The 41,126-nt window shown below is 69.9% G+C and carries 36 protein-coding genes and 1 tRNA gene (1 of these 37 running past the window's edge); 16 read left to right on the top strand and 21 right to left on the bottom strand.

Translation table 11 applies throughout. The features are described 5' to 3' along the window. Positions 1-139: 139 nt before the first annotated feature. Both ABZX37_RS20845 and ABZX37_RS20840 read right to left on the bottom strand, forming a co-directional pair. Positions 140-2,098, bottom strand: coding sequence for a VWA domain-containing protein (locus ABZX37_RS20845; RefSeq protein ID WP_354741776.1), 1,959 nt, complete (start codon positions 2,096-2,098; stop codon positions 140-142). Further along, complete coding sequence (locus tag ABZX37_RS20840) at positions 2,098-3,495, bottom strand: ATP-binding protein (RefSeq protein ID WP_354741774.1); 1,398 nt, start codon at positions 3,493-3,495, stop codon at positions 2,098-2,100. Before ABZX37_RS20840 ends, ABZX37_RS20845 begins: the two co-directional genes overlap by 1 nt. 100 nt (positions 3,496-3,595) lie before the next feature. Between ABZX37_RS20840 and ABZX37_RS20835 the strand changes: the two genes are divergently transcribed. Next, on the top strand, positions 3,596-4,393 hold the full coding sequence (locus ABZX37_RS20835) for a hypothetical protein (RefSeq protein WP_354741772.1): 798 nt from the start codon (positions 3,596-3,598) through the stop codon (positions 4,391-4,393). A gap of 385 nt (positions 4,394-4,778) precedes the next feature. Here ABZX37_RS20835 and ABZX37_RS20830 read toward each other — a convergent pair whose 3' ends face one another. Continuing rightward, entirely contained in the window at positions 4,779-5,822 is a 1,044-nt protein-coding gene (locus ABZX37_RS20830) for a ferrochelatase (RefSeq protein WP_354741770.1), read from the bottom strand. 88 nt (positions 5,823-5,910) lie between these two features. Between ABZX37_RS20830 and ABZX37_RS20825 the strand changes: the two genes are divergently transcribed. Together ABZX37_RS20825 and ABZX37_RS20820 are read left to right on the top strand one after the other, a co-directional pair. After that, on the top strand, positions 5,911-6,495 hold the full coding sequence (locus tag ABZX37_RS20825) for a TetR/AcrR family transcriptional regulator (RefSeq protein WP_354741768.1): 585 nt from the start codon (positions 5,911-5,913) through the stop codon (positions 6,493-6,495). Positions 6,496-6,873: 378 nt separating this feature from the next. Then, complete coding sequence (locus ABZX37_RS20820) at positions 6,874-8,043, top strand: Cmx/CmrA family chloramphenicol efflux MFS transporter (RefSeq protein ID WP_354741766.1); 1,170 nt, start codon at positions 6,874-6,876, stop codon at positions 8,041-8,043. A 48-nt stretch (positions 8,044-8,091) separates the two neighbouring features. Here the strand turns inward: ABZX37_RS20820 and fabI are convergent, their stop codons facing one another. Together fabI and ABZX37_RS20810 are read right to left on the bottom strand one after the other, a co-directional pair. Continuing rightward, a complete protein-coding gene (fabI, locus tag ABZX37_RS20815; RefSeq protein ID WP_344274082.1) occupies positions 8,092-8,859 on the bottom strand; it encodes an enoyl-ACP reductase FabI in 768 nt (255 codons plus the stop codon). 37 nt (positions 8,860-8,896) lie between these two features. Then, complete coding sequence (locus tag ABZX37_RS20810; protein WP_354741764.1) at positions 8,897-9,601, bottom strand: beta-ketoacyl-ACP reductase; 705 nt, start codon at positions 9,599-9,601, stop codon at positions 8,897-8,899. A 167-nt stretch (positions 9,602-9,768) separates the two neighbouring features. Between ABZX37_RS20810 and ABZX37_RS20805 the strand changes: the two genes are divergently transcribed. From ABZX37_RS20805 to ABZX37_RS20780, 6 genes are read left to right on the top strand one after another with little or no spacing between them, the layout of a single operon-like run. Next, complete coding sequence (locus tag ABZX37_RS20805; protein ID WP_354741762.1) at positions 9,769-11,091, top strand: MFS transporter; 1,323 nt, start codon at positions 9,769-9,771, stop codon at positions 11,089-11,091. 14 nt (positions 11,092-11,105) lie between these two features. Then, positions 11,106-11,771, top strand: a complete 666-nt coding sequence (locus ABZX37_RS20800; RefSeq protein ID WP_354741761.1) for a response regulator transcription factor — start codon at positions 11,106-11,108, stop codon at positions 11,769-11,771. Between the two features lie 3 nt (positions 11,772-11,774). Further along, positions 11,775-13,163, top strand: a complete 1,389-nt coding sequence (locus ABZX37_RS20795) for a HAMP domain-containing sensor histidine kinase (RefSeq protein WP_354741759.1) — start codon at positions 11,775-11,777, stop codon at positions 13,161-13,163. Further along, positions 13,160-14,101 carry a TAXI family TRAP transporter solute-binding subunit gene (locus tag ABZX37_RS20790; RefSeq protein ID WP_354741757.1) on the top strand — a complete coding sequence of 314 codons (942 nt, stop codon included), beginning with the start codon at positions 13,160-13,162 and terminating at the stop codon, positions 14,099-14,101. The genes ABZX37_RS20795 and ABZX37_RS20790 overlap by 4 nt, the downstream gene beginning before the upstream one ends. Positions 14,102-14,117: 16 nt before the next feature. Then, positions 14,118-14,543, top strand: coding sequence for a thioesterase family protein (locus tag ABZX37_RS20785; RefSeq protein WP_344274064.1), 426 nt, complete (start codon positions 14,118-14,120; stop codon positions 14,541-14,543). After that, a complete protein-coding gene (locus ABZX37_RS20780; protein ID WP_354741755.1) occupies positions 14,543-15,004 on the top strand; it encodes a tRNA (cytidine(34)-2'-O)-methyltransferase in 462 nt (153 codons plus the stop codon). The genes ABZX37_RS20785 and ABZX37_RS20780 overlap by 1 nt, the downstream gene beginning before the upstream one ends. 47 nt (positions 15,005-15,051) lie before the next feature. Here the strand turns inward: ABZX37_RS20780 and ABZX37_RS20775 are convergent, their stop codons facing one another. From ABZX37_RS20775 to ABZX37_RS20760, 4 genes are all read right to left on the bottom strand, one after another. Next, positions 15,052-16,032, bottom strand: coding sequence for a VWA domain-containing protein (locus ABZX37_RS20775; RefSeq protein WP_116206855.1), 981 nt, complete (start codon positions 16,030-16,032; stop codon positions 15,052-15,054). A gap of 55 nt (positions 16,033-16,087) precedes the next feature. Continuing rightward, positions 16,088-16,969, bottom strand: coding sequence for a DUF58 domain-containing protein (locus ABZX37_RS20770; protein ID WP_354741786.1), 882 nt, complete (start codon positions 16,967-16,969; stop codon positions 16,088-16,090). 76 nt (positions 16,970-17,045) lie between these two features. Beyond that, complete coding sequence (locus ABZX37_RS20765; RefSeq protein WP_037806526.1) at positions 17,046-18,110, bottom strand: MoxR family ATPase; 1,065 nt, start codon at positions 18,108-18,110, stop codon at positions 17,046-17,048. Between the two features lie 111 nt (positions 18,111-18,221). Further along, entirely contained in the window at positions 18,222-18,779 is a 558-nt protein-coding gene (locus ABZX37_RS20760; protein WP_354741752.1) for an NTP transferase domain-containing protein, read from the bottom strand. A 108-nt stretch (positions 18,780-18,887) separates the two neighbouring features. Here ABZX37_RS20760 and ABZX37_RS20755 point away from each other — a divergent pair, with 108 nt between their 5' ends. Continuing rightward, a complete protein-coding gene (locus tag ABZX37_RS20755; RefSeq protein ID WP_354741750.1) occupies positions 18,888-19,682 on the top strand; it encodes a GNAT family N-acetyltransferase in 795 nt (264 codons plus the stop codon). Here ABZX37_RS20755 and ABZX37_RS20750 read toward each other — a convergent pair. Further along, positions 19,672-21,060, bottom strand: a complete 1,389-nt coding sequence (locus tag ABZX37_RS20750) for an NlpC/P60 family protein (protein WP_354741784.1) — start codon at positions 21,058-21,060, stop codon at positions 19,672-19,674. The genes ABZX37_RS20755 and ABZX37_RS20750 overlap by 11 nt on opposite strands. 379 nt (positions 21,061-21,439) lie before the next feature. On the opposite strand from ABZX37_RS20750, the gene acnA reads away from it, so the two are divergent. Further along, positions 21,440-24,247, top strand: a complete 2,808-nt coding sequence (acnA, locus tag ABZX37_RS20745; RefSeq protein ID WP_354741748.1) for an aconitate hydratase AcnA — start codon at positions 21,440-21,442, stop codon at positions 24,245-24,247. 134 nt (positions 24,248-24,381) lie between these two features. After that, positions 24,382-25,173, top strand: a complete 792-nt coding sequence (locus ABZX37_RS20740; protein WP_354741746.1) for an alpha/beta hydrolase — start codon at positions 24,382-24,384, stop codon at positions 25,171-25,173. Here ABZX37_RS20740 and ABZX37_RS20735 read toward each other — a convergent pair. From ABZX37_RS20735 to ABZX37_RS20690, 10 genes are all read right to left on the bottom strand, one after another. Beyond that, on the bottom strand, positions 25,170-26,774 hold the full coding sequence (locus ABZX37_RS20735) for an alkaline phosphatase family protein (protein ID WP_354741744.1): 1,605 nt from the start codon (positions 26,772-26,774) through the stop codon (positions 25,170-25,172). The genes ABZX37_RS20740 and ABZX37_RS20735 overlap by 4 nt on opposite strands. A gap of 17 nt (positions 26,775-26,791) precedes the next feature. Next, positions 26,792-27,952 carry a Dyp-type peroxidase gene (locus ABZX37_RS20730; RefSeq protein ID WP_354741743.1) on the bottom strand — a complete coding sequence of 387 codons (1,161 nt, stop codon included), beginning with the start codon at positions 27,950-27,952 and terminating at the stop codon, positions 26,792-26,794. Next, positions 27,949-29,097 (bottom strand): EfeM/EfeO family lipoprotein, encoded by a 1,149-nt coding sequence (locus ABZX37_RS20725; RefSeq protein WP_354741741.1) that lies wholly within the window; start codon positions 29,095-29,097, stop codon positions 27,949-27,951. The genes ABZX37_RS20730 and ABZX37_RS20725 overlap by 4 nt, the downstream gene beginning before the upstream one ends. Positions 29,098-29,214: 117 nt before the next feature. Beyond that, complete coding sequence (locus tag ABZX37_RS20720) at positions 29,215-30,783, bottom strand: alpha/beta hydrolase (RefSeq protein ID WP_354741782.1); 1,569 nt, start codon at positions 30,781-30,783, stop codon at positions 29,215-29,217. A 326-nt stretch (positions 30,784-31,109) separates the two neighbouring features. Next, entirely contained in the window at positions 31,110-31,580 is a 471-nt protein-coding gene (locus ABZX37_RS20715; RefSeq protein WP_354741739.1) for a nitroreductase family deazaflavin-dependent oxidoreductase, read from the bottom strand. Further along, positions 31,573-32,544 (bottom strand): L-histidine N(alpha)-methyltransferase, encoded by a 972-nt coding sequence (gene egtD, locus ABZX37_RS20710; protein WP_354741737.1) that lies wholly within the window; start codon positions 32,542-32,544, stop codon positions 31,573-31,575. Before egtD ends, ABZX37_RS20715 begins: the two co-directional genes overlap by 8 nt. Further along, positions 32,541-33,305, bottom strand: a complete 765-nt coding sequence (gene egtC, locus ABZX37_RS20705; RefSeq protein WP_354741735.1) for an ergothioneine biosynthesis protein EgtC — start codon at positions 33,303-33,305, stop codon at positions 32,541-32,543. Before egtC ends, egtD begins: the two co-directional genes overlap by 4 nt. A gap of 4 nt (positions 33,306-33,309) precedes the next feature. Further along, positions 33,310-34,659, bottom strand: a complete 1,350-nt coding sequence (gene egtB / locus ABZX37_RS20700; protein WP_354741733.1) for an ergothioneine biosynthesis protein EgtB — start codon at positions 34,657-34,659, stop codon at positions 33,310-33,312. Positions 34,660-34,723: 64 nt separating this feature from the next. Next, on the bottom strand, positions 34,724-35,986 hold the full coding sequence (locus tag ABZX37_RS20695) for a glutamate-cysteine ligase family protein (RefSeq protein ID WP_354741731.1): 1,263 nt from the start codon (positions 35,984-35,986) through the stop codon (positions 34,724-34,726). 462 nt (positions 35,987-36,448) lie between these two features. Then, positions 36,449-37,375, bottom strand: a complete 927-nt coding sequence (locus ABZX37_RS20690) for a LysR substrate-binding domain-containing protein (RefSeq protein ID WP_354741730.1) — start codon at positions 37,373-37,375, stop codon at positions 36,449-36,451. Positions 37,376-37,496: 121 nt separating this feature from the next. Between ABZX37_RS20690 and ABZX37_RS20685 the strand changes: the two genes are divergently transcribed. Next, complete coding sequence (locus ABZX37_RS20685) at positions 37,497-38,696, top strand: Glu/Leu/Phe/Val dehydrogenase dimerization domain-containing protein (RefSeq protein ID WP_354741728.1); 1,200 nt, start codon at positions 37,497-37,499, stop codon at positions 38,694-38,696. 630 nt (positions 38,697-39,326) lie between these two features. Next, entirely contained in the window at positions 39,327-39,650 is a 324-nt protein-coding gene (locus ABZX37_RS20680) for a hypothetical protein (protein WP_354741726.1), read from the top strand. A gap of 77 nt (positions 39,651-39,727) precedes the next feature. On the opposite strand, the gene ABZX37_RS20675 is transcribed toward ABZX37_RS20680, so the two are convergent. Further along, the gene (locus ABZX37_RS20675) at positions 39,728-40,093 is read right to left on the bottom strand and encodes a hypothetical protein (protein ID WP_354741724.1); all 366 of its coding nucleotides are present in this window, start codon (positions 40,091-40,093) and stop codon (positions 39,728-39,730) included. Positions 40,094-40,474: 381 nt separating this feature from the next. Here ABZX37_RS20675 and ABZX37_RS20670 point away from each other — a divergent pair. Then, positions 40,475-40,548 (top strand) — tRNA-Ile (locus ABZX37_RS20670). Between the two features lie 64 nt (positions 40,549-40,612). Beyond that, a protein-coding gene (locus ABZX37_RS20665) for a pyridoxal-phosphate dependent enzyme (protein ID WP_354741722.1) crosses the window boundary here: on the top strand, positions 40,613-41,126 show its 5' portion. Its footprint extends 374 nt past the window's final position; the window shows 514 of its 888 coding nt (coding positions 1-514); its start codon is at positions 40,613-40,615; its stop codon lies off the right edge, out of view.

Genomic DNA, 41,126 nt, shown 5'->3' with positions numbered 1-41,126 from the left:
TGGTGCGACGCCAGCCACACCAACACGCCCACACCCCCACAACACAACCCACACCCACCAACAACATCAACAAAAAACCACCCGGTGGATCCAGGCCAGATTCCCTCAAGGAGCCCTTCACGGACTTTCACTCAAGTGCTCAGCGGCGGCGGGTGCGCAGGTAGTCGCCTACTACTGCCGCGCCCAGACCGTCCAGGTCCGGGGCGATTACCCGGCCGCCGGAGCGCCGGGCGATGGTGTCCACGAACGCTTCCAGGCGCGGGTCGTCGCCCAGGCGGAAGACGGTGACCGACGCGCCCAGCTTCGCGAGTCTGTCCACTTCGGACAGTGTCTTGTAGATGGTCGCCGGTTCCGGCGGGTAGGAGAATTCCGCTTCGCCGTCCGGTTCCAGATGGGCGGTGGGTTCTCCGTCGGTGACCATGAGGACGACCGGCTGGGCGTCCGGGTGACGGCGCAGGTGGCGTCCGGCCAGCAGCAGCGCGTGGTGGGCGTTGGTGCCCTGTTCCCAGGTGCCTTCCAGACCGACCAGTTCGGGCAGTTCCACGGGCATCGCGTAGCGGCCGAAGGTGATCAGCTGCAGGGCGTCGTTGCGGAATCTGGTGCTGATCAACTGGTGCAGGGCCAGCGCGGTGCGCTTCATCGGCAGCCAGCGGCCCTCTTGGATCATCGACCACGACGTGTCAACCAGCAGCGCTACCGCGGCTCGCGAGCGATGTTCGGTCTCGATGACCTCGACATCCTCGACGTCGAGACGCACGCTCCCCGCTCCGACCGCGGTGGAACGCAGGACCGCGTTGCGCACGGTCCGCGGAACGTCCCACGGTTGCATGTCACCGAACCGCCAGGGACGGCTCGAACCGGTCGGTTCGCCTGCCGCGCCAGCGGATTCGGTCTCCCGCTCGCCCGTTTTGCCGCGCAGCGAATTGACCACATCGGACAGTGCGGTCTCGCCCAAGCGCCGCAATGCCTTGGGCGACAACCGCAAGGTGCCGTCCGCGGCGCGTTCGAACAGGCCTTGCTGACGCAGTTCTCGTTCCAGTTCGGACAGACGGCGAGCGTCGACGCCCGCGTCCGGGCCGAGTTGGCGCTCCAGCGCCTCCAGGTCGATGTCCTCCAGGCGGGCGCCTGGATACGACTGGCCCAACTGCTCGGCGAGGGCGTCCAGTTCCGCCAGGTCGGCCATCGCCTGTGCGCCTTCGCCCAGGCCCAGCGGGTCTTGGCCGCGGAAGCGCGAGGACGACGTCCAGTCCTCCCCCGGCCGCAACGCACGCAGCTGGGAGTCCAAAGCCGACAGTTGCTGCGCCAGCCTCGGGTCGCCGAAGGCTTGCTGCGACAGCTCGGCCAGCTCGGCCCGTTGTTCCTCCGACATCGAGTTCAGCATCCGCTGCGCGGCGGCGGAACGAGCGGCGAGGACGTCGATCAGCTCCTCGACGTGCCGCGGGTTCTCCGGGAAGAACTCGCCGTGCCGCCGCATGAACTCGCTGAAGCGTTCGCCGATGTCGCTCGCGCCCTGGGCGTGCGCGGACAGCAGCGCGTTGAGGTCGCCGAGCATCTGGTTGATCCGCTCGACGTCCTCGGGCCCGGCGTTCTGCATCGCCTGCTTCATGCCCTGGAACCGCGCGTCCAGCAGCTCGCGGCCGAGGAGGTCGCGGATCTGCTCGTACTTCTGCCGTGCTTCGCCGGAGCGCCAGTCGTATTCGTTCAGCTCGCGGACGGCCGCCGCCGTGCCTGGCGGCAACGCGTCTAGCTGCGCTTCGCGGAAGCGGGCCTCGTCGTCGGGGTCCGGGAACAGTTCCCTACGCTCGGCTTGGAGTGCTTCCTGCAGCAGCTGCTGGACCTCCTGCAGCGTGCCGTCCAGGCGGTGCCGCCGCTGGATTTGCGAGCGGCGCTGCCACAGCTGGCGGGTCAGTTCGTCAAGGCCGGCCGTGCGTTCGGTGCCGCGGCGCAGCAGTTCCTCCAGCGCCGAGCGCGGCGACGAACCGCCCATGACCTCGCGGCCGATCTCGTCCAGTGCGTCCCGCAGGTCCGCCGGCGGGGCCAGCGGGTCCGGCCCGTCGTGCCACGGGCCGTAGGCATATCCCTCCGGTAAGAGCGGCATTATTCGCCGTACACCGTCGTGCCGTCGTCGGAGTCCTTCGCCAGCCTGCGGGCGAGGAACAGCGACTCCAGGGCTAGTTCGACCGCCGCCGCGATCCGGCCCGCCGGCTCGTCCGCGGCCACTCCGGCCCGCTGCGCGACCTCGTGCAGCACCGGCAGTTCCGGCAGCGCCGCCAGCACTTCCGCGCCGGGGACGCGTTCACCGGTGGCGACCAGGTGGCCGTCCGCGACCGCGTCGGACAGCGGGCGCAGGTCCAGCCCGGCGAACCGTTCGCGGGCGGTTTCCGCGATCGCGCGGCGCATCAGGTGCACGAGGTGCTCGACCTCGCGGCCCTCCTCGCCGGGCTCGAACTCGACCTTGCCGCGCAGCACGGCGGGCACGGCTTCGAGATCGACCGGCCGCGCGACCGCCGGGTCCTCCCCGGTCACCGCCGCCCGGCGCAACGCGGCCGCCGCGACGGTTTCCGCCGCCGCCACCGCGAACCGGGCCGAGACGCCGGAACGCTGGTCGATGACCGGCGACTCGCGCAGGTTGCGCACGAACCGGGCCAGCACCTCCAGCAGCGGCTCGCCGACCTCCGCGACGAGGTTCGCTTCCTGGCGCACGACGGCGACCTCGGACTCGACGTCGAGCGGGTAGTGCGTGCGGATTTCCGCGCCGAAGCGGTCCTTCAGCGGCGTGATGATGCGGCCGCGGTTGGTGTAGTCCTCGGGGTTGGCGGTCGCGACGAGGAGGACGTCCAGCGGCAGCCGCAGCGTGTAGCCGCGGACCTGGATGTCGCGTTCCTCCATGACGTTCAGCAGCGCGACCTGGATCCGCTCAGCGAGGTCGGGCAGCTCGTTGATCGCCACGATGCCGCGGTGCGCGCGCGGCACGAGTCCGAAGTGGATGGTCTCCGGGTCGCCGAGGCTGCGGCCTTCGGCCACCTTCACCGGGTCGACGTCGCCGATCAGGTCGCCGACGCTCGTGTCCGGCGTGGCCAGCTTTTCGGTGTAGCGCTCGCTGCGATGGCGCCAGGCCACCGGCAGGTCGTCGCCGAGCTCGGCGGCACGGCGGATCGAGGCGGGCGTGATCGGGTCGAGCGGGTGTTCGCCCAGCTCGGAGCCCTCGATGACCGGGGTCCACTCGTCGAGCAGGCCGGCGAGGGTGCGCAGCAGGCGGGTCTTGCCCTGGCCGCGTTCGCCGAGCAGGACGACGTCGTGGCCGGCGAGCAGGGCGCGTTCGAGCTGGGGCAGCACGGTGCGGGAGAAGCCGACGATGCCGGGCCAGGCGTCGCGGCCCTCGCGCAGCGCGGCGAGCAGGTTGTCGTGGATCTCGCGCGCGATCGGGCGCGGGGCGTATCCGGCGGCGCGAAGCTCGCCGGCAGTACGGGGAAGAGCGTCGGGAACAGCGTTCACCCCTTCGACGCTACTGACCGTTCCGGCATCCGTCGATGTGGAGCGGCTCCAGCCGGGCGGGGATCGGCGGAGCCGGGAGGAACCGGTAAAATCAGCAGTCGTGTGCCGACCCAGTGCGACCCTCGCCGTCTGGTCCTCCGCGTGGCTGAACGGGGCCGCGGCGTCCGACGACGTCCTCGATGCCCTGCAGGACTGGGCCGAGGCCCACGACGTCGTCGCGGCGGATCCCGCCGCCGCCGACGCGTTCGATCTTCCGCTCGCGTTCCATCGGGCGGCCACTCCGGTGCAGCTGCTGCTCGCGTTGCGGGCGCAGGGTGCTGGGAGTGTCCAGCTCGTCCTGCCCGTTCCCGGCGACGTGCGCGGGCTGGGCGGGGGCGGGCCGTTCGCTGACGCCGCGTTGCGTTGCGGCGAGGCGGTCGTGTTGAGCGGGCTGGCGTTTGGGCTGGTGCCGGAGCCGATCGCCGAAGGGCTGATGCGGTGGACGGTGTACTCGCTCGCCGCACCGGTTTCGCTGGAGTATCAGCCGTTGGCGGATGCTGAGCATGGGTTGACGGATGCGATCCGGGCCAGTGCCGGGGCGTTGCAGGCGTTGGATGTGGCCAGTGATCGGCCTGGGGTTCGGGCGGAGTTGTCCGCGCATTTGCGGGCTCGGCCGCAGGTTGAGTGGCCTGCTGGGACGCCAGGGCGGGCGTTGCGGGTGTTGCAGCGGGCTGAGGAGATTTCGGCGATTTTGGCTGTGGCTCAGGCGGATGATCCCGGTGGGGCGTTGTCGGCTTCGGCGGTGAACCGGCGGGCCGAGGCGTTGCGGCCGTTGGTTGAGGCTGTTCGGGGGGCTCGGACTGCTTCGGTTAATGAGGCTGTTCGGGTGTTTGCTGAGCAGGGGGATCGGCAGGCTTGAATTTCCGGCTCGTCGCCTGGCGGCGACGTTGCGCCGCCTTGGTTGCGTGGGGCACCCCGAAGCTTGATTGTGCTGACGGTTCGGAGGTGCTTGTCAAGGCGGGAAAGATGCCTTGACAAGCACCTCCGAACCGCAGAGAAGGCTTCGTATCGGGGTTGGGGTCGGGCCGGGTGCCTCGATGGTTGTGTGCAGCGGCGGCGGTTTAGCGGTGGGGCTCGCGCCCCAATGTGGCATTGGGTGCGTCAGACGCACCGAACGCCACATTGGGTGCATCCCGCTGGACGGGCGGGGCTGGTCCGTGAAGGGGTCGTTCACGGACTTGCGCGGGTCGTGAGGGGAACCTTCAGGGACTCAGAGTCCCTGAAGGTGGCCCTCACGGAACGTGTCAGCGGGTGGGGCGGCGAGGGGGTTCGCAGCAGGCGACGGCGCAGGGGGCGCCGTTGACGGTGCAGCCCGCGGCGGGGAAAGGCGAAAGTTTCCGCGCGGGGGCATCGGCAAGGTGTTCGCGGACCAGTTCGACCACCATTTCCGCGAACCTCGGGTCCGAGTCCGGCGTTGCGGCGCGGGCGAAGGCCATGCCGTGTTCGGCGGCTCGGTCCGCGGCTTCGTTGTCCAGGTCCCAGATCACCTCGAGGTGGTCCGCGACGAAGCCGATCGGGCTGACCACTACGGAGTCCACGCCCTGGGCGTGCAGGGCGTCGATGTGGTCGACGATGTCCGGTTCCAGCCACGGGATCTGCGGCGGGCCGGACCTCGACTGCCACACCACGTCGTACTCGGCGATACCGGCTTCGGCGGCCACGAGACGGGCGGCTTCGGCGATCTGGTTCGAGTAGCGGCGGCCGCCCTCGGAAGGCGGGCCGGAGGCTAGATCGGCGCTTTCCGGGATCGAGTGGGCGGTGAAAACCGTGCGCGTGCCGGGGCGGTCGCCGAGTTTCGCGTGGGCCGCGCGGACTGCGTCGGCGATCGTGGCGATGAACAGCGGGTGGTCGAAGAACTGGCGCAGCTTGACCAATTCCGGCGCGTCATCGCCGACGGCGGCGCGGGCTCGTTCGATGTCCTCGTCGTACTGGCGGCACGCGGAGTAGCCGCCGTACGCGCTCGTCGGGAACACCAACGCGCGGCGGACGCCCGCGTCCTTCATCCCGGCCAGGGTGTCTTCGACCATCGGCGTCCAGTTGCGGTTGCCGAAGTGCACCGGAAGCTCGATGTTCTCGACCGCCAGCTGCTTCTCGACCGCAGCGATCGCGGCCCGGTTGAGCCGGTTGATCGGCGAGACCCCGCCGAAGTGCTGGTAGTGCCCGGCGACCTCGAGCAACCGCTCCCGCGGCACGCCCCGGCCCCTGGTGACGTTCTCCAGGAACGGCATCACCTCGTCGGGCCCCTCCGGACCGCCGAACGAAAGCCATAGCAACGCGTCGTAACCCACAGTGCTCCATCCTGCCCCTGTGGCGCTCCGCACGCCTCAGCGCCCCAGTTGTGTACTGAGCTATCCAAAATGTGTTAGCGTGGTTGACATGCCGAGGCCACGCGAGTTCGACGAAACCGAAGCGCTCGAAGGCGCCATGAACGCCTTCTGGGCGCGCGGATACGAATCCACGTCGACCGAAGAACTGTGCGCCGCCACCGGCCTAGGGCGCAGCAGCATCTACAACACGTTCTCCAGCAAGCACGAACTCTTCCGGCGCGTACTGGACCACTACTCGCACCGCGGCATCCGACTGCGGGAAACCCTGCTGGACAACGCCCCCGACGGACTAGGCGCCATCCGCCTGCTCCTCGCCTCGACAATCGACGACGAACTGGAAAACGGCAGACGCGGCTGCCTGATGGTGAACGCCATCGCCGAATTCGGCACCACCGACCCAGAAGTCGCCGCACAGGTGAACGCGGACACCGAAGCACACCTGTCGGCGCTGACGCACTTCGCCCGCACCGGCCAAGCAGACGGCAGCATCACTCGCGACCGCGACGCCACCGAAATCGCGAACTTCATCCACGCCACCATCTCCGGAATCCGCACCATGTCCCGCCGCGGAGCCGAACAAAAAGCACTGACGTCAGTAGCAGAACTAGCGACCAGCGCAGTCTCCCGCCGCTAACCCCGCCGCCCGCAGCCGGAATACGCCCCCATGCGGCATCCGGTGCATCCCACGCACCCAATGCGGCATCCGGTGCGCCAGACGCACCCAATGCCACATTGGGGCGCTAGCCCCCACCCACGAAACCGCACCGACACACCCAACGATCGAGGCACCCAGCCCCACCCCCGCACCCCGATACGAAGCCTCCCTGCGGCCTGAAGGTGCTTGTCAAGGCATCTTTCCCGCCTTGACAAGCACCTTCAGGCCGTCAGCACAATCAAGCTTCGGGGTGCCCCACGCAACCACCACGGCAATGTCGCCGCCAGGCGACGAGCCGCCCCCTGCCCCTAACCCCACCCTAATTTTGTACTGCCAGTTTCAGAAAGAGAGACCCCCGTGCCCGCAGCCGTCTTCGTACTCGGGCTCAGCATCTTCGCGCTGGGCACCTCCGAGTTCATGATCACCGGCCTCCTCCCCGGAATGGCCGCCGACCTCGGCGTAACCATCCCGGACGCAGGCCTGCTGATCTCCGCCTTCGCCGTAGGCATGGTCATCGGCGCCCCACTGCTGGCAGTCGGCACAATCCGCCTCCCCCGCCGAACCACCCTCCTCGGCCTGCTCGTCGTATTCAGCGCCTCCCACGTCATAGGCGCGATCTCCGACGGCTACGCCATCCTCTTCGCCACCCGCATCATCAGCGCGATAGCCTGCGCCGGATTCTGGGCCGTAGCCGCCGCGACCACCGTCAACCTCGTGCCAGAAGCCCGCCGTGGACAAGCGCTGGCAGTACTGGTCGGCGGCCTAACAGTCGCCAACGTCGTCGGTGTCCCGGCGGGAACGCTGCTCGGCCAACACGCAGGCTGGCGAAGCGCATTCTGGGCAGTAGCCGCACTAACCGTCATCGCCGCCGTCGCCGTTCTGCTGTCGGTCCCGCGCACCACCAAGAAAACCGAAGCCCCGCGAATCGCCGAAGAACTCCGAGTATTCCGCCACAGCCGCTTATGGCTGGCACTCGGCGTGATCGCACTCCTGCAGGCAATGGTCTTCGCGACGTTCAGCTACCTAGCTCCCCTGCTGGTCTCCGTCGCAGGACTCCCCGAATCCGCCGTGCCAGTGGTGCTGGCGCTGTTCGGCGGCGGCGCAGTAATCGGCATCTTCGCCGGTGGCAAACTCGCTGACACGTATCCGTTCGCGACGCTTTACGGCAGCCTCGGCATCGCCGTAGCCGCTCTCGTCGTGCTCGCCTTCGCCACCAACGCCGTCGTCGCAGTAGCCGCCGTCTTAGTCCTCGGTGCGGCTGGGTTCGCGGCGAACCCGGCGCTCAACGTCCGCGCCTACGCCGCGGCAGGAGGAACCTCAACGCTCGTCGGCGCAAGCACGACATCCGCGTTCAATGTGGGGAACACCGTCGGCCCGTGGCTTGGCGGAACGACGATCAGCGCCGGGCTCGGCTTCTCGAGCGTGGCATGGGTGAGCGTCGCACTCGGAGCGCTCGCGTTGGCGGCCCTGACGTTCGCACTGCGCCTCCACCGACGCGACACAACCCCGCAACTGGTCACCGCATAAAGAATGGCCCCGCGGGAACACTCCCGCGGGGCCATCCCACCAACAACCTCAGATCCCGAGCGCGTGCACTCCGCCGTCGACCATGATCATCGAACCGGTGGTGGCGGGCAGCCAGTCGGACAGCACGGCGCAGACCGTCTTCGCGGTCGGCTCCGGGTCCGCCGAGTCCCAGCCGAGCGGCGCGCGGTCGCCCCACCCGGCCTCGAGCTCGCCGAAACCAGGAATGGACTTAGCGGCCATGGTCTTCATCGGACCGGCGCTGACCAGGTTGACCCGGATCCCCCGCGGGCCGAGTTCCTTGGCCAGGTACCGGTTCACCGACTCCAGCGCGGCCTTCGCGACGCCCATCCAGTTGTAAACCGGCCACGCGACACGCGCGTCGAAGTCCATGCCGACAATCGAGGCGCCGCTGCTGAGCAGCGGCAGCGTCGCGACGGCGAGGGACTTGAACGAGAACGCCGAGACGTCCACCGCCACCTTCACGTCGTCGCTGGGAGCGTCCAGGAACGGCGCGCCGAGGCAGCTCTGCGGCGCGAAGCCGATCGAGTGCAGGACGCCGTCGAGGCCGTCGACGTGCTCGCGGACGCGGTCGGCGAGCGAGTCGAGGTGCTCCTGGTTGGTGACGTCCAGCTCGAGCACCGGGGCGGGCTCGGGCAGCCGCTTGGCGATGCGCTCCACCAGCGACAAGCGCCCGAAGCCGGTGAGCACGACCTTCGCGCCCTCCTGCTGGGCGATGCGGGCCGCGTGGAACGCGAGCGAGGCGTCGGTGATGACGCCGGTGATCAGCAGCCGCTTGCCTTCGAGCAATCCGGGCAACACGTCCTCCAGGTCGTGGGTGTTCTTCTCGGGAAGGTCAGTGGCCGAGGCCGAGGCCGCCGTCGACGGGCAGCACCGCGCCGTTGACGTAGCCCGCCTCGTCCGAGGACAGGTACCGCACGGCGGCGGCGATCTCGGCCGGTTCGGCGTAGCGGCCGGACGGGACGCTGGCGAGGATCTCCTTGCGCCGGTCCTCGGGCAGCGCGTCGGTCATGTCGGTGTGCACGAAACCGGGCGCGACCACGTTCGCGGTGATGTTGCGCGAGCCCAGCTCCCGCGCGAGCGAACGCGCGAAGCCGACCAGGCCCGCCTTCGAGGCCGCGTAGTTCGCCTGCCCGGCCGAGCCGGAAAGGCCCACCACGGACGAAATGAACACGAACCGGCCCCAGCGGGCGCGCAGCATGCCGCGCGAAGCCCGCTTCGCGACGCGGAACGCCCCGGTGAGGTTCGCGTTCAGCACGCGCTCGAACTGCTCCTCCGACATCCGCATGAGCAGGGTGTCGTCGGTGAGCCCGGCGTTGGACACGAGGACCTCGACCGGCCCCTGGTGCTCCTCCACGAGCTTGAACGCCGCGTCCACCTGCTCGGCGTCGGTGACGTCGGCCTGCACCCCGAAAAGCCCCTCCGGCGCGCCGGACCCGCGGTGCGTCACCGCGACCCGGTGGCCCTGCTCGGCGAGGTCCCGGGCGATCGCCAGCCCGATCCCTCGGTTGCCGCCGGTGACCAAGACCGACCGTCCCACTGCGTTCTCCTCGTCGTCTTCGCGATTGCGCCCGCCTGAGGCTATCGGCTGCGCTGACCGGCGGCGCACCCGGCACTCCCGTCCTAAGCGACGGTAAGGAACCGTGCCTCGACCTTGATGGTTACTCCCCGGTTGGTCACCGTGAGTCGCGACACAGGAGGTCAAGGATGACTACCCGGATCCAGGACGCCGGCTCGGCGCGGGACGAGCGGCGCGTGGTCGGCAACGTGCTGCGCGGCTCGATCGGAAACCTCGTCGAGTGGTACGACTGGTACGCCTATTCGGCGTTCACCGTCTACTTCGCGAAGGCGTTCTTCCCCGGCGGCGATGCCACGGCGCAGTTCCTCAACACCGCGGCGGTGTTCGCCGTCGGATTCCTCATGCGCCCGCTCGGGGGCTGGCTGCTCGGCCGGTTCGCCGACCGCTACGGGCGCCGGTCCGCCCTCGTACTCTCGGTTTCGATGATGGCCTGCGGTTCGCTGCTCATCGCGGTGACCCCGGCGTACTCGACGATCGGCATCGCGGCCCCGATCCTGCTGGTGTTCTCCCGGCTGCTGCAAGGGCTTTCGGTCGGCGGCGAGTACTCCACCTCGGCGACGTATATGTCCGAAGTGGCCACTCCCGGCAAGCGCGGGTTCTACTCCAGCTTCCAGTACGTGACCCTCGTCGGCGGGCAGCTGCTCGCGCTCGGTCTGCAGCTGATCCTGCAGAGTGTGCTCACCGACAAGCAGATGGGCGACTGGGGCTGGCGGATCGCGTTCGTGGTCGGCGCGCTCGCCGCAGTGATCGTGATGGCGCTGCGGCGGTCGATGGACGAGTCGGAGAGCTACCAGCGGGTCACCGAAAACGCGGAGACCGGCAAGGGCGAGCGCGGCACGCTGCGCCAGCTCGTGAAGTACCCGCGGGAGATCCTGCTCGTCGTCGGCCTGACGCTCGGCGGCACGGTCGCGTTCTACACCTACGCCACCTACACGCAGAAGTTCCTGGAGAACACCGCGCACATCCCGCGGCGCACGGTCACCGTGATCATGTTCCTCGCGCTGCTGGTCTTCGCGATCCTGCAGCCGCTCGCCGGGAAGCTGTCGGACAAGATCGGCCGCCGGAAGCTGCTGATGTTCTTCGGCATCGCGGGCACCCTGCTCACCGTGCCGATCATGACGCTGATGGCGCGCACCAGCCAGCCGTTCCTCGCGTTCCTGCTGCTGCTCGGCGCGCTGGTGATCGTGACCGGCTACACCTCGATCAACGCGATCGTGAAGGCCGAGCTGTTCCCGACGCGGATCCGCGCGATCGGCGTCGGCCTCCCGTACGCGCTCACTGTCGCGATCTTCGGCGGGACCGCCGAGCTGATCGCCCAGGCGCTGAAGAAGGCAGGTCACGAGTCGCTCTTCTTCTGGTACGTCGCGGGCTGCGTCCTCGTGTCGCTCGTCGTGTACGCGACAATGCGGGAAACTTCGCGTTCGTCCGCTCTCGAGCGCGGCGAGGACTGATCAGGAGGACGGCCGTGCGCGTGCTGCTCGTCGAGGACGACACCGGGGTCGCCCGGGCACTCGCCGAAACGCTGCACGCGCACGGCCACCCCGTCACCGCGGTCGGCCGCGGCTCGGACGCCCTCACCCGGCACCGGGACGCGGACCTGCTGCTGCTCGATCTCGGCCTGCCGGATCTCGACGGGCTCGACGTGCTCCGCAAGATCCGCCAGGTTTCGCCGGTGCCGGTGATCGTGCTGACCGCGCGCGCCGACGAGCGTTCCGTCGTCCGCGCGCTGCGCTTCGGCGCGGACGATTACCTGGCGAAACCGGTACGGATGGCCGAATTGCTGGCCCGGATGGACGCCGTGGCGCGGCGGGCGAGCAACTCCTCCCCGGCCCCGAAAGACCCGGTCGTGCACATCGAGGACGTAGAGATCGACCTCGGCGCGCGCCGGGTCGTGGTCGACGGCCGGGACATCGGGCTGACCACTAAGGAATTCGCCGTACTCGCGGTGCTCGCCACGCGGCCCGGCACCGCGGTGAGCCGGCAGCAGCTGATGGACGAGGTGTGGGGCGACGCGTACCTCGCTGTTTCACGCTCGCTCGACGTCCACATGACGCAGCTGCGCGCGAAGCTCGACCGGCCCGGCCTGCTCACCACGATCCGCGGCTTCGGCTACCGGCTCGGCCGGAGCTGATCGGTGCGCACTCGCCTGTTGGCTGTTCTCGTCACGCTCGCGCTCGCCGTCGTGGCGGCCTTCGCGGTGCCGCTGCTCTCCGCGACAGCCGATCAGCGGACGCAGCAGCTGGTGATTTCGCGCAGCAGCGACGTCGACCGCTTCGTTGTGCTCGCGCAACAGGCCGTCGATTCCGGCGACGCGACCGCGTTGAACGCCGACGCGCGAGTGTATTCGTCGTTATACAGCGAAGGCGTGCTGATCGTCGACGCGCAGCGGCGGCCGCTCGTCGAAACCGGTGGTCTGACCAGCAGCGATCCCGCCGCGCGGTCGATCATCGAGGCGACGCTGCGGAATGAGCCCGAGGCACCGGTCGAGCGGATCCGGCCGTGGTCGGACGCTCCGGTGCTCTTCGCCCGCCCGGTCGGCACCGGGACGCGGGTGTCCGGTGTGGTCTTGCTGCGGGCTTCGGTAACCGCCGCGGCGGCGGATGTCGGAGCCGCGTGGAGCGCCATCGCGGCCGGGGCGATGGTGGTCGCGGCGCTGTTCGTGTTGCTGGCGGTCCTGCTGTCGCGGTGGATGGTGCGGCCGCTGGTGGAGCTGGAAACCGGCGTGCTGGCGGTGGCGGGCGGACGCCGGGCGCAGGTGCCGGAACGGTCCGGGCCGCGCGAACTGCGGTCGCTCGCGGCGTCGGTGAACCGGATGTCCGACGCGGTCGTCGAGTCGGCGAACCAGCAGCAGCGGCTCGTCGCGGACACGTCGCACCAGCTGCGCAACCCGATGGCCGCCTTGCGGCTTCGGCTCGACCTGCTCGGCACCGAGGTCGAAAACCGCCCGGCTTACGACGCCACGGTCGCGGAAGTCGAACGGCTGGAACGGATCCTCGACGGCCTGCTCGCCCTCGCCACCGCGGAAAGCACCGCGACCCGGCTGGCCGCGCGCGCCGACGACGAGCCCGCTGACCTGGCCTCGGTCGTGGCGGAACGGGTCGACGCGTGGCGGTTGTCCGCCGACGAAGCGGGCGCGACCCTCGTGCCATGCGCGGGCCACACAGAGCCGCTGATGGTGCACACGCCGGAGAGCGAACTCGCGCAGATTCTCGACGTATTGCTGGACAACGCCGTCCACCACGCCGGTCAGGGAGCGACCATCACCGCCGCTTGGGAGTCCACTTCGGACACTGTCACGCTGATCGTCACCGACGACGGTCCCGGCCTCCCGCCGGAAGACCTCGCCCGCGCCACCGAACGGTTCTGGCGTGCCGGCGGCGACGGCGCGCCGCGCGGAACCGGCCTCGGACTCGCGATCGCCCGGGAGCAAACCCGTGCCCGGGGCGGGGTTCTGGAACTGCGCGCGGTCGAACCGCACGGCCTGCAGGTCCGGATCACGCTGCCCGCCGAGGTGACGCCATGACCGTCACACGCCGCGCCGCGCTCCTTGGCGGCCTCGCCCTCGCACTCGCCGCGTGCGACGACACTTACCGCGGCCCGGACCGGCAGATCACCATCGCGTCCGGCGAACCCGGCGGTTTCTACCTGGCCTTCGCCGAGGTGCTGGCCGCCGAACTGTCGCGCGCCGAACCGCGGCTGCACTGCAGTGCGCTGCGCACCGAGGCGAGCGTCGAGAACGTCGAACGGGTCCGCGACGGCACCGCGGATTTCGGGCTGGTGCTCGCCGACATCGCCCAATCCGCCATCTCCGGCGGCGCGCCGTTCGGCAAACCTGTTCCGCTGCAAGCGCTCGGCCGCGTCTACGAGAACTATCTGCAGCTCGTCGTCCGCGCGGAGGACCACATCACCGACCTGCGCGCGCTCGCCGGACGCCCGATCTCGGTCGGCGCGAGCCGCTCTGGTGCTGCGCAGCTGGGCGAACGGGTCTTCGCCGCGAACGGTGTCCCGGTCGAGGCGCAGCACCTGCCGCTGAACGACGCGGTCGCCGCGCTGCACGACCGCCGGATCGACGCGTTCCTGTGGTCCGGCGGGATCCCAACGCCCGCGCTCGCCGACCTCAACCGCACCACGCCGCTCGCGCTGCTCCCGCTGACGTCGGTGCTCCCCCAGCTACGCAAGGCGTACGGGCCGCTGTACGAGCAGGTGCAAGTGCCTGCCGGGGCGTATCGCGGGGTTGGCTCGCTGCCCACGATCGGCGTCGCGAACCTGCTGGTCTGTTCTCCTGCGCTGCCCTTCGACGTGGCTGCGGCGGTTGTGCGGGTGCTTGTAGAGCGCGCCGCCGAGCTTGTGCCAGCGCAGGCCGTCGGGACGCAGTTCCTCGACGTGCGGACACTCATCGGGACCCAGCCTGTCCCCCTACACCGCGGTGCCGCCGACACCTACCGCACGCTGCACGGGTGATCGCTAGATTGGTCGGGTGACCGAACGCCGACCTCTCGCCGAAATGCCCCTCCGCGTGCGCTACCACGAATGCGATGCGCAGGGCATCGTCTTCAACGCGCACTACCTGGCCTACGCGGACATGGCGGCGTTCGAGGTCGAGAGAGCGCTCTTCGGCTCCCACGACGCGCTGCTCGCCACCGGGGTCGACGTGGTGGTCGCCGAGTCGAACCTGCGGTACTTCGCGCCGTGCCGGTTCGACGACGAGCTGGTCGTCGCGGTGTATCTCGTGCATCTGGGCACCACGTCGATGCAGTTCGAGCTGGAAGTCCGCCGCGGCGACACGGTGACGACCGAGATCCGGCTGCGGTACGTGTTCGTCGACACCGAGAACTACCGCAAGGCCGAACCGCCGCCGGAGGTGCGCGGGGCCTACGCGCAATACCTCCCCGAGGCGGCGTGATGTTCCGAGTGCTCTTCTACAGCCCCGAAATCCCGCCCAACACCGGCAACGCGATCCGGCTCGCCGCGAACACCGGGTGCGAGCTGCATCTGGTGGAGCCGTTGGGATTCACCTTGGAGGACAAGCAGCTTCGCCGCGCCGGACTCGATTACCACGACCTCGCGCGGGTCCACGTGCATGCGGATCTGGCTGCCGCGTGGGAGGCTTTGCTGCCGTCGAAGGTGTATGCGTTCAGCGCCACGGCGACCCGGCTGTACACGGATGTGTCTTACGCGGCTGGGGATGTGCTGATGTTCGGGCCGGAGTCCGCCGGGTTGCCGGACGAGGTCCAGCACGCGCCGGAGGTCACTGATCGGCTCCGGTTGCCGATGCTGCCGAACAACCGGTCGCTGAACCTGGCCAACACAGCCGCCATCGCCGTCTACGAGGGCTGGCGGCAGAACGGCTTCGCAGCGCCGTGAAGGACTCCTTGGGGGAATCTGATTCCCCCAAGGAGTCCTTCACGGACTTACGGCAGTCTCTGGCCGAACACCAGCGCGGTGGCGGCTCCGGCCATCAGGATGATCGTCCCCAGCACCACCCACGGCTTGCTCGCGTCGGCGTTCTTCAGCTCGTACCCGATCTGCTCGCCCAGGTCGGCGTACACGCGTTTCAGCTCGTCCGCGCTCGCCGCCTTGTAGAACTCGCCGCCGGACAGCCGGGCGATCTCGCGCAGCGATTCGTCGTCCACGCGGACGTCCTGCTGCTTGCCCTCGATGTCCACCGAACCGTGCTCGGTGCCGAACGAGATCGACGAGATCGGCATTTGCGCCTGTTTCGCCGCCTGCGCCGCGGTGTACGCGCCGCGCGGGGCGTACAGGTCTTCCGGCACCGTCTGCTTGCCGTCGCTCATCAGCACGATGCGCGCGGGCGGCGGGCCGTCCGCGCCGCCGACCACGGCGGAGAAGCTCTGGATCGACTGCATCGCCGCGTAAATGCCCTCGCCGGTGGCGGTGGACTGGGCGAGCTTCAAGTTGTCGATCGCCTTCGACACGCCCGCCCGATCCGTCGTCGGATTGACGAGCACGGTCGCGGTTCCGGCGAACGAGATCAGGCCCAGGTTGACGCCCGGCGTCATGTTCTGCGCGAACTGCTTCGCCGCGTCCTGCGCCGCCTTCAGCCGTGTCGGAGCGACGTCGGTGGCTTCCATCGACAGCGAAACGTCGATCACCAGCATGACTGTCGCCCGGTTGCGCGGCACTTTCTGCTCGGCCGTCGGACCGGCCAGCGAGACCGTCAGGAACAGCAGCGACAGCACGATCAGCACCGCGGGCACGTGCCGGATCCAGCCCTGCGCCTTGGGCGCGACTTTCTCCAGCAGCTCGAGATTCGCGAACCGCATCACCCGGCGGCGGCGCTGCCGCTGCGACAGCACGTACGCGCCCGCCACCGCGGCGACCGCGAGCAGCAGCAGGAACCACCACGGCGAGCTGAAACCGGCGAGGCTCATGCCGTCGCCTCCTTACTGGTTGCCCGGGCGGCGGCCGCGTGAATGGCGATGGCGCTCATGCGACACCCCCGGACCAGCGACGCTTGCGGGCGACCACGAATCGCACCATGTCCGCGATCCAGTCGGAATCGGTGCGCAGCACCAGATGCGCGGCCCCGGCCCGGCGCAAACCGGCCGCGACCGTCTGCCGGTGCGCGTTCGCCGCCGCGCCGAATTCCTTGCGCAGCAACGCCGAAGCGTGCACTTCGCGCTGCCGTCCGGTCTCCGGGTCGGCCAGCACGACGGTGCCGACCTCCGGCAGGTCCACGTCGCGCGGGTCGACGATCTCGATGGCGATCAGCTCGTGCCTTCCACCGAGTGCGCGCAACGGGCGCTCCCAGTCGAGCGGGCCAAGGAAGTCGGAGATCGCGACCGCCAGGCCACGCCGACGCGGCGGACGGCGCAATTGTTCCAGCGCACCAGCGAAATCACCGCGGACGCCCTCGGCGGCACGAGGCGTTTCGGCCAGCCGCCGGACCAGGCCGCGGGCGTGCGGAAGCCCGCCGCGCGCCGGAAGGCGGGTGGTGCCTTCGCCGTTGGACACGAGCGCGCCGATCCGGTTTCCGCCGCCGCCGGTCAGGTGTGCGACGGCAGCGGTCGCGCAGACCACCAGATCCCGCTTCTCGCACAGCGCGGTGCCGAAGTCGAGGCTCGCGGACATGTCCGCGACGACCCACGTCTCCAGCTCGCGGTCCGCCACCGTCTCGCGGATGTGCGGCGTCGTCGTGCGCGCGGTGACCGCCCAGTCCATCCGGCGCACGTCGTCGCCGGGCTGGTACGGCCGCGCCTCGCCGGGCTCCGAACCCGGGCCCGGCACGAGGCCGAGGTGGTTGCCCTGGAGCAAGCCGTCGAGGCGGCGGCGCACTTCGAGTTCGAGGGTGCGCAGTCCCGCTTCCATCCGGTCGCCGCGCAGGACCGGCGGCGCCCAGCCGGGACGTCCGCCCGGGTCTTTCTCAGAGGTGCCAGCCACGCCGCTACCTGACGGGCGCGCCCGCCGGCACCGGGCCGGCGCCGCCCTGCGGCCGGGCCGAAACCTGCGGCAGCGGCACGGTCTGCAGCACGCGGGTGACGATGTGGTCCACCGGCACCCCGTCGGCCAGCGCGTCGTAGGACAGCACGAGCCGGTGGCGCAGCACGTCCGGCACGACGTCGACGACGTCCTGCGGGAGCACGTAGTCCCGGCCGCGCACGAGCGCCAGCGCCCGCGCCGCGGCGATGATGCCGAGGCTCGCGCGCGGCGAGGCGCCGTAGGACACCCAGCCCGCGACGTCGGAAAGCCCGTGGTCGTTCGGGGTGCGCGTGGTGAGCACCAGCCGCACGACGTAGTCGACCAGCGCGTGGTGCACGAACACCTGCGACGCGACGCCCTGCAACCGGACCAGCTCGGCCGGGCTCAGCACCTCGTGCGGCTCCGGCGGCGTGACGCCCATCCGGTAGATGATCTCGCGCTCCTCCTCGGCGGAGGGGTACTCGACGAGGATCTTGAACAGGAACCGGTCGCGCTGGGCCTCCGGCAGCGGGTAGACGCCCTCGTTCTCGATCGGGTTCTGCGTGGCCAGCACGAGGAACGGGTCGGGCATCGGGAAGGTCTTGCCGCCGATCGACACGTGCCGCTCGGCCATCACCTCCAGCATCGCCGACTGCACCTTCGCCGGGGCGCGGTTGATCTCGTCGGCGAGCACGAAGTTCGCGACGACCGGGCCGAGTTCGACGTCGAAGCGCTCGGCGCCCTGGCGGTAGATGCGCGTGCCGAGGATGTCGGCGGGCACCAGGTCGGGGGTGAACTGCACGCGGGAGAACGAACCGCCCACGACGCGCGCGAACGTCTCGACCGCGAGCGTCTTCGCGACCCCGGGCACGCCTTCGAGCAGCAGGTGCCCCTTCGCCAGCAGCCCGACGAGCATGCGCTCCACCAGCCGGTCCTGTCCGACGATGACGCGCTTCACCTCGAACACGGTGCGTTCCAGCAGCTGGGCGTCCCGCGCCGGGGTGCCGGGCTGCTGCCCGTTCGCTCCCTCGGCGAAGCCGGGCTCGGTCACTCTTCCTCCAGGGGTTTCACGTCTGCGTGCTCGCCCGCGACCCTACTGGGTCGAGAACTTCCCGCGACGGTAGCCAATCGCATCGCCGGTGTGACAGCTGTGAAGCCCCTGTCAGCGGTGCTTTTCCAGGTCCTCCGGCGTGTCGATGTCGTCGCTCTCGCCGGGTTCGGCGGCCGCCTCGGCGATCCGCAATCCGCCGAGCGTCCGGCGAAGCGACGCGTTCTCCGGGTGTTCGGGCATCGCCTCGCGCAACGCCTCGGTGTGCCAGGCGCTTACCAGCCATTGCCGCTCCCCTGCTGCATCAACGAGGACGGCGCCGTCTGCTGTGCCCACAGTGGACCTCAGCCGGTCCACTGTGGAGCGGCGGATGCCCGGGAGATCAGCGGCTAGCAGCACGACGATCTCGGCGTCGCCTACTGCCTCTAGCCCCGCAGCGAGCGCGGCGACCGGACCCGCGCCAGGAACGGCTTCACGGGTCCAGACGACCGCGTCGTATCCCGGCCGCCTCGGCCCGCACACCACGACCGGATCCGCCCCGGCCAGCGCCTCGACCGCCCTGCCCAGCAAGGACATCCCGCCGACCCGCAGCTCCGGCTTGTCCACTCCGGACAGCCGGCGCGCGGACCCGCCGGCGAGCACGATCCCCGCGAACCGGGGGCGTTCAGTCATGGCCCCAGGGTGCCCGCCGCCGGAAAGCGGGAGCGGCGGGGGTGGGTGCTCGGCTCTCAGCCGCGAAAACCCCGCGCGCTCCGGGGTCGGGCGGGTTAGGTTGCCGACGTGCCCGACGCTGCGCGGCTGCTCGCCGCTTACGACCGCGAAGTCCGCCAAGCCGAGCTGACGCAGGCCGAACCCGGACAGCAGCTGACTCTCGACGGTCCGCTCGCCCGACTCACCGGGGGCCGCCGCGGTTTCGTCTCCGGCCCGCCCGACCTCGGCGTGACCGGCGCCGCGCTCGACGAGCTGATCGCCCGCCAGCGTGCGTTTTTCGCCGCTCGCGGCGAGGAGTTCGAATGGAAAACCCGCAGCCACGACCGTCCCGCGGAGCTTCCCGAACGCTTGCTGGCCGCCGGTTTCACGCCGGAGGAAACCGAAACCGTCCTCATCGCGCCGCTGGACGCGGTCGCCGCCTCGGCTCCGCCGTCCGCCGACATCGTCGTGCGCGAAGCCGACGGCGACGACGACCTGCTGCTCATCGCGACTCTCTCGGCGACGGTGTTCGGCCACGAAGAGGCCGCAGTCGCCGCGGATCTGCTCGCCCGCGCCCGTGCCGATTCCGGGACCACCACGCACGTCGTCGCCGAAGCGGACGGCCGGTTCGTGGCCGCGTCCCGGCTGGAACTGGTGCCCGGCACCGGATTCGCCGGACTGTGGGGCGGCGCGACCCTGCCCGAATGGCGCGGCCGGGGTCTCTACCGAGCGCTCGTGGCGCACCGCGTCGGCGCGGCGCGGGCTCGCGGAGTGGACTACCTGCAGGTCGATGCGCTGCCTACGAGCCGCCCGATCCTCGAACGGCTGGGCTTCACCGCGGTCACCGAAACGACGCCATACGTATGGAGCCCGCTCAGCCGATAAGACGCGTCGCGTACGGCATGATCCCGCCGTACCGGACCGAAACCACGCGCACGTACGAACCCGATTGCGGGGCCTCGACCATCTGCCCGTTGCCCAGGTACAGGGCGACGTGGTGGATGCCGCCCGAGCCGCCCCAGAAGAGCATGTCGCCGCGGCGCATCTGGGACAGCGGCACCCGGCGGCCCGAGGTGTACTGGTAGCCGCTGAAGTGCGGCAGGCCCTGCACGCCGGCGAAGGCGTAGATCATCAGGCCGGAGCAGTCGAAGCCGATCTTGCGGTAGTCGCCGTACCGGTCGGCCACGCCGCCGTCGCGGATGCCGCGGGTCGGGCCGCTGCCGTTGCCGCCGCCCCACGCGTACGGCATGCCCACCTTGGACAACGCCCGCGCGATCACGGCTTCGATCGAACTTCCCGCCGCCGGGGACGGACGGCTGTGGCTTCCGCCGCCGTTGTCGTCGCCGCCGTCGTCATTGTTGTTGTTGTTCGCCGCGGCCGCCCGCAGCGCCGCCTGCCGCGCGCGCTCCTCGTCCTCGCGCTGTTTCTGCGCGACCCAGTCCTGGTAGCGCTGGCGCTGCCCCTGCAGGCCGTTGACCTTCGCCTGGGCGGCGTAGAGCTGCTGCTCGACGGAGTTCTTGTTGGCTTCCAGCTGCGTGTTCTGCGCGGCCTGGGCCTGCTGCGCGGACACGGCGGCGGACTGCGCGGAGTCCGCGGTGCCCTTCGCCCGGGTGGCCGCGTCCTGCTTCTGCTGCGCGAGCTCCAGCGCCTTGCGCGCGGCGGAGTCCTTGTTGGCCTTCTCGGTCTGGGCCTGCTGGAGCCGGTCCATCGCGTTGAGCCGCGAGCCGCCGATGGCGTTGAGCAGCTGGGCGCGGGCGAGCAGGTCCTTCGGGCTGTCCGAGGTGAGGTACGCCGAGACCGACCCGATCGTGCTGCCCTGCTCGAAGCTCGCGGCGGCGAACTTCTTCGCGTCCGCGCGGGCCTTCTCGATCGCGCCGACCGCAGCGTCCGCCTCCTGGCGCGCGGACTTCGCGTCGTTCTGCGCCTGGGTGGCCTCGTCCTGCGCGGTCTGCAGGTCGACCAGGGCCTTCATGGCCTGTTCCTGCTTCAGCTCGACGTCGTCCTGCAGCGAGCTCAGCCTCTGCTCGGCCTGGGCGAGCTGGTTGGTAAGCCGCCCGACCTCGCCCGCTTTAGCGTTGGCGTCGCCCTTGGCGTCGGTGATCGACGAATCGCTCGGGTTCGGCGGCGGAGGGGGCACCGCGAGCCCCGTGCTCGTCGCGCCGAGCAGCGCGACCAGGGTGACCGCCGCAATCGTCAGGCCGCGCCGGGCTCCGGCGCCGTGCATCGGCGCACCCGCCGTCCCGGACCGTCCCCGCCTGGCCATCACGCCCCGCCACCTCCGCTCGCCGGCCGCCCGCGCGCCGTTTCGGACAAGCACGGACACACCGCGTACCACTGCAGTCACACCACTATCACAAGCAACAGGGAGAACTTACACACCGCGGAGATCATTTCCCCTGTTCGGGGGACCTGCCGGAGGAGCGTGTCCGCATGGCGTAGGTCACTCCGCGTGTCGTCTTGAACGAAATACAGGACACGCGTACTGTTTGGAACGACGGACGAGGTGTGCCCTCCCGGTTCCGGTCTTACGGTGGGGGTGCGCAAGACTCGCCTGGGTCGACCCGACGACCCGGAAACGACACCGAACTGACCCGGGAGGACACGCCGGCGGCGGCGTGGAATCCATGCCACTGGAGTTAGACGTGACTGCACCTAGCAAGGACAGCTTCGGCGCCAAGGACACCTTGCAGGTGGAAGAGAACTCGTACGAGATCTTCCGCCTGGACAAGGTCGAAGGCGCCGCCCGGCTGCCCTACAGCCTGAAGATCCTCCTCGAGAACCTGCTGCGCACCGAGGACGGCGCGAACATCACCGCCGACCACATCCGCGCGCTCGGCGGCTGGGATCCGAACGCGGACCCGTCGATCGAGATCCAGTTCACGCCCGCCCGGGTGATCATGCAGGACTTCACCGGCGTGCCCTGCGTGGTCGACCTGGCCACCATGCGCGAGGCCGTGACCGCCCTCGGCGGCGACCCGGACAAGGTCAACCCGCTCGCCCCCGCCGAGATGGTCATCGACCACTCGGTGATCATCGACGTGTTCGGCCGCGCGGACGCCTTCGAGCGCAACGTGGAGATCGAGTACGAGCGCAACCGCGAGCGCTACCAGTTCCTGCGCTGGGGCCAGGGCGCCTTCGACGAGTTCAAGGTCGTCCCGCCGGGCACCGGCATCGTGCACCAGGTCAACATCGAGCACCTGGCCCGCACGGTCATGGCCCGGGGCGGCCAGGCGTACCCCGACTCCTGCGTCGGCACCGACTCGCACACCACCATGGTCAACGGCCTCGGCGTGCTGGGCTGGGGCGTCGGCGGCATCGAGGCCGAGGCGGCCATGCTGGGCCAGCCGGTGTCGATGCTGATCCCGCGCGTCGTCGGCTTCAAGCTGACCGGCGAGATCCCGGCGGGCGTCACCGCGACCGACGTCGTGCTCACGATCACCGAGATGCTGCGCCGCCACGGCGTGGTCGGCAAGTTCGTCGAGTTCTACGGCGAGAGCGTCGCCCAGGTGCCGCTGGCCAACCGCGCCACCATCGGCAACATGAGCCCGGAGTTCGGCTCCACCGCGGCGATCTTCCCGATCGACGACGAGACCGTCCGCTACCTCAAGCTCACCGGCCGCTCGGCCGAGCAGGTCGCGCTGGTCGAGGCGTACGCCAAGGAGCAGGGCCTCTGGCACGACCCGGCGCACGAGGCGCAGTACTCGGAGTACCTCGAGCTGGACCTGTCGACGGTCGTCCCGTCGATCGCCGGCCCGAAGCGCCCGCAGGACCGCATCGAGCTGACCGACGCCAAGTCCTCCTTCCGCAAGTCGGTGCACGACTACGCCGAGGACGAGCAGCCCACCCCGCACACCAACGTCGACGAGACCGTCGAGGAGACCTTCCCGGCCTCCGACCCGGCCGCGCTGTCGTTCAAGGACGAGACCGCCGTGCCGGTGCAGTCCGCGGCGAACGGGGCCACCGGGCGCCCGACCAAACCGGTCAAGGTGTCGACCGCCGACCGCGGCGACTTCATCCTCGACCACGGCGCCGTGGTGATCGCCTCGATCACCTCGTGCACCAACACCTCCAACCCGTCGGTCATGCTGGGCGCGGCGCTGCTCGCGCGCAACGCGGTCGACAAGGGCCTGTCGGTCAAGCCGTGGGTCAAGACGTCGATGGCGCCGGGCTCGCAGGTCGTCACCGACTACTACACCAAGGCCAACCTCTGGCCCTACCTGGAGAAGCTGGGCTACCACCTGGTCGGCTACGGCTGCACCACCTGCATCGGCAACTCGGGCCCGCTGTCGGACGAGATCTCCGCCGCGATCCAGGAGAACGACCTCACCGCGGTCTCGGTGCTCTCGGGCAACCGGAACTTCGAGGGCCGGATCAACCCGGACGTCAAGATGAACTACCTGGCGTCCCCGCCGCTGGTCATCGCCTACGCGCTGGCCGGGACGATGGACTTCGACTTCGCGACGCAGCCGCTGGGCCAGGACACTGACGGCAACGACGTGTTCCTGAAGGACATCTGGCCGTCCGCGCAGGAGATCCAGGAGACCATCGACTACGCGATCACGCAGGAGATGTTCACCAAGGACTACGCCGACGTCTTCGACGGCGGCGAGCGCTGGAAGTCGCTGCCCACCCCGGAGGGCAAGACCTTCGAGTGGGACGCCGAGTCCACCTACGTCCGGAAGCCCCCGTACTTCGACGGCATGGCCGCCGAACCGGCTCCGGTGCGGGACATCTCGGGCGCCCGCGTGCTGGCGAAGCTGGGCGACTCGGTCACCACCGACCACATCTCCCCCGCCGGCGCCATCAAGGCGGGCACCCCGGCCGCGCAGTACCTGGTCGAGCACGGCATCGAGCGCAAGGACTTCAACTCCTACGGCTCGCGCCGCGGCAACCACGAGGTCATGATCCGCGGCACCTTCGCGAACATCCGGCTGCGCAACCAGCTGCTGGACGACGTGCAGGGCGGCTACACCCGCGACTTCACCGTCGAGGGGGCCCCGCAGGCGTTCATCTACGACGCGGCCCAGAACTACGCGGCGGCGGGCACCCCGCTGGTCGTGCTGGGCGGCAAGGAGTACGGCTCCGGTTCCTCGCGCGACTGGGCGGCGAAGGGCACCAGCCTGCTGGGCGTGCGCGCGGTCATCACCGAGTCGTTCGAGCGCATCCACCGCTCCAACCTGATCGGCATGGGCGTCATCCCGCTGCAGTTCCCGGCGGGCGAGTCGGCGTCGTCGCTGAAGCTGGACGGCACCGAGACGTTCGACATCGAGGGCATCACGAAGCTGAACGACGGCGAGACGCCGCGGACGGTCCACGTGACGGCCACCAAGGAGGACGGCTCGAAGGTCGAGTTCGACGCGGTCGTCCGCATCGACACCCCGGGCGAGGCGGACTACTACCGCAACGGCGGCATCCTGCAGTACGTGCTGCGGAAGATGACGCAGTCCTGACGGCCTGATCCGTTCCGGAAGCCCGTTCCCGTTTCCCGGGGGCGGGCTTCCGGCGTTTCAGGGGTCCGGAAAACAGTCCGGTGCGGTCAGCCCCGGCCGCTACGCTCGAAGGCGGGACTTTCGGAGGGGCGACGATGACGGTCGGCACGGTGGCGCTCGGCGACGGCGAACTCGCTTACGAGGAACGGGGTTCCGGCCGCCCGGTGGTGTTCCTGCACGCGGGCGCGATGACCCGCGCGATGTGGGACCCGCAGTTCGCGCGGTTCGCCGACCGGTATCGCGTGATCCGGTACGACGGGCGCGGGCACGGCGGTTCGGCCCGGCTTCCGCAAACCGCGTTCTCCCACCACGAAGACACCCGAAAGCTGCTCGACGCCCTCGACATCGACCAGGCGGTGCTGGTCGGCTGTTCGTTCGGCAGCCGGGTGTTCGCGGACTTCGCGCTCGCGCATCCGGACCGCGTCGGCGCGCTGGTCCTCGCCTCCCCCGGGCTCAGCGGGATGGAGTTCCGCGATCCCTACATCCTCGGCCTCGAGCGGGAGATGGCCTCGGCGACCAGCCGCGAGCAGGTGGTCGAATGCCTGCTCCGGTCGTGGGTCGACGGCCCGCACCGGAGCGCGGACGAGGTCGATCCGGCGGTACGGGAGGCGTGCCGCTCGATGGTGTGGGAGAACATCGCGCGCGAGCACTCCGCGCCGGTGCCCGCCGAGGAACTCCGCGCGGTCGACCGGGTGGCCGAGATCCGCGCCCGCACGCTCGTGCTCACCGGAGAACTCGACTCCTCCGACATCGTGCGGACCGCCGAACTGCTCGACCGCGAAGCACCCGGCACGCGCTGGGTCCGCGTGCCGGGTGCCGGGCACCCGGTCAACCTCGAACAACCGGACCGGTTCGGCGATCTGCTCGACGAATTCCTGCGCGGCTAGCCCGCCACCGCGCCCGTTTTCGGGTCCAGCTTCAGCGGTTTCGCCTTCGGATGCGAGAAGTCGAACATCCCCGTCAACGGCGCCGCCATCGCGTCGAACGAGCCGCCGCCGATGCGGCCCAGGTGCCAGTTGTCCTCGATGAACCGCAGCACCGACGTCTGGTCCGTCATCGTGTGGTCGACGTGATTCACCTTGCTGTACGGCGAAATCACCAGCAGCGGCAGCCGCGGGCCGTAGCCGCACCGATCCGCGAAGCCGCCCAGCTTCACCGGCTTCGACGTGCACACCGACGCGTCCTGGGCCGAATCGTGCGAGCCGTTGAGGATCTTGGGCGCGACGTGGTCGTACCAGCCGTCCGAATCGTCGTACGCCAGCACGATCGCGGTGTTCTTCCACTGCGGCGACGCCTGGATCCGGTTGATCTCGTCGGCCACGAAAGCCTGTTCGTCCAACGGATCCGAGTAGCCCGCGTGCCCGTCCTGGTACTCCGGGGCCTTCAGGAAGCTCACGGCGGGCATGGTGCCCGCGGCGAGTGCGTCGTTGAAGTCGCGGACGTCGTACTGGTGGTTCGCCTGATCGTGCTGGCCCACTGCGTGCAGCGAGGACGGCGGAAGGTGCTTGCGGTTCGCGGTCGACTGGTAGTACTGGAACGGTTCGTGGTGCGGGCTGTAGTCGACGGACGCCTGGCCGCCCACGTTCGGGTGTTTCGTCCCGCAGACGGCGTATCCGTTCGCCTCGCCGGTGGGCCGGAAGCCGCCCTCGAACCAGCCCCAGGTGACGCCGCGCGCGTTCAGCAGGTCGCCGACGTTGCGGCCCTGGAACGCGCCGAGGTTGTCCTTCGCGGTGTGGTTCTTGTCCGAGCAGTCGTCGAACGCCGGGTCGGGGTCGGTGATCATGGTGCCGACGCCGTGCGAATCCGGCGAGGCCGCGGTGTGCGGGTCGACCTTCGGCTCGCCGGTGACCGAATCGACCGGCTGCAGGCCGTGCGTCTGGCCGGAGACGAGGTTGATCGCGCCGGGGCTGGACGGGCCGAAGACGGTGTTGAAGGAGTTGTCGTTCAGCGCGTAGTGCTGGGCGTAGTTCCACATCGCGGTGACGGTGTTGCCGTCGAAGTAGTTCATCACCAGGCCAGGCTCGCCGAACAGCACCGGCTGCCCGGTGCACTTGTCCTTCTCGGTGTACTCGACGAACTTGTCCATCTTGCCGCCGTTGAACGCGGCCTGTTCCTTCTTGTAGTCGTGCGCCTGGTCGCAGGTGAGCGCCTGGTCCGGACTGAGGCGCTTCGGGTTGTAGGCGTTCGGGTTTCGCTGCAGCAGGTCCGGCGTGAGGCCGTTGACCTTCGGCGTGCCGGGCGCGGCGTGGAACGGGGTGCCGTTTTCGTTGGTGGCGTTCGGATACGTGCCGAAATAGTGGTCGAAGGAGATGTTCTCGCCGAAGATCACCACGACGTTCTTGATCGGCGTCGACGTCGTGAACGTCTCGGCGGCGATCGCGTGCGCCGGCGCCGAGGTCGACGCCGCGCTGCTCGCGCACGCCGCGGCCAGCGCCGCGGTCGCCGCCAGCGCGGCCGCCGCGGTGGCCCGCTTCCTGGTCCGCTTCACTGCAGAACTCCTTCCGCTCAGCCCAGCACTGCCCGGCCGTAGTGGTCGGCCGGATCCGTCACGCCCGGGAACAGGTGGAAATACCCGCCCCCGAACGGCGAGACGTAGTCGGTGAGCGGCTCCCCGGCGAGCCGCTTCTGCACGGCCTCGAACTGCTGCTCGAGATCGCGCTGGTAACAGGTGAAAACGAGGCCCATGTCAAGGTTGCCGTTGGAGTCCACGCCGCGGTCGTAGTTGACCGCGCGGCGCAGGATCCGCTGCCCGTCGGTCTGCGGGGTGCGCGGGTTCGCGAGCCGGATGTGGCTGGTCAGCGGGATGACGGTGCCGATCGGGTCCTCGGCGTAGCGCGGCGCGTCCTGCTCGGCCGCGCCGTCGAGCGGCGCGCCGGTGTCGCGGCGGCGGCCGATCATGTTCTCCTGCTCCGACAGCGACACCCGGTCCCAGAATTCGACCAGCATGCGGATCAGCCGGACGACCTGGTAGCTGCCGCCGTCGTCCGTCCACACCAGACTGTCCGCTTCGGACGGTGCGGGATTGGCGGTGCCGTCCTTGAAGCCGAGCAGGTTGCGCGGCGTCCCGGCCGGACGCGGCGGCGAGCTGAACCCGTCGATCTTCCAGCGCAGCTGCATGCCGCCGCGAGTCGCGCGGGCGATGTCGCGCAACGCGTGCAGCACGGTGTCCGGTTCGGCGGCGTTGAGCACGAGGCTCAGATCTCCGTGGCACCACTGCGGATCGAGCGCGTCGTCGGGGAACATCGGCATCTGCTTGAGCTTCGGCGGTTTGCGCGCGGCCAGCCCGTACCGGTCGTCGAACAGCGACGCACCGGCGCCGACGAGCACCGACAACTGTCCTTTCGGGACTTCCGGGCCGAGGACGCCGGAATCCGCCGGCGGTCCGGTGATCCCGACCGACGCGGGCGCGCCGCCGCTGGTGAGGAACCGCGCGCGGTCGGTGAGTTCCTTGAGCAGCGCGGTGAGTTCGGTGCGGTTCTCGGCGACGACGTCGAACGCGGCGACGATCGAATGTCTCGCGGGTTCCGCCAGCACGGCCGTCTGCCGGGGACCGTGGAACGGCACCGCTCCCCCGGCCGCCGTCGCGCTTCCGGACAGGCCGACCAGGCCCGCGCCCGCTCCAGCGGCGGCCGCTCCGCGCAGGAACGCGCGCCGCCCCAGGGTCACGAGGTCCTCCTCGGCTCGGCGATCGCCGCGACCGGGGCCAGGCGTTCGGTCAGCTCGGAGACGTCGGCGTCGATCCGCTGCCGCTGCTTCCGGTCCAGGGCGGACAGCGGTTTGCCAGCGACGGCCCGCAGATCGCGATCGGTGCGGGCGATCCAGGCGTCGAGGTCCTTCAGGCCGGGGAACCGGGTGGTCAGGAGCGGACGCAGCACGTCGAGGACCGCGCGGGTGCCGGTGAGGTTCGCGCCCGCGGTCGCGAGGTTCGAGCCGCTGCCGTAGTCGGTGCGGCCGGTCAGCTCGAACTGGAGGGTGTTCTCCATGATCTCGTGCGCGCGCAGGCCGAGGTCGTTCTGGTCGATCTGGGCGTCGGCGAACGACGTGCGCAGCTTCTGGACCGCTTGGTCGAGATGATCGGCGACCGGGCTCAACGCGGGCATCGCTTCGTTGTGCCACAAGCCGTTCTCGAGCCGGTGGAACCCGGTGAAGCCCGGATCGGCGGCTCCGCCGGGCAGCCCGGCGGTGGTGCCGTTGATCGCCCCGTCCGAATCGCCGAAGGCGTTGTAGGCGGCGCCGAGCCGTTCATAGGTCAGGTGCGCGGTGAGCCAGGCTTGTCGCGCCGCACCGCGATTCCCCGACCGGACGGCTTGCGCCAGCGCGGCGGTCTGGCCGGTGAGCGTGCCGAGGCCGTCGGCGACGTACCCGTGGTACTGCTTGAGCGGCCCGAGCAGATCGGCGTTGGTCACCGGGAGCACCGCCGGTCCCGGACGGGCCGCGCCGCCGGTGACCTGGACCGTCGGGCCGACGAACGGCGTGCCGTCCTCGGGTGCGCAGCGCAGGGCGTACGCGCCGTTGGCGAAGTTCACCGGCAGCGCGCGCGTCGTGCCCGGGCCGACGCCTTCCAGCTCCCCGAAGACCGTGCCGGTGGCCGGGTCGACGAGGTCGATTTCCATCGTGACAGCGGCGTCGTTGCGGACCTGGAGAGTCTGCGGCCCGGCCGGCGGCGCGGTCCAGCCGTCGCCGCAGGCCGAGCGCGAAACCGCGACCGGACCGGGCTGGGCGGGCGAGCCGGAGCAGCCGGAGAGCACCGCGGTCCCGACGAGGACCGCCGTCCACCTGGCCGCGCCGAACCCACCCGCCCAGCGCCGCACGTCAACTCCCCTCAGGTGAACTTCTGGCGGACACTTTCACCGATCCGCCGACCGCTGACAAGAGGGTTGTGCCGTTATGCCCGGTTCCGGCGCAAGATCCACCGATAGATCAACCGATCAGCCGTTCGCGGGCGTCGTGAAGGGCTGCCGGTCCGGCTGGAACACCTGGCCGTCGGCGGGAACCTTCAGGTCGATCAGGTAAGCGGCGGTCGCGTCGTCGACACCCCGCGCGCGGCCGAGGATGCAGTGGCCGAACGAATCGACCGACAGCAGCCGGGAGTTGCCCAGCTCCTCGGCCATCCGCTGGCCGAACCGGTACCGCGTGGCCGGGTCGTAGAGGTTGCTGACCACCAGGACCGGCGTCGCGGTGTTCGCGCGCCACGGCCCGCGGTACGGGTCGGACGTCTTCGCGGCCGGCCAGACCGGGCAGGCGGCGATGTCGGAGAACACCTGGTAGCGGCCGAACGTCGGCGATTCCCGGTCCGCCTTGCCCGCGATGCCCGGCACCTGCTCCTGCTTGATCCGCATCGGCTTGTCCGCGCAGTTCACCGCGAAGTACGAGTCGTTGCCGGTGTACGGGCTGTCCGGGGCGAGGTCGAGCAGACCGCCGCGGCCCGCGGACAGAGTGCCCTTCCGTGCGGACTGGGCCTGCAGCGACGGGTGCAGCACCGAGTACGCCTGCTGCAAGCCCTCGGCCAGCTCGCCGAACGCGTCCGGCGAATACATCGCGCTCGACGCCGCGCTGATCAGCGTGCCCAGGTCCACTTTCTGGCCGCCGGGCAGCGTGATCGGGTCGGTGCGCACGTGCTCGCGCAGCTCGTCGAACTTCGCCCGCGGGTCGCCCGCGCTGAACGCGCACTTGTCACCGGCCTGAGCACAGCGCTCGAGGAAGCCGTCGAGCGCGATCTCGAAGCCCTGCGCCCGCGCCAGGTCGTAGGTGACGCCGTCGTTGGTGCGCAGCTGCGGGTCGACGTTCCCGTCGATCACGATCGCCCGCGTCTGCTTCGGGAACATCGCGGCGTAGGTGGACCCGACGAGGGTGCCGTAGGAGAAGCCGGTGTAGGTCAGCTGCTGGTCGCCGACCGCGGCGCGCAGCTGGTCGAGGTCGCGCACGACGTCGCGGGTGGACATGTGGTCCAGCAGCGTACCCGCGTTGCGGCGGCAGAACTGGCCGTAGTCGCGATACCCGGCGAGGGTGCTCGAGATTTCCTTGCGCGACAACGGAACCGGCAGCAGCTCGCCCTGGACGTCCTGGGCGTCCTCGGCCGTGGTGAAGCAGCGCAGCGGGTTGCTGGCGCCGACGCCGCGCGGGTCGAACCCGACGAGGTCGAAGCGGTCCATCACCTGCGGACGGAAGGTGCGGTCGCCGGAGATCGGCATCCGCAGGCCGGACCCGCCCGGGCCGCCCGGGTTGAGGAACAGCGACCCGATCCGCTGCCCGGGAATCTTGGCGGCGCGCTTCATCAGCGCGATGTCGATACTGCCGAGCGACGCGTCGTCGTGGTCGATCGGCACGCGGTAGAGCGAGCAGCTGTACAGCTTCACTTGGTCTTCCGGGACGCCGCGCAGCTGTTCTTTGGTGCAGTCCTCCCACTTGACCGGCGCGGTGCGCGCGATCTCCGCGGGTTTGGCCGGTCGGGCCTGCGCCGCCGGGCCTGCTGGCGCCGCGACGGCAGTGCCCGCCAGCCCGGTCAGCGCGGTCGCGATCGCCGCGACCAGTGCTCCGGTTCGTGCTCTTCTCGATCCGCGCACGTGGAATCTCCCCTGTTTGCGCACCCGCCTGATTACGGGGCGTCACCGAGACTGGCATAATCCGGCCAAGCCGGGCACCGGCCAAAAGGAGGATGTGCGGGTTCGGACGAGCGACAACGCGCGCTCAGGGGCGGTCCTCGACGACGGGCTGGACCGGGCCGCGCCCGCACACCGACAGCTGAGCCCGAGCGGCTCCGCGCCCCGGCTGGAGAACAGGCCGCGCGAGCGGGAAGCGTCCAGCCGACGTGCCCCGGGAACGCTCAGCAGCGGGACAGCACGAACACCGGGAAGTCCCGCCGCGCCTCGTCCCGTTCCATCTGGTAGCCCGGCCAGAATTCGAGCAGTTCCGCCCACATCCGGTCGTACTCCGCGCCTTCCAGCTCCCGCGCCTTGACCTCGATCTCCCGGCCGCGCAGCGCGACCGTCGCCTTCGGGTTCTCGCGGAGGTTGTGCGTCCACGCCGGGTTCTGCGGGCGGCCCCAGTTGGAGCCGGTGAGCACGAACTCGCTGCCGTGCGGGTAGTACAGCAAGTTCGTGCTCCTCGGCAGGCCGCTGCGCCTTCCGGTGGTGGTGAGCCGCAGGGACGGCAGGCCGGCCAGGCCGACCAGGCTGATCCGGCCGCCGAACCACCGGTGCAGCTGCCGGTCGGTCGCGATGATGGCGCGCGACGCGCCCATCAGCCTGGGCTGGGTGCCGAGCTTGCGGGCGAGCGCCGCGACAGGGTTACGCACGCACTGATCTTGCCAAACTCACCCCGAACCGCTGCTGTGAGTCTGTCCACCATTGTTCCAGCGCGAACCCGGCGGCGTTCAGTTCCGCCTCGACGCCGCCGCGCCGGAACTTCGCCGACACCTCGGTGCGGATGTGCTCGCCCTCGGCGAAGGGCACGACCAGGTCCGCGCCGGGGATGCGCACCTCCGTCCGGCTCCGGGCGCGCAGGCGCATTTCGATCCACTCGTGCTCGGCGTTCCAGTGCGCGACGTGGTCGAACTCGTCCGGGTCGAAGTCCGCGCCCAGTTCGGTGTTGATCACGCGCAGCACGTTGCGGTTGAAGGCCGCGGTGACGCCGGCCGCGTCGTCGTAGGCCCGCTCCAGCGTTTCCCGGTCCTTCACCAGGTCGGTGCCGAGCAGCAGCCACTCCCCTTCGCCGAGCACGTCCCGCACCGAGCTCAGGAACTCGGCGCGTTCGCCGGGCAGGAAATTGCCGATCGTGCCGCCCAGGAAGGCCACGACCCGCGGCGCGGTGCCGGGCAGCAGCCGCAGGTGCTGGGTGAAGTCGCCGACCACCCCGCGCACCTCGAGCTTCGGATAGTCCGCCGTGATCGCCGCGGCGGCCTCGGCGAGCGCGGATTCCGACACGTCCATCGGCACGAACGCTTCCAGCGTGCCGTGCGCGGTGAGCGCGTCCAGCAGCAGCCGGGTCTTCTCGCTCGACCCCGAGCCCAGCTCGACGAGCGTGTGCGCGCCGGTGCGTTCGGCGACCTCAGCCGCCCGCTGCGCGAGCACCTCGCGCTCGCTGCGGGTCGGGTAGTACTCCGGCAGCGCGGTGATCTTCTCGAACAGCTTGCTGCCTTCGGCGTCGTAGAACCACTTGGGCGGCAACCACTTCTGGTCGGCCGTGAGCCCCTCGCGCACGTCCGCGCGCAGTTCGGCGGCCACGTCCCGGCGATGGCTCTCCAGATCCGCTTCGGTCATCGGGCGGTGCTCCGTTCCAGGGTCAGGGGAAGGATGTCGACGCCGGCCGCGGTGACGCGCACGGCGTGGTGGTCGGGCACGGCGGTCCAGGCCGGGTCCGGATCGCACGGCTCCGACGCCAGCACCACGCCGGTTTCCGTGCGGCGCACGGACAACGCGTGCGTCCAGGCGGTGCCGACGAGCAGTTCGCCGTCGGTGAGGAGAAGGTTCAGCCGGGAGCCGGGGGCGACCGCCTCGACCTCGCGCACGAGGGCGGTCACCGCTTCGAGCGGCTCTTCCCCCGCGCGCAGCCGAGCCCGCAGCAATGCCCACAGCAGCGCGGAATCCGTCGGCGCTTCGAGCGTGAACAGCTCCGTGACGTCCAGCCGTCCGGCGAGCCCGCGCATCGAGCCGGGCCAGCCGCGGACCACGCCGTTGTGGCTGAACAGCCAGCGGTCCTCCAGGAACGGCGCGGCGGCCGCTTCGGTGACCGGCATTCCGGTGGTGCCGTTGCGCACCGCCGCGACGAACGCGCGAGTGCGCACCGAAGCGGCCAGCGCGGGCAGCGTCTGGTCGGTCCACAACGGCTCGCGGCGGCGGTACCGCTGCGGCGGCGCGCCCGGTTCCGGGTACCAGCCGAGGCCGAAGCCGTCGGCGTTCACCGAACCGCCGCCGCGCATGTCGAGCGGCGCGTACGACTGCACGAGCAGCGCGTGCGGCGCGGCGAACATCAGCTCCGCCGGGGACACCGGCGCGCCGAGATAGGCGAGATGACGGCACATCCGGCTAGCCCGCCTCGCCCGGGCGCGGGTCGCGCGCGCACCGGAAGCCGGAGAAGATCTGCCGCCGGATCGGGTAGTCCCAGTTGCGGAACGTGCCCCGGATCGCCGCCGCGTCGGTGCCGAACGACCCGCCGCGCAGGATCTTGTGCTCCGGTCCGAAGAAGACCTCCGAGTACTCCCGGTACGGGAACGCCGAGAAGCCCCGGTAGCCGTGGAAATCCGTGCTCGTCCACTCCCAGACGTCGCCGATCAGCTGGTGCACGCCCAGCGGCGACGCGCCGGCCGGGTACGCGCCCGCCTCGGCCGCGCGCAGGTGGCGCTGCCCGAGGTTGGCGTGCTCGGCGGTCGGTTCCTCGTCGCCCCACGGGAATCGCCGCGACCGCCCGCTCGCCGGGTCGTGCCGGGCGGCCTTCTCCCATTCCGCCTCGGTCGGCAGCCGCTTGCCCGCCCAGCGCGCGTACGCCTCGGCCTCGTAATACGAAACGTGCACGACCGGTTCGTTCTCCGGGACCCGCTCGTGCACGCCGAAGCGGGTGCGCCACCAGCCGTCCGGTTCGCGGCGCCAGAACCGGGGCGCGGTGATGTCGTGCTCGCGCAGGTACGCCCAGCCGGGCTCGCTCCAGAACCGCCGCTGGTCGTAGCCGCCGGATTCCAGGAACTCGACGTACGCGCCGCAGGTGACCGGAGCGGTGTCGAGGACGAAGGCGGGCACGTCGATCTCGTGCGCCGGGCGTTCGTTGTCCAGCGCCCACGGTTCGGCGGTGGTGCCCATGGTGAAGCGGCCGCCGGGCACCAGCACCTCGGCGGGCAGCTTGCGGGCCGGCGCGGGCGGCGGCTCCGGGGCGTGCAGGACCGGTTCGCCCTTGCGCAGCTGGTGGGTGGCCAGCATGGTCTCGTCGTGCTGCTGCTCGTGCTGGGTGATCATGCCGAAAGCGAACGCGCTCTCGGTGAGCCGCCGTCCGTCCAGCGGCGCGGTTTCCAAGACGTCGAACGCCTTGTCGCGAACTTCCTTCACGTAAGCGCGGGCCTCGGCCGGGCCGAGCAGCGGCAGCGCCGGGCGGTCCGCGCGGGCGTGCTGGAAGGCGTCGTAGAGGTCGTCGATGTCCGGGCGCAGCGGCTCCCGGCCGCCGACGTCGCGGACCAGCCACAGCTCCTCCTGGCTGCCGATGTGCGCGAGGTCCCACACCAGCGGCGACATCAGCTTCGAATGCTGCCGCACGAGGTCCTCGTCGTCGACCGCGTCGGTGAGGGCCACGCTGCGCTCGCGCGCCCGGGTGAGGGCGGCGGCCGTGTGCGCCCGCAGGTCTTGCGGGCTCAGCTCCAGCAACGGGTTCTGTTCGGGGATGGTGCTCATCGCTCCTGACTCCTCGAGTCCGGGGTGTGCCGGGCGCGCGGCCCGGCGGTGATCTCGGTCCTGCTCATCGGTCCTGGCGCGGCACTCCGGCGGCCCGGGCGCGCAGCCCGGCGGCCAGCCCGTCGACGGCGCCCTCGGGAAGCCCGGTGGCCGGAAGCCCGTCGATGCCCAGCTCCACCAGCTCCCTGGCGACCGCCGCCAGTTGCGCGTCGGCCATTCCGCGCCGCGCGGCGTCGACCCACCGGCCCGCCGCGGGCGCGCACACCTCCCGCACCTTGTCCACTGTGGACTGATTCGCCAGCAGCGCGGTGACCAGCGCTACCGGCGGCAGCCATTCCCCCGGCGGCTGCCCGTCCAGGTACCTCAGCTCGAGGTAGCCCTGCGGCCGCACCGGGGTGAACATCGTGGTGAGGTGGTAGTCGAGGTCCGCGACCGTCGGGCGGCGCAGCACGGTGGCCGCGCCCCGGCCGCTGATCCACTCGGCGAAGGTGAGCCCGTCGGGCGCGTCCCACGGCCGTTCTCCGCGCGGGAACACCATCAGCGGCGTGTCCATCATCCGCCGGGCCCATTCGCGGGCCGGGTCCGTGCCGGGTTCGGGCGACTGGCTCCGGACTGGTTCGGTTTCCAGCACCGCGAGCCAGCGCGCCGAGGCGAATCCGGTGTCCGCTCCGGCGTGCACGCGGGAATTCGCGAACAGCGCCAGCAGCGGCGGACCCATCGCGTGCGCGGCCGCCCAGCGCGCGGCGACCTCGTGGGTTTCGCCCGCGTCCACGCAGATCTGCAGGCCCGCGGTGCTGCACATCATGGTGATGCCGCCCGCCCCGATCGGGGCGAACCGGCGTTCCATGGCGGCGTAACGGGGCGTGCGCAGAATGCGCCGGGGCGGCCGGTGCTCGTCGATGCCCGCGGCGCCGAGTTCGAGGCCGTGGCGGGCGAGAAGACCGGTGAGATGAGCGAGATCGGCCTCCACAGCCGCGTGCAGATCACGCAGCGAGGCCTGCGGCGGAGCGGAGATCTCCACCTGGCACCCGGGTTCCAGGCTCACCGGCGCACCGGCCGGGAGCGGGATCGCGGGGCTGTCGGGGCGCAGCGTCCGCGGGGTGTGCGGGCCGAGCGCCGTGGCAAGGACATCGGGGTCGAGGGGGCGGACCGGGTCGCCGGTGTGGTGCACGGTGAACTCGAGTTCCACCCCGAGCAGTCTCGGCGGGCCGTGCTTGAAACACACCGAAGCGACGTACTGCTCCCCCTCCGCGCGGTCGGCAAGCACCCGCGCGGTCAGGTTCGCCGCGCTCCCGGATCTGTCCGGAAAATCGTGCACTGCAGTCATCTGTCGCCGTCCGGATCAGGAGGTCCGCGGGGCCGGACCTCGTCGCTCCGCGACGCTACACGCGAGGTCTGACAAAAACAGGGCCGCGAAGTCGGGGAAGCGATCGATAAGCATCTCGTAATCTGTGTTGACCTGGGAGTTCACCGGAAAGATCAGACTCGTGCGCACTGCTCCATCCGGGGCACCCCGGCCGCACCGGCAAGGCGGGTTCGGAGCCCGGGCCCGGTTCGGCCGCGGCATCCCGCACCGCGGCGGCTGCGAGATACAACGCCGGACGCCGAATCCGGGCCGCCCCGCTCACGGCAAGACGGATTCCATGCCCAGGTCCCAACTCAGCCGCGGGATCCCGCACCGCGGCAACCACCAGATGTGACGGCGGAGCCCAGCGCGACCACATCGATTCCCTGCGGGCGCAGGCCGAAATCGGACATCAGCGCCACGCCGAATCCGGGGCGCCCCGGCTCACGGCAAGGCGGGTTCCGTGCCCAGCCCCAACTCGGCCGCGGCGTCCTGCACCGCCGCGACCACCAGGTGCAACGCCGGACGCCGGATCTCCGTGCGGCGATAGGCGATCGACACGGTCCGCAACAACGGCGGGGCCAGCGCGACCACGTCGATCCCCGGCGGGCGCAGCAGCCGCAGGCCCAGATCGGACACCAGGGTGACCCCCAGACCGGCGCCGACCATCGCCATCGCGGTCGACTGTTCCTCGACCTCGTGATTGATTTTCGGCTGGAAACCGTGCCGCTGGCAGGCAATGCGGACCGCGCGGCCGAAATGGGACTTAGGGCTCGCCAGGATCCACGGGTGCTCCGCCAGCGCGTCGAGCGGCACCGTGGCGGACGGCAGCGCGCCTGCCGGGACCGCCGCGTGCAGCCGTTCCACCGCGACTACCGCGCGCTCCAAGCCGTCGCTCCACTCCATCGGGGCATCGGAGTAGTCGATGACGAACGACAGGTCCAGCGTGCCGTCCCGCACCGCGTCGGCGGTCGCCTCCGGGGCGAGTTCCTTCGTCCGCACTTGGATTCCCGGGTAATCGGCCGCCAACGCGGTGAGCGCGGTCGGCAGCAAACCCGAGGCTACGGACGCCCACACGCCCGCGGTCAGCCGTGCGGACATCGAGCCCTGCGCTTCCTCCAGCGCGAGCGTCGCGCGCTCGACCGACCCCAGGATCTCCTCGGCGTGCTCGGTGAGCAGAATGCCGAGTTCAGTCAGCTGGACCCGGCGGCCGAGCCGTTCGAACAGCTTCGCGCCGACGTCGCGTTCCAGCTGCGCGAGTTGCTGCGACACCGCCGAAGCGGTGTAATGCAACGCTGCGGCAGCCGCGGTGACCGTGCCCCTGCGACGCAGTTCGCGGAGCATCCTCAAGCGGTGCAACGAAAGCTCCATGTACGAACCCTAAACAACTTCGTGCACATTCGGTAAATGGACGCGGGCCCCGATCGGGCAGCACCCTCGGAAGCAGGCGGTGAACCGCGCCGCCGGCGGACCCGAGGAGGTGAGTGGCTCGATGGACACGCGGATCGCCGAACCGCTGATGAAGCTCACGTGGACGGACCCGGTCACGGGCGCGCGCGGCTACCTGGTCGTGCACAGCCTGGTTTCCGGCGTCGCCACGGGCGGCACGCGGATGCGCGCCGGCTGCACGGTCGACGAGGTGGCCGACCTCGCGCGCGGCATGGCGAACAAGACGGCCGCGTTCAACCTCCCGGTCGGCGGCGCGAAGGGCGGCATCGACTTCGACCCGAAGGACCCGCGCGCGACCGGCGTCCTCACCCGCTTCTGCGAGTTCCTGCGGCCGTGGCTGGACGCCAGCTGGGTGACCGCGGAGGACCTGGGGGTGCCGCAGCACCTCATCGACGAGGTTTTCGCGACGCTCGGGTTGGAGCAGTCGTACCACGCGGCGATCCGCCGGTCGGCTGATCCGGCTCGGACGCTTCGGCGGGTTCAGGCCGGGCTCAATGCGCCGGTTCCCGGCGGGCAGTTGCTGGGGGATGTGATTGGCGGGTACGGGGTCGCGCAGGCTTGTCTTGGGGCGGCTAATACTTGGGGGTGGGGGGTTGCCGAGACTTCTGTCGCCATTCAGGGGATCGGGACTATGGGAGGCGGTGCGGCTTGGTACCTGCATGAAGCGGGGATGAAGGTCGTCGCTGTCGCGGATGCTGCCGGGACGTTGTACGACCCGGAAGGGTTGGACGTGCCTGCGTTGCTGGAGTTGCGGGACCGGTTCGGGGAGGTTGACCGGGGGCGGTTGCCTGACGGGGTTCAGTTGTTGCCTCGTGAGGCTGTCGTGTCTGTTGACGCAGATATCTTTGTGCCTGCGGCTATTTCTTATGCGTTGCGGGTGGATAATGAGAATCTCGTGAAGGCCAAGGTGGTTGTTGAAGCGGCTAACGCTGCTACTACGCCTGAGGCTGAGGCGGCGTTGTCTGCGCGTGGGGTGGCGGTGATTCCGGACTTTATTGCCAATGCCGGGGCTGCTGCTTGGGCTTGGTGGTTGCTGCTCGGCGAGGTGGGGGCGGATCCGGCGGATTCGTTCTTGCGGTTGCGGACTGAGATGCAGGCCAAGGTCGCGTTGGTGTTGGCGGAGTGGCATTTGGATCGGGTTCCGCCTCGGGTTACTGCGTTGCGGCAGGCGGAGGGTACTCGGGAGGCTCGTGTCGCTGAAGCGCATGGGGCGTTCGGGGCACCTGCGTTGATGATTCCCTGACGGCTCGTCGCCTGGCGGCGACATTGCGCCCTTGGTTGCGTGGGGCACCCCGAAGCTTGATTGTGATGACGGTCTGAGGGTGGTTGTCAAGGCTGGAAAGATGCCTTAAACGTGCCGCTGCGTGCTGACCTGGTGTTTTAGCCAAAGAAGGCTCTCACCTGGTCGTTTCCAGTGTCAAGAGGTCGCGATCGGTTGCACATCGACGAGCCGAAGTCGCAACTTTCGCCGATCTCTTCCCACGACCTTTCCCACGCCGGGGGCCTCCTTGCGAGAGCGGGGAGACCCCGGAGCGGCGCGGCGGAAGTCCCCAGAGCCCGAGAGCACGGCGCAAGGCACATGGGCTGATTGGTCGTCCCAAGGCGTTTCGCATCGGTCGGAAGCGTTAGAGTTTGAATCGCGCTCGATCCGTTGTCCCCGTGCAGGCGGGGGTCTGCGCTACGCAGCCCGGTCGTGGATCAGACCGGGTGAATCCGCCTGCCCGGAAGGACTACTCCTATGTTTTTGACTGTCGGCCCATCGACTGATCCTCGTGGACTGAACCTGACTGGGTGGATCGGGGAGCATCCGATCAACGGCCGCGACATTGGACACTTGTTGGTCTTCCCGAACAGCAGCGCTATTACCGAAGCTATGCCGCTCGTCGCTGAGGTCCTGGGTCTCGTGTCCATCGCGGACCACCCCGGGGCACCGCCGATCGTGCCGACGGTGATCGCGCGGGCTGTGCTGGACGGCTACGGCGTTCACATCGATTACTCCGGGGAGGCCAATCTGTCGCACCCGACGACCAGCGAGTGGATTGCGGCGGCCGAGGACCAAGGCGTCATCATGCTCACGCTGGGCATGGACCCGTGGGCGGGTCGCAACCTGGATGATCTGGACTGCTACCTGTCCCGGTCGGAGCGGCTATTCATGGGTCGGCTCCGGGTTCACGTTCGGGCTGGGACTGACCGGTAGTCAGGGATGTTTGACGTCGGGTTGGTGTGGAGCGTTCAACTCCGAGGCTGCCGCCCCCGGGAGGTCGCGAGGACTGTTCAGCCGAACCGCCGGGGTCCAGCGTCGCGCCCATGTCGCCGGACCTCGGCCCAGGTCCACAGTCGTACCCACTGTGTCGGCACAAGCTGTTCCTTGAGGGTGAGCTGTAGCGGATCGCCGATCTGGTCAGACCACTTGCCGCCGATGCGGACGTCGAACTGCACCGCGACCAGCGCCAGGAAGCCGCCGTCTGCCCGGGGGAACTTCTGGTACATCCAGCCGGGCGCTTCCCCCGCGACCACCAAGCCGGTTCCTCGCGCGTCCGTGGGTTCGCGGTCGTACGGAAGCATCCGGCCTGTCTTGACCCACACCTTCAGCGGCGGGTTGTAGACCTGGACCCAGTCGGGCAGTTTGGACTCAACCATGCTCACAGTAGAACAAATGTTCGATTATCTGTCGACGGGACTACCGAAACGTGAGCCGTACGATGCTCCCCGCGGGCCTGGTGTGCACCCTCCCCCTCATGCACGCCAGGCCCGCCCAGCGGCGCTCGATGCCTCGACCCGCCGTGATTCCCCTGGTCGATCCAGCGGGTGTGACCACTGGGGTTGGCCGCACCTTGGCCCGCCTCCTTCGCCGGTTGTCGGCAAGGGCGGGACGGCCTCTCATCTGGTGGTCGCGGGTTCATCGAAGGGGGAGGGGAAGCGGCGGTGAACTGCTGGTCAGCCTCCCCGGCCGCGTCCTGCAAGGTGATAGCTTGAATCGGGTTGAGGCGTGCATCCGCGGCTGGCGGGGCACGCCTCATCGGGCCGGTAGCTCAGCTGGTTAGAGCAGAGGACTCATAATCCTTTGGCCGTCGGTTCAAGTCCGACCCGGCCCACTCCTGCGGTGATCGTTTCAGCCGCTCGGAACCTGCCCGACTCGGCACGAAAGGGGCTGCGAAGGTGGAGGATAGTCTCGCTGCCGCTGACTTCTCGGTGCGCATACCGTCGCCGCTCATTGAGCTGAACGACCCTCGTTTGGAATCGTCCGGTGTTCGTGTGCTCTTGAAGCGCGACGATCTCATTCACCCTGGCCTCCCTGGCAACAAGTGGCGGAAGCTCAAGTACAACCTTGAGGCGGCGCGACGGCAAGGACATCAGACGATCCTGACCTTCGGCGGGGCGTACTCGAATCACCTGCGCGCAACAGCGGCGGCCGGCCAGTACTTCGGGTTTCACACCGTTGGTGTCGTTCGAGGAGAAGAGCACGCGCCGCTCAATGAATCCTTGGCCTACGCGGTAGATCACGGCATGAGGTTGACCTACCTTGATCGGGCGACGTACCGACGCAAGTCCGAAGAAGACGTCCTTGATCGTCTGATTGGGCAGTTCGGTCGGTGCTACATCCTTCCCGAAGGTGGCAGCAATGATCTAGCGGTACACGGATGCGCCGAGATGATGGACGAGATCGACGTGC

This window comes from Amycolatopsis sp. NPDC004079, assembly GCF_040610415.1.
Taxonomy (GTDB): Bacteria; Actinomycetota; Actinomycetes; order Mycobacteriales; family Pseudonocardiaceae; genus Amycolatopsis; species Amycolatopsis halotolerans.
This window is presented reverse-complemented; position numbering and strand designations above follow the sequence as displayed.

What these genes read in the sequence shown, in the direction of transcription:
- ABZX37_RS20805 (WP_354741762.1), top strand. Translation starts at nt 9,769, where the DNA reads ATGACTACCCGGATCCAGGACGCCGGCTCGGCGCGGGACGAGCGGCGC.
- ABZX37_RS20685 (WP_354741728.1), top strand. Translation starts at nt 37,497, where the DNA reads ATGGACACGCGGATCGCCGAACCGCTGATGAAGCTCACGTGGACGGAC.
- ABZX37_RS20695 (WP_354741731.1), bottom strand. Translation starts at nt 35,986, where the DNA reads ATGACTGCAGTGCACGATTTTCCGGACAGATCCGGGAGCGCGGCGAAC.
- ABZX37_RS20740 (WP_354741746.1), top strand. Translation starts at nt 24,382, where the DNA reads ATGACGGTCGGCACGGTGGCGCTCGGCGACGGCGAACTCGCTTACGAG.
- ABZX37_RS20790 (WP_354741757.1), top strand. Translation starts at nt 13,160, where the DNA reads ATGACCGTCACACGCCGCGCCGCGCTCCTTGGCGGCCTCGCCCTCGCA.
- egtB (WP_354741733.1), bottom strand. Translation starts at nt 34,659, where the DNA reads ATGAGCACCATCCCCGAACAGAACCCGTTGCTGGAGCTGAGCCCGCAA.
- ABZX37_RS20760 (WP_354741752.1), bottom strand. Translation starts at nt 18,779, where the DNA reads ATGACTGAACGCCCCCGGTTCGCGGGGATCGTGCTCGCCGGCGGGTCC.
- egtC (WP_354741735.1), bottom strand. Translation starts at nt 33,305, where the DNA reads ATGTGCCGTCATCTCGCCTATCTCGGCGCGCCGGTGTCCCCGGCGGAG.
- ABZX37_RS20775 (WP_116206855.1), bottom strand. Translation starts at nt 16,032, where the DNA reads ATGAGCCTCGCCGGTTTCAGCTCGCCGTGGTGGTTCCTGCTGCTGCTC.
- ABZX37_RS20690 (WP_354741730.1), bottom strand. Translation starts at nt 37,375, where the DNA reads ATGGAGCTTTCGTTGCACCGCTTGAGGATGCTCCGCGAACTGCGTCGC.
- ABZX37_RS20770 (WP_354741786.1), bottom strand. Translation starts at nt 16,969, where the DNA reads ATGGAAGCGGGACTGCGCACCCTCGAACTCGAAGTGCGCCGCCGCCTC.
- ABZX37_RS20750 (WP_354741784.1), bottom strand. Translation starts at nt 21,060, where the DNA reads ATGGCCAGGCGGGGACGGTCCGGGACGGCGGGTGCGCCGATGCACGGC.
- ABZX37_RS20845 (WP_354741776.1), bottom strand. Translation starts at nt 2,098, where the DNA reads ATGCCGCTCTTACCGGAGGGATATGCCTACGGCCCGTGGCACGACGGG.
- ABZX37_RS20825 (WP_354741768.1), top strand. Translation starts at nt 5,911, where the DNA reads ATGCCGAGGCCACGCGAGTTCGACGAAACCGAAGCGCTCGAAGGCGCC.
- ABZX37_RS20680 (WP_354741726.1), top strand. Translation starts at nt 39,327, where the DNA reads ATGCCGCTCGTCGCTGAGGTCCTGGGTCTCGTGTCCATCGCGGACCAC.
- egtD (WP_354741737.1), bottom strand. Translation starts at nt 32,544, where the DNA reads ATGACCGAAGCGGATCTGGAGAGCCATCGCCGGGACGTGGCCGCCGAA.
- ABZX37_RS20780 (WP_354741755.1), top strand. Translation starts at nt 14,543, where the DNA reads ATGTTCCGAGTGCTCTTCTACAGCCCCGAAATCCCGCCCAACACCGGC.
- ABZX37_RS20675 (WP_354741724.1), bottom strand. Translation starts at nt 40,093, where the DNA reads ATGGTTGAGTCCAAACTGCCCGACTGGGTCCAGGTCTACAACCCGCCG.